This is a genomic window from Micromonospora sp. NPDC005163 (assembly GCF_053599835.1).
On sequence record NZ_JBSFYP010000020.1, the window covers coordinates 1 to 57,386 of the forward strand.

At 73.3% G+C, this 57,386-nt stretch carries 52 protein-coding genes (1 of these 52 running past the window's edge); 28 read left to right on the forward strand and 24 right to left on the reverse strand.

What is annotated here, in order from left to right:
* The first annotated feature begins 60 nt into the window (after positions 1 to 60).
* From ACWD6N_RS15875 to ACWD6N_RS15895, 5 genes are all read left to right on the forward strand, one after another.
* A complete protein-coding gene (locus ACWD6N_RS15875; protein WP_450004925.1) occupies positions 61 to 1,002 on the forward strand; it encodes a mannitol dehydrogenase family protein in 942 nt (313 codons plus the stop codon).
* 54 nt (positions 1,003 to 1,056) lie between these two features.
* Positions 1,057 to 2,235 carry a Gfo/Idh/MocA family protein gene (locus ACWD6N_RS15880; protein ID WP_354962311.1) on the forward strand — a complete coding sequence of 393 codons (1,179 nt, stop codon included), beginning with the start codon at positions 1,057 to 1,059 and terminating at the stop codon, positions 2,233 to 2,235.
* Positions 2,236 to 2,448: 213 nt separating this feature from the next.
* Positions 2,449 to 3,807, forward strand: coding sequence for a pectate lyase family protein (locus ACWD6N_RS15885; protein WP_387322304.1), 1,359 nt, complete (start codon positions 2,449 to 2,451; stop codon positions 3,805 to 3,807).
* Between the two features lie 43 nt (positions 3,808 to 3,850).
* Positions 3,851 to 5,461, forward strand: a complete 1,611-nt coding sequence (locus ACWD6N_RS15890) for a pectate lyase family protein (RefSeq protein ID WP_387322302.1) — start codon at positions 3,851 to 3,853, stop codon at positions 5,459 to 5,461.
* A 115-nt stretch (positions 5,462 to 5,576) separates the two neighbouring features.
* Entirely contained in the window at positions 5,577 to 6,299 is a 723-nt protein-coding gene (locus ACWD6N_RS15895; protein WP_354962314.1) for an HD domain-containing protein, read from the forward strand.
* Between the two features lie 197 nt (positions 6,300 to 6,496).
* Here ACWD6N_RS15895 and ACWD6N_RS15900 read toward each other — a convergent pair whose 3' ends face one another.
* The 4 genes from ACWD6N_RS15900 to ACWD6N_RS15915 form a co-directional block, all read right to left on the reverse strand.
* Positions 6,497 to 7,300: an AfsR/SARP family transcriptional regulator gene (locus tag ACWD6N_RS15900; protein ID WP_450004926.1), complete on the reverse strand. Its 804-nt coding sequence runs from the start codon at positions 7,298 to 7,300 to the stop codon at positions 6,497 to 6,499.
* A gap of 483 nt (positions 7,301 to 7,783) precedes the next feature.
* On the reverse strand, positions 7,784 to 8,776 hold the full coding sequence (locus tag ACWD6N_RS15905) for a hypothetical protein (RefSeq protein WP_450004927.1): 993 nt from the start codon (positions 8,774 to 8,776) through the stop codon (positions 7,784 to 7,786).
* A gap of 219 nt (positions 8,777 to 8,995) precedes the next feature.
* Positions 8,996 to 9,361: a barstar family protein gene (locus tag ACWD6N_RS15910; RefSeq protein ID WP_354962318.1), complete on the reverse strand. Its 366-nt coding sequence runs from the start codon at positions 9,359 to 9,361 to the stop codon at positions 8,996 to 8,998.
* Between the two features lie 71 nt (positions 9,362 to 9,432).
* Positions 9,433 to 9,882, reverse strand: a complete 450-nt coding sequence (locus ACWD6N_RS15915) for a ribonuclease domain-containing protein (RefSeq protein ID WP_354962319.1) — start codon at positions 9,880 to 9,882, stop codon at positions 9,433 to 9,435.
* Positions 9,883 to 10,125: 243 nt separating this feature from the next.
* Between ACWD6N_RS15915 and ACWD6N_RS15920 the strand changes: the two genes are divergently transcribed.
* Positions 10,126 to 10,953 (forward strand): hypothetical protein, encoded by an 828-nt coding sequence (locus ACWD6N_RS15920; protein ID WP_354962320.1) that lies wholly within the window; start codon positions 10,126 to 10,128, stop codon positions 10,951 to 10,953.
* Between the two features lie 122 nt (positions 10,954 to 11,075).
* Here ACWD6N_RS15920 and ACWD6N_RS15925 read toward each other — a convergent pair whose 3' ends face one another.
* The 6 genes from ACWD6N_RS15925 to ACWD6N_RS15950 all read right to left on the reverse strand — a co-directional run bounded on the left by ACWD6N_RS15925 (position 11,076) and on the right by ACWD6N_RS15950 (position 16,226).
* Positions 11,076 to 11,642, reverse strand: a complete 567-nt coding sequence (locus ACWD6N_RS15925; protein ID WP_450004928.1) for a hypothetical protein — start codon at positions 11,640 to 11,642, stop codon at positions 11,076 to 11,078.
* A 65-nt stretch (positions 11,643 to 11,707) separates the two neighbouring features.
* Complete coding sequence (locus ACWD6N_RS15930; RefSeq protein ID WP_354962322.1) at positions 11,708 to 11,995, reverse strand: transcriptional regulator; 288 nt, start codon at positions 11,993 to 11,995, stop codon at positions 11,708 to 11,710.
* Positions 11,992 to 12,441 (reverse strand): hypothetical protein, encoded by a 450-nt coding sequence (locus ACWD6N_RS15935; RefSeq protein WP_387322299.1) that lies wholly within the window; start codon positions 12,439 to 12,441, stop codon positions 11,992 to 11,994. Before ACWD6N_RS15935 ends, ACWD6N_RS15930 begins: the two co-directional genes overlap by 4 nt.
* Before the next feature lie 94 nt (positions 12,442 to 12,535).
* Positions 12,536 to 13,483 carry an endonuclease domain-containing protein gene (locus ACWD6N_RS15940; protein ID WP_450004929.1) on the reverse strand — a complete coding sequence of 316 codons (948 nt, stop codon included), beginning with the start codon at positions 13,481 to 13,483 and terminating at the stop codon, positions 12,536 to 12,538.
* A 188-nt stretch (positions 13,484 to 13,671) separates the two neighbouring features.
* The gene (locus ACWD6N_RS15945; protein ID WP_354962325.1) at positions 13,672 to 15,297 is read right to left on the reverse strand and encodes an ABC transporter permease; all 1,626 of its coding nucleotides are present in this window, start codon (positions 15,295 to 15,297) and stop codon (positions 13,672 to 13,674) included.
* Positions 15,294 to 16,226: an ABC transporter ATP-binding protein gene (locus ACWD6N_RS15950; RefSeq protein WP_354962326.1), complete on the reverse strand. Its 933-nt coding sequence runs from the start codon at positions 16,224 to 16,226 to the stop codon at positions 15,294 to 15,296. Before ACWD6N_RS15950 ends, ACWD6N_RS15945 begins: the two co-directional genes overlap by 4 nt.
* A 111-nt stretch (positions 16,227 to 16,337) precedes the next feature.
* On the opposite strand from ACWD6N_RS15950, the gene ACWD6N_RS15955 reads away from it, so the two are divergent.
* The gene (locus tag ACWD6N_RS15955) at positions 16,338 to 17,120 is read left to right on the forward strand and encodes a TetR family transcriptional regulator (RefSeq protein WP_450004930.1); all 783 of its coding nucleotides are present in this window, start codon (positions 16,338 to 16,340) and stop codon (positions 17,118 to 17,120) included.
* Between the two features lie 38 nt (positions 17,121 to 17,158).
* Here the strand turns inward: ACWD6N_RS15955 and ACWD6N_RS15960 are convergent, their stop codons facing one another.
* Positions 17,159 to 18,952: an ABC transporter ATP-binding protein gene (locus tag ACWD6N_RS15960; protein ID WP_354962328.1), complete on the reverse strand. Its 1,794-nt coding sequence runs from the start codon at positions 18,950 to 18,952 to the stop codon at positions 17,159 to 17,161.
* An 82-nt stretch (positions 18,953 to 19,034) separates the two neighbouring features.
* Between ACWD6N_RS15960 and ACWD6N_RS15965 the strand changes: the two genes are divergently transcribed.
* Positions 19,035 to 19,463, forward strand: a complete 429-nt coding sequence (locus ACWD6N_RS15965) for a MarR family winged helix-turn-helix transcriptional regulator (RefSeq protein WP_354962329.1) — start codon at positions 19,035 to 19,037, stop codon at positions 19,461 to 19,463.
* Between the two features lie 199 nt (positions 19,464 to 19,662).
* On the forward strand, positions 19,663 to 21,447 hold the full coding sequence (locus ACWD6N_RS15970; protein ID WP_450004931.1) for an N-acetylglutaminylglutamine amidotransferase: 1,785 nt from the start codon (positions 19,663 to 19,665) through the stop codon (positions 21,445 to 21,447).
* Between the two features lie 22 nt (positions 21,448 to 21,469).
* On the opposite strand, the gene ACWD6N_RS15975 is transcribed toward ACWD6N_RS15970, so the two are convergent.
* Complete coding sequence (locus ACWD6N_RS15975) at positions 21,470 to 22,678, reverse strand: RNA polymerase sigma factor (protein ID WP_450004932.1); 1,209 nt, start codon at positions 22,676 to 22,678, stop codon at positions 21,470 to 21,472.
* 2 nt (positions 22,679 to 22,680) lie between these two features.
* Complete coding sequence (locus tag ACWD6N_RS15980; protein ID WP_354962332.1) at positions 22,681 to 23,037, reverse strand: YciI family protein; 357 nt, start codon at positions 23,035 to 23,037, stop codon at positions 22,681 to 22,683.
* A gap of 286 nt (positions 23,038 to 23,323) precedes the next feature.
* Here ACWD6N_RS15980 and fxsA point away from each other — a divergent pair, with 286 nt between their 5' ends.
* The 3 genes from fxsA to ACWD6N_RS15995 are packed head-to-tail and all read left to right on the forward strand — an operon-like array spanning position 23,324 to position 26,508.
* Complete coding sequence (gene fxsA, locus ACWD6N_RS15985) at positions 23,324 to 23,515, forward strand: FxSxx-COOH cyclophane-containing RiPP peptide (protein ID WP_387322295.1); 192 nt, start codon at positions 23,324 to 23,326, stop codon at positions 23,513 to 23,515.
* 2 nt (positions 23,516 to 23,517) lie between these two features.
* Positions 23,518 to 24,858: an FxsB family cyclophane-forming radical SAM/SPASM peptide maturase gene (locus ACWD6N_RS15990; protein WP_450004933.1), complete on the forward strand. Its 1,341-nt coding sequence runs from the start codon at positions 23,518 to 23,520 to the stop codon at positions 24,856 to 24,858.
* A 3-nt stretch (positions 24,859 to 24,861) separates the two neighbouring features.
* A complete protein-coding gene (locus tag ACWD6N_RS15995; protein WP_450004934.1) occupies positions 24,862 to 26,508 on the forward strand; it encodes an aKG-HExxH-type peptide beta-hydroxylase in 1,647 nt (548 codons plus the stop codon).
* Between the two features lie 24 nt (positions 26,509 to 26,532).
* On the opposite strand, the gene ACWD6N_RS16000 is transcribed toward ACWD6N_RS15995, so the two are convergent.
* Positions 26,533 to 27,465, reverse strand: a complete 933-nt coding sequence (locus tag ACWD6N_RS16000) for an SMP-30/gluconolactonase/LRE family protein (RefSeq protein ID WP_354962584.1) — start codon at positions 27,463 to 27,465, stop codon at positions 26,533 to 26,535.
* A gap of 110 nt (positions 27,466 to 27,575) precedes the next feature.
* Here ACWD6N_RS16000 and ACWD6N_RS16005 point away from each other — a divergent pair, with 110 nt between their 5' ends.
* On the forward strand, positions 27,576 to 28,061 hold the full coding sequence (locus ACWD6N_RS16005; RefSeq protein WP_354962335.1) for an Lrp/AsnC family transcriptional regulator: 486 nt from the start codon (positions 27,576 to 27,578) through the stop codon (positions 28,059 to 28,061).
* On the opposite strand, the gene fxsT is transcribed toward ACWD6N_RS16005, so the two are convergent.
* From fxsT to ACWD6N_RS16020, 3 genes are all read right to left on the reverse strand, one after another.
* Positions 28,058 to 31,969 (reverse strand): FxSxx-COOH system tetratricopeptide repeat protein, encoded by a 3,912-nt coding sequence (gene fxsT, locus ACWD6N_RS16010; protein ID WP_450004935.1) that lies wholly within the window; start codon positions 31,967 to 31,969, stop codon positions 28,058 to 28,060. The two genes, ACWD6N_RS16005 and fxsT, sit on opposite strands and share 4 nt — an antisense overlap.
* Before the next feature lie 12 nt (positions 31,970 to 31,981).
* Entirely contained in the window at positions 31,982 to 33,223 is a 1,242-nt protein-coding gene (locus tag ACWD6N_RS16015; RefSeq protein ID WP_450004936.1) for a TIR-like protein FxsC, read from the reverse strand.
* Between the two features lie 194 nt (positions 33,224 to 33,417).
* Positions 33,418 to 33,597 carry a hypothetical protein gene (locus ACWD6N_RS16020; protein ID WP_450004937.1) on the reverse strand — a complete coding sequence of 60 codons (180 nt, stop codon included), beginning with the start codon at positions 33,595 to 33,597 and terminating at the stop codon, positions 33,418 to 33,420.
* A gap of 25 nt (positions 33,598 to 33,622) precedes the next feature.
* Here ACWD6N_RS16020 and ACWD6N_RS16025 point away from each other — a divergent pair, with 25 nt between their 5' ends.
* Complete coding sequence (locus ACWD6N_RS16025) at positions 33,623 to 34,705, forward strand: family 1 glycosylhydrolase (RefSeq protein ID WP_450004944.1); 1,083 nt, start codon at positions 33,623 to 33,625, stop codon at positions 34,703 to 34,705.
* A gap of 76 nt (positions 34,706 to 34,781) precedes the next feature.
* On the opposite strand, the gene ACWD6N_RS16030 is transcribed toward ACWD6N_RS16025, so the two are convergent.
* The 3 genes from ACWD6N_RS16030 to ACWD6N_RS16040 are packed head-to-tail and all read right to left on the reverse strand — an operon-like array spanning position 34,782 to position 38,574.
* Positions 34,782 to 37,241, reverse strand: a complete 2,460-nt coding sequence (locus ACWD6N_RS16030) for an FtsX-like permease family protein (protein WP_450004938.1) — start codon at positions 37,239 to 37,241, stop codon at positions 34,782 to 34,784.
* Complete coding sequence (locus ACWD6N_RS16035) at positions 37,238 to 37,963, reverse strand: ABC transporter ATP-binding protein (protein WP_450004939.1); 726 nt, start codon at positions 37,961 to 37,963, stop codon at positions 37,238 to 37,240. The genes ACWD6N_RS16030 and ACWD6N_RS16035 overlap by 4 nt, the downstream gene beginning before the upstream one ends.
* Entirely contained in the window at positions 37,960 to 38,574 is a 615-nt protein-coding gene (locus ACWD6N_RS16040; protein WP_354962341.1) for a PadR family transcriptional regulator, read from the reverse strand. The genes ACWD6N_RS16035 and ACWD6N_RS16040 overlap by 4 nt, the downstream gene beginning before the upstream one ends.
* 92 nt (positions 38,575 to 38,666) lie before the next feature.
* Between ACWD6N_RS16040 and ACWD6N_RS16045 the strand changes: the two genes are divergently transcribed.
* The 7 genes from ACWD6N_RS16045 (at position 38,667) to ACWD6N_RS16075 (ending at position 44,667) form a co-directional block, all read left to right on the forward strand.
* Positions 38,667 to 39,338: a TMEM175 family protein gene (locus ACWD6N_RS16045; RefSeq protein WP_450004940.1), complete on the forward strand. Its 672-nt coding sequence runs from the start codon at positions 38,667 to 38,669 to the stop codon at positions 39,336 to 39,338.
* Positions 39,339 to 39,466: 128 nt separating this feature from the next.
* Positions 39,467 to 39,964, forward strand: coding sequence for a 2Fe-2S iron-sulfur cluster-binding protein (locus tag ACWD6N_RS16050; RefSeq protein ID WP_354962585.1), 498 nt, complete (start codon positions 39,467 to 39,469; stop codon positions 39,962 to 39,964).
* Positions 39,961 to 40,956 (forward strand): FAD binding domain-containing protein, encoded by a 996-nt coding sequence (locus tag ACWD6N_RS16055; RefSeq protein ID WP_354962343.1) that lies wholly within the window; start codon positions 39,961 to 39,963, stop codon positions 40,954 to 40,956. The genes ACWD6N_RS16050 and ACWD6N_RS16055 overlap by 4 nt, the downstream gene beginning before the upstream one ends.
* Positions 40,953 to 43,052 carry a xanthine dehydrogenase family protein molybdopterin-binding subunit gene (locus ACWD6N_RS16060; protein WP_354962344.1) on the forward strand — a complete coding sequence of 700 codons (2,100 nt, stop codon included), beginning with the start codon at positions 40,953 to 40,955 and terminating at the stop codon, positions 43,050 to 43,052. The genes ACWD6N_RS16055 and ACWD6N_RS16060 overlap by 4 nt, the downstream gene beginning before the upstream one ends.
* 28 nt (positions 43,053 to 43,080) lie before the next feature.
* Positions 43,081 to 43,449 (forward strand): ArsR/SmtB family transcription factor, encoded by a 369-nt coding sequence (locus ACWD6N_RS16065; protein ID WP_354962345.1) that lies wholly within the window; start codon positions 43,081 to 43,083, stop codon positions 43,447 to 43,449.
* Positions 43,446 to 44,087, forward strand: coding sequence for an SRPBCC family protein (locus ACWD6N_RS16070; RefSeq protein WP_354962346.1), 642 nt, complete (start codon positions 43,446 to 43,448; stop codon positions 44,085 to 44,087). The genes ACWD6N_RS16065 and ACWD6N_RS16070 overlap by 4 nt, the downstream gene beginning before the upstream one ends.
* Before the next feature lie 67 nt (positions 44,088 to 44,154).
* Positions 44,155 to 44,667, forward strand: coding sequence for an NUDIX domain-containing protein (locus ACWD6N_RS16075; protein WP_387322287.1), 513 nt, complete (start codon positions 44,155 to 44,157; stop codon positions 44,665 to 44,667).
* A gap of 80 nt (positions 44,668 to 44,747) precedes the next feature.
* On the opposite strand, the gene ACWD6N_RS16080 is transcribed toward ACWD6N_RS16075, so the two are convergent.
* The 4 genes from ACWD6N_RS16080 to ACWD6N_RS16095 all read right to left on the reverse strand — a co-directional run bounded on the left by ACWD6N_RS16080 (position 44,748) and on the right by ACWD6N_RS16095 (position 50,683).
* Positions 44,748 to 46,682, reverse strand: a complete 1,935-nt coding sequence (locus ACWD6N_RS16080; protein WP_354962586.1) for an ABC transporter ATP-binding protein — start codon at positions 46,680 to 46,682, stop codon at positions 44,748 to 44,750.
* A gap of 150 nt (positions 46,683 to 46,832) precedes the next feature.
* Positions 46,833 to 47,465: a flavin reductase family protein gene (locus ACWD6N_RS16085; RefSeq protein ID WP_354962348.1), complete on the reverse strand. Its 633-nt coding sequence runs from the start codon at positions 47,463 to 47,465 to the stop codon at positions 46,833 to 46,835.
* A gap of 58 nt (positions 47,466 to 47,523) precedes the next feature.
* Positions 47,524 to 48,960: an ATP-binding protein gene (locus ACWD6N_RS16090; RefSeq protein WP_354962349.1), complete on the reverse strand. Its 1,437-nt coding sequence runs from the start codon at positions 48,958 to 48,960 to the stop codon at positions 47,524 to 47,526.
* A gap of 55 nt (positions 48,961 to 49,015) precedes the next feature.
* Positions 49,016 to 50,683 carry an FAD-dependent oxidoreductase gene (locus tag ACWD6N_RS16095; protein ID WP_354962350.1) on the reverse strand — a complete coding sequence of 556 codons (1,668 nt, stop codon included), beginning with the start codon at positions 50,681 to 50,683 and terminating at the stop codon, positions 49,016 to 49,018.
* Between the two features lie 152 nt (positions 50,684 to 50,835).
* Between ACWD6N_RS16095 and ACWD6N_RS16100 the strand changes: the two genes are divergently transcribed.
* The 7 genes from ACWD6N_RS16100 to ACWD6N_RS16130 form a co-directional block, all read left to right on the forward strand.
* A complete protein-coding gene (locus ACWD6N_RS16100; RefSeq protein WP_354962351.1) occupies positions 50,836 to 53,076 on the forward strand; it encodes a hypothetical protein in 2,241 nt (746 codons plus the stop codon).
* Between the two features lie 25 nt (positions 53,077 to 53,101).
* Positions 53,102 to 53,593, forward strand: coding sequence for an SsrA-binding protein SmpB (gene smpB, locus ACWD6N_RS16105; protein WP_354962352.1), 492 nt, complete (start codon positions 53,102 to 53,104; stop codon positions 53,591 to 53,593).
* Positions 53,594 to 53,655: 62 nt separating this feature from the next.
* The gene (locus tag ACWD6N_RS16110; RefSeq protein WP_354962353.1) at positions 53,656 to 54,501 is read left to right on the forward strand and encodes an MOSC domain-containing protein; all 846 of its coding nucleotides are present in this window, start codon (positions 53,656 to 53,658) and stop codon (positions 54,499 to 54,501) included.
* 62 nt (positions 54,502 to 54,563) lie between these two features.
* Entirely contained in the window at positions 54,564 to 55,493 is a 930-nt protein-coding gene (locus ACWD6N_RS16115; protein ID WP_354962354.1) for an expansin EXLX1 family cellulose-binding protein, read from the forward strand.
* Between the two features lie 109 nt (positions 55,494 to 55,602).
* Positions 55,603 to 56,025: a TOBE domain-containing protein gene (locus tag ACWD6N_RS16120; protein ID WP_354962355.1), complete on the forward strand. Its 423-nt coding sequence runs from the start codon at positions 55,603 to 55,605 to the stop codon at positions 56,023 to 56,025.
* Positions 56,022 to 56,819 (forward strand): molybdate ABC transporter substrate-binding protein, encoded by a 798-nt coding sequence (modA, locus tag ACWD6N_RS16125; protein ID WP_354962356.1) that lies wholly within the window; start codon positions 56,022 to 56,024, stop codon positions 56,817 to 56,819. The genes ACWD6N_RS16120 and modA overlap by 4 nt, the downstream gene beginning before the upstream one ends.
* On the forward strand, positions 56,816 to 57,386 hold the 5' portion of the coding sequence (locus ACWD6N_RS16130) for an ABC transporter permease (RefSeq protein WP_172899115.1). Its footprint extends 245 nt past the window's final position; only the first 571 of its 816 coding nucleotides appear in the window; its start codon is at positions 56,816 to 56,818; its stop codon lies beyond the right edge, outside the window. The genes modA and ACWD6N_RS16130 overlap by 4 nt, the downstream gene beginning before the upstream one ends.

Sequence of the window (57,386 nt, forward strand, 5' to 3'; positions counted from 1 at the left end):
TCGAGGTGACCGCCGCCGAGCCCCAGTGCCCGCGCCACCGTGTGCTGCTGGGCGGCGTCGGTGGCGCTGGTCAGCTGCGACAACCTGCCGGCCAACGGGCGGCGGCTGCGCGGCCTCGTCGACCAGGCGGTCGGCCGGGCCGTCGGGGTGCCCGCCGGGCTGGTCGACTGGGTGGCCGGCAACGTCACCTGCCCGGGCACCATGGTGGACCGGATCGTGCCCGCCAGCACTCCGGAGACGATCGACGCGGCCCGCCGGGCGCTCGGCGTGACCGACCTGGCGGCGGTGGCTGCCGAGCCGTACGCGCAGTGGGTGATCGAGGACGACTTCCCGGGCGGGCGGCCGGGTTGGGAGCACGCCGGGGCGGTGCTGACCGGCGACGCCGGCCCGTGGGAGCGGTTGAAGCTGCGCACCCTCAACGGCGTGCACTCGGCCGTCGCGTACCTGGGGGCGCTGGCCGGCCGGGAGACGATCGCCGACGCGCTGGAGATCCCGCACCTGACCGACGTGCTGCGCCGGCTGATCGCCGAGGAGGTGGCGGCCAGCTTCACCCCACCGGACGGGGTGCGGGTGGTCGACTACGGCGAGCAGGTCCTGGCCCGGTTCGGCAACCCGGCGATCCGGCACCGCACCCTCCAGGTGGCGATGGAGGGCTCGCAGAAGCTGCCGCAGCGGGTCCTGCACACCATCGCCGACCTGCGCGCGGCCGGGCGGTCCGCACGCTGGGCCGCGCTGGTGGTGGCCGCCTGGTTACGTTTCGCGCTGGGCCACGCCGACGACGGCCGGCCGCTGCCGTTCCAGGATCCTCTGGCCGAGCCGATCCGGGCCGCGCTGGCCGCCGGCGCGCAGAGCGCGGCCGGCGCGGTGGACGCGGTCTTCGCGCTGCGCGAGGTCGTCCCGGCCGAGGTGGCCGAGGACGACGAGGTACGGGCCGAGGTGACCGGCTGGCTGACCGCACTGTCGCGGCACGGCGTCGAGGCGACGCTGGCAGGTGCCCGGTGAACGGGCCGGCGCTGGCAGGCGCCCGGTGAACGGCCCGGCACTGGCAGGTGCCCCGTGAACGGGGCGGCAGCGCCGACCCGGGTAGCGGTGATCGGGGCGAACGGGCACGGCCGGTGGCACCGGCGGGTCATCGCGCCGCTGCACGCCGCCGGTCGGCTGCGGCTGGTCGCCCTGGTCGACGTCCGGCCGGTGGAGGTAGACCCGGACGCGCCGGTGCCGCCCGGGGTGGACGTGTTCATCGACCACCGCGCGATGCTCGCCGCGACGCGCCCGGAGGTGGTGGTGATCTGCACCCCGCCACACACCCACCTGCCGATCGCCCGGGACGCCCTGGCCGCCGGCGCGGACCTGCTGCTGGAGAAGCCGCCGGTGCTGTCGCTGACCGAGCACGAGGAGCTGACCACGGCGCTGGCGGCGGCCGGTCGGGTGGCCCAGGTCGGTTTCCAGGCCCTCGGATCGGCGGCGCTCACGGCGCTGACCGACGCGCTGGCCGCCGGCCGGCTGGGCACGGTCACCGGCATCGCCACCGTCGCCGCGTGGCAGCGGCCGGACGGCTACTACGCCCGCTCCCCGTGGGCCGGTCGCCGGAGCGTGGACGGCCGTCCGGTGCTGGACGGCGCCCTGGCCAATCCACTCGCGCACGCGGTGATGCAGTGCCTGGCGGTCGCCGAGGCGCTCGGCGGTGCGCCGCCGTGGCCGGTCGCGATCGAGGTGGAGCGCTATCGGGTACGACCGATCGAGGTGGAGGACACCGCGGTGCTGCGGGTCCGGTTCCGCGCCGGGCCGCCGGTGCTGGCCGCGGTCACCCTGGCGGCGGAGGAGTTCGTGGCGGGCGAGGTGGTGGTCACCGGCACGGCGGGCCGGGCGGTGCTGGAGTATCCGACGGACCGGTTGCGCCTGCCCGGGGACGTGGTGACCCGCCGGGTCCCCGGACGGCGGGGGCTGCTGGAGAACCTGCTCGCCCACCGGGCCGACCCGGTGGGGGTGCCGCTGATCGCGCCGCTGACCCGTACCGCCCCGTTCACCGCGCTGCTGGACGCGCTGCGGGCCGCGCCGGAGCCCCGACTGCTCGACGGCGAACTCGTCTCCGTGGTGGGCGACGGCGGGGAGCGGGTACGCCACCTGCGGGACGTGGTCGACGTGCTGCGCCGGGCGGCCGAGCGGGGGTTGCTGCCGGGTGAGCTGGCGGTGCCGTGGGCGGTGCCGGCGTACCGCGCGGAGCTGGCGGGATAGGAGGCGACGGCAACCGGAGTGCAAACACCGCCCGGACTCGTTCGGGCCGCATCGGACGGATCCCCGGATACCCGACCCGCGACGGTCGGGGCAATGCCGGTCGAGCCCGACAACTGCAACATTCCTGCACACATCACATATTGACTCTCATAAATCTATGAACCTACCGTTCCTGGTGACTGCCGAACCACCACCAGCGAACGGGAAGAATCGATGCGCAGAGTCCTCACCGCCGCTACGGTGACCGCCCTCCTGCTCGGTGCCGCTCCGGCCGGCGCCGCCCCCCGCCCCGACCCCTCAGGCGCCGCCGACCGGCTGTCCCGGGCGGCCCACCACCTGGGCCGGCAGGTGCTGCCCGAACGCGACGGCTGGGCGGCCGAGGGCACCGGGACCACCGGCGGCTCGGCGGCGACCCCCGAGCGGACCCGGGTGGTCCGCAGCCGGGCCGAGCTGGTCGCCGCGCTCGGTGGCGACAACGCCAGCAACGCCACCGACGCCACCCCGAAACTCATCTACGTGGACGGCGCTGTCGACGGCTTCGAGGGGCCCGACGGCACGCCCCTGAGCTGCGCGGACCTGGCCGACCCGGAGTACCGGCTGGACGCCTACCTGGCCGCGTACGACCCGGCGGTGTGGGGCCGGGTGCCGCCGGCCGGGCCACTGGAGGAGGCCCGGGTGCGCTCGGTGGCCAGCCAGACCCGGCAGACCCAGCTCAACGTCGGCTCCAACACCACGATCGTCGGGCTGCGCGGCGCCCGGTTGACCGGGCTCACCCTCATGATCGACCGGGCGTCGAACGTCATCGTCCGCAACCTGACCTTCGTGGACGCCCGGGACTGCTTCCCCGCTTGGTCACCGACCGACGGCGAGGCCGGCAACTGGAACAGCCAGTACGACCAGATCTCGGTACGCCGCAGCGAGCACGTCTGGGTCGACCACAACACCTTCACCGACGGCGACAACCCGGACAGCGCCCAGCCTACCCACTTCGGACGGCCGTACCAGGTGCACGACGGTTCGCTGGACGTCACGCACACGGCCAGCCTGGTCACCGCCTCCTGGAACCGCTTCATCGGGCGCGACAAGCTGATGCTGATCGGGTCGTCCAACACGGTCGGCCCGGACGTGGGTCGGCTGAAGGTCACCCTGCACCACAACCTGTTCGACGGCGTCCTGCAACGGCTGCCGCGGGTGCGCTTCGGCCAGGTCGACGTCTACAACAACCACTACCGGCTCGGCGGGGACGACTTCCAGTACGCGCTCGGCGTCGGCGTGCAGTCCGCGCTGTACGCCCAGGACAACTTCTTCACCCTGGACGCGGCGGTCGACCCGGGCGACCTGCTGTACGACTGGGGCGGCACCGCGCTCACCGAGCGGGGCACCTGGGTCCGCCAGGGCGGCGGCCCGGCCCGGCCGGTCGACCTGCTGGCGGCGTACAACGCGGGCCACGACCCCGACCTGGGCGCCGACGCCGGCTGGACGCCCACCCTGCGCCGCGGCCCGGTCCTGCCGGCGCCGCTCGTCCCGCTCCTGGTCGGCCCGCTCGCCGGCGCGGACCGGCTGCCGGTCTGACCGACCGCCGGCACCCCACCCCACCCCACCCCGAGGAGATCCCGTGCGCATCCCGCACCTACCCCGAGCGGCGCTGGCCGCGGCCGGCGCCGGCCTCACGGCCGTCGCGCTCGCCGCCGGCGTGACCACCGGCGCCCGGGCGGCCACCCTGTTCGGCGACACCTTCGACGACGGCAACGCCGACGGCTGGTCCAAGTCCGGCGGCGACTGGTCGGTGGTCACCGACGGCACGCCGGCCTACCGACAGGCCAACACCGGCAGCGAACTGGCCCGGGCGTTCGCCGGGCAGACGAGCTGGACCGACTACCAGGTCCAGGCGCGGGTCAAGCCCCTGTCGTTCAGCGGCGCCAACCGGCTGGTCGCGCTGGCCGCCCGCTCCGGCAGCGCCACGAAGATGTACCGGCTCGCGCTGACCAACGCCAACCGGGCCGAACTCCAGGTGGTCAACGGAAGCTCCATCACCGTGCTCGGCTCGACCGCGCTCACCGTCACCACCGGCACCTGGTACACGCTGCGCCTGGAGACCGCCGGCAGCACCGTGCGCGGCTTCGTCAACGGCGCGCAGGTCGGCGCCGGCACGGACACCGCGTACGCGGCCGGCCGGATCGCGCTGGTCACCGCGTACGCCAGCGCGGTCTTCGACGACGTCGCGGTGGACGGCGCCGGCGGCGGACCGACCACCCCGCCCACCACCACGCCACCGCCCACCGACCCGCCACCGACCGACCCGCCGCCCACCACCCCGCCGCAGACCGGACTGGCCGGATGGGCCACCCAGAACGGCGGCACCACCGGTGGTGCCGGCGGCGGCACGGTGACCGTCACCAGCGCGACGGCGCTGGCCAGCGCGGTGCAGGGCGACGCGCCGGCGACCGTTCGGGTGAACGGCACCTTCAGCTGCTCGACGGAGATCCGCAGCGGCTCGAACAAGACGATCATCGGAGTGGGTGCCAGCTCCGGATGGTCCGGCTGCGGGCTCAACCTGCGCGACGTCAGCAACGTCATCGTCCGCAACCTGAACATCTCCAGGGTGCGGGCCGGGGTCGGCAACGGTGACGCCATCCACATGGACAACGCCACCAACGTCTGGATCGACCACAACGACCTGTCCAGCGACACCACCAGCGGCACCGACTACTACGACGGTCTGCTGGACATCACGCACGGCTCGAACTACGTGACCGTCTCCTGGAACAGGCTGCACGACCACGTCAAGTGCTCGCTCGTCGGGCACAGCGACAGCAACTCCGGCGAGGACACCGGCCGGCTGAAGGTGACCTACCACCACAACGCGTTCAGCAACTGCTTCCAGCGCAACCCGCGGGTGCGCTTCGGCAACCCGGTGCACGTGTACAACAACTACTACGTGAACACGGCCAACCCGTCCTACAGCTACGGCATCGCCACCACGAACGGCGCCGGCGTGCTGGTCGAGGGGAACTACTTCGAGAACATGACCGACCCCACGCACGTCGGCGAGGGCTCCTCCCCCACCGGCAACCTGGTGGCCCGCAACAACCAGTTCGTCAACTCGGGCACCCCGCAGACGGCCGGCTCGGTGGCCGTCATTCCCTACCCGTACACGATGGACGCCGCGAGCGGCGTCAAGGCGACGGTGACCGCCGGCGCCGGCACCGGACGGATCACCGGCTGACCCCGACCGCCCCCACGACCGGGTCGACGCCCGCACGGCGTCGGCCCGGTCCGGTGCGGTCGGGTCGGCGACGCACGGGACCATCAACCTGGTGAAGATCGGCTATAAGTGACGCATGGACTTCCCGCCGCACCTGGGCAGCATGCCGATGCACGCGATCACCGAGATCCACGGCGAACCGGGCCTGCTGGAACGCTTCCGGTTGGAGATCCACCAGTTCGACGACGCCGCCCGGGCCCGGCTGACCGCCGCGCTCGACCTGGCCGCCGACCTGCACCGCGACGACCGGCGGGTTCGCGAGCCGTACCTCAACCACCTGCTGCGGGTGGCCATCCGGTTGATGCACCACTACCAGGTGCGCGACGTCGACGTGATCGTCGCCGGGTTGCTGCACGACGCCGTCGAGGACCACCCGGCCGAGTTGGCCGACGGGGGCGGCGACCCGCGCGCGGGAGCGCTGGCCACGCTGGCCACCCGGTTCGGGCCGCGGGTGGCGACGCTGGTCGCCGCCGTCACCAACCCGGTGTACGACCCGCAGCGCGACCGCAACACGCAGTACCGCGAGCACCTGAGGGTCAGCCTGGACCGGGAGCCCTGGGCGCGGGTGATCAAGGTGTCGGACTTCACCGACAACGGGGTGGGCGTGATCCACACCGTCGGGCCGAAGGTCGTCTCCTCGGCGATCAAGTACCGGCCACTGGTGCCGCTCTTCCGCGACCTGATCGGCCGGCCCGACACGCCGCTCTCACAAGCGGTGAAGCGACACATCTTCAGTCAGCTCGACCTGGCCGAGGAGCGGTTCAGCGCGATCCTGGACCAGCCCGTCCACCCGAACTGACCGGCCGGCATCGCCTTCATCGGCCCGGTCGGGGCTCGCGGTGCACCACCTCGCGGCCGGCGGATCAGCGTCGAATCCGGGGCGGGGTGCGCCCGATGGCGATATACCTCTGAGTCATAGATATACCCGTGAGGTATATCGGTCTGCCGCGAGTCCCCGCCTCGTCCGTCTGCGGACCGCGTGGTCCGGGTGATCGACTACCGTGCGACCCGCCCGGCTGGCTCCACTGATGCGCCCTCATCCGAGTGCAGACCGCTCCGCACCAGGTGCGCCAGCCAGGGTGTCGGGGCGACGCCGAGCTCCCGGCCCAGGTCCGCACGGAACAGCTCGAATCGGCGTACCGCCTCGTTGATGTTCCGCTCGGCCAGGTGTACGGCGATCAGCGTCCGGGTGGCGCTCTCCCGCAGCGGCTCCAACTGCACGGCGGTCAACGCCACCTGCACGGCCTCGCTGAACCGGCCCTGCGCGGTGAGCCGCTCGGCGAGCGCCTCCAGCGCGTGCATCTGCGTCTGGCGCAGCCGTTCCCGCTCGGTCAGGACCCAGTCGTCGTACCAACCCGGCAGCAGCTCGCCGGTCGCCAACGCCGGCACTCCGTCGCCGGCGCTCACCGGCGACCCGCCGGCCAGCAGCGCGGCCGCCGCCGCACCCAGGGCGGCCACGTCGCTGGTCACCCCGGCGGCCAGGGACAGCCGGTCGTCCTCCTCCAGCAGCGGCTCGGGGGTGACCCGGTGCAGTCGCCACAGCATGGTGCGCAGGTTGGCCCGGGCCCGCTCCTCGTGCGAGCCGGGCCAGAGCGTGCCGGCGGCCTCCGCGCGGGCGCACCGCTGGCGTACCCCTAGGTAGGCCAGCAGCCGACGGGCGCCCTGCGGCACCGCCACCGGCCGACCCTCGCGTTCCAACCCGAACCCGCCGAGCAGGCGCAACGCGTACCGGGGAGGCGGCCCCGCGTCGGCCTCGGGTGCGCCGGCGCGGAGGTCGTGTGTTACCTCGTGAACAACCATGCCTGCGCCCTTTCGCACCCGATCGTACCGTGGCAGTTCCACGCTCGGGTGTGGACGGTCGACGCGCCAGCGCTGTGTCGTCACACCGACCCGGCGAGCGGCGTGGAGCAACCGTTCGCCGGAGTCGGTACCGGCCGTTCAGCGCAGCTTGCTCAGCGTCTGGGCGTAGCCGGTCCACTCCGCGGCGTCTCCGACGTCGGCGCGCACCTGGGCCTCCTTCATGATGGCGAGGACCTGCTCGGTCGGCGCTTCGGCCAGCTTGCCGAGCGTGCTGATCCCGGCGCGGGCCAGCGCCGCCCGGGCGTCTTGCCCACCACGGCGATGACGCCCGGCGAGCGCTGGGCCAGCGGCGCCGGTGGCGGCACGATCCGGACCTCGATGAACGGGAATGCTGCTGTCGGTGCCACGGGTCCTCTCGGACGGAGTTGCTGCTGCGGTCGGTAGGCGGCTCCCGGCCGCTGCGGCGTCCTGCGGCCGGGAGTCTCAGGTGTTCACGGCGGCCAGTCCGATGCCACTGCGGGCGAGCCACTGGCCGGCCCGCGCGAACCGGGCGGCCCGCCGCTGCGCGTCGGTGCCGCTGTCGCCGCCGGGCCAGCCGTCGTCGTCGAACGTCTCGATGGGAACCACCCAGACGGCGACGACCCGGTGCCGCCGCCGGACGTCGTCCGGGGCGGGCACGTCCAGCCCCAACTCCTCGGCGCGCGCCCGCACCAGGCGGGTCTCGACGAGCAGGTCGGCCAGGGAGAAGCCCCGGTCGCGGACCAGTACGGCGGCGGCGAACGGCAGCGGGCGCGGGGTCGGTGGGGCGGCCGGCGGGGCCGCGTAGCGCAGCTTGACCGTGGCGCCGGCGGCCTGACCGCGCATCCGCGCCACCAGGTCACCGGCGTTGGCGGCGCCCACGCCGGCGAGCAGCCGGTCCAGGTGCACGTCGGTGAACGCTGCGGGCTGGTGCAGCCCGGCCCGCAGCCGGGTCACCAGCCGGGTCCGGCGCTCGGTCTCCAGCTGCGCCGGGTCGGCCGGCAGCGCGCCAAGGTCGGCGATGATCTGCGGGTCGACGTCGAAGGCGGGAACCGCGACGTCGAGGTCCTCGACCCGGTCCCGGGCGGCGCTGGTCCGCACCACGAGGCTGCCCCGCCAGAGCGCGTCGATGCGCAGCGCCGAGCCACCGAGACCGTGCAGGCTTACCCGCAGCTCGGTCCGGGTGGTGCCGCCGGAGCCCAGCCACTCCCCCTCGGCCAGGGTGACCGGGGCGGCGGCGAAACCGAGGGTCAGCTCGTCGAAGACCGCCGCGTACGGAGGCCCGACCGGCATCGCCTCGGTGTCGTACGCGGCCTCCACCAGGTGGGCCAGCGACGCGTCGTCGAAGACCGCGGCGCGGGTGCCCGGATCGGCCAACCGCACCAGCACCCCGTCGACGAAGTCCACCGCACCGGCCTCCCCGCTGCCCGCGCCGGTGCACAGTGCCCGGCTCGGCACGAGGATCGCGAAGGGCGCGTCACCCGACCGTCACCGCCACCGTCGCGCCCCGGAGCGACCCCGACTGTCGGGATGTACGTAGCCGCACAGCGGGGCGGCGTGACCGGGCCGCGGTGTTGCCGAGAAGCGTTATGACTCAGAGTCATTCTTATACCTCTGAGTCATAACGCTCGTTGGGCCATACGCACCCCGACCCGGCCGCCCTCCGTGAGGTGGTGGTCAGGAGAGCGAGGCTTCGTGCAGGACGACGCGTAGCGGATGCGGTGCGGTGGTGGCGACGTCGCCGAGAACGGCGAGCAGCAGGGCGTACTGGCCGGCCGGCTCGTCGGCGAGCAGCTGGCCGGCGTCGTTGATCAACAGGGTGAGCGGGCCGGCGTCCAGCCGGTCCCGGAGCACATCGGCGAGGGCGTCCCAGGTGCTGCCCAGGTGGGCCGGCAGGGCCAGCGCGTCGGTCAACGCGGCGAAGAACGCGGGCCGGGTCCGGCTCGCCCCACCGGCCAGCACCGACGCGCCGGGTACCTCCGGGGCGCCGCCCCGGCACACGGTCAGCCAATCGGGCGTCCGACCACCGTCCTGGTCGACCATCTCCCGTACCTCCTGATCTGGCCTGAGCTGACGGCGGGACCGGCCGCGGTGACCAGCCGGCCCCGGGTCGGTCAGAGCCGGTAGAAGTCGGTGTAGTGGTTGGGCGAGAACCAGGTGACCCCAGTGCTGCGGTTCACCACGATCCGGTACGCGTCCCGGGCGGCGCCCTGGGTCCGCGGGTACACGTCGTACTCGTAATAGGTGGCGTTGGTGGGCAGTTGACCCTCGTAGTTGTAGAACCGGCCGCCGGCGAAGTTGGATTTGCCGCCACTCCAGGAATACCAGGCGCGGATGGTCGGGAAGCCCTTGGCGGACCATCCCGAACGGGCGGTACGGGCATCCGCGCAGCGGCTGATGGTGCAGGAGCTGTAGACCGCCGCCGAGGCGGAGTCGGTCAGTTGGGGGGCCACCACGGACGGGCCGACCAGAGCGGCCGCGACCATGGCGAGGAGCAGGGCGAGGGTGGTGGTACGCCGGCGGATCGCGCCGAGCGTGGCCAGCGGGGACACGAGGGTGGACACAGGCTGCCTCCAGACCATCCGATCCATCGATCCGCATCACTGTCGGATCGGAACCAGTCTCATCGTTGACAGTCCCCCGGCAACAGTCCTCGGCGCGCAAACTGCTCCACAATGTTCGGTGAACCCCCGGGCAATCCGTCTTTTCGCTGGCGCAGCGGTGCGGGCTCGTGGCGGCGTGGCGGCGGACATATCGGTCACGGGTTGTTAGCGTGAGATGGAGATCCGTGACGATGGAGGGGTGGCATGACGGACGCCCCCGACGGGACGCCGAAGCCCGCGGATCGGTGGCGACAATGGGGTACCCGCGGGCTGATCGTCACCCGGGACGCGAGCGTCACCGGTTGGCGCTGGTGGACGCGGACCTGGGACCGACTGGTCGCCGCGCTCCAGGACGAGGCGCCCGTGGGGCCCGGCGCAGCAACGGCGCCATCCGGCCCGCTCGTCGAGCAGCGCCACGTGCCGCGGCTGATCGCGGTTCCAGCCCGCGGGTACGTGTACTCCTTCTACGTCCGCGCCACCTTCGCCTGGTCGTCGCCGAAGAGCCTGCGGGCCGAGGTGCTGAGCTGGTACGTGCGGTACTTCCAGCCGAACGCGATCCAGCGGCTGACCCGGCTCGCCGCCGACGCTGCCCGGGACCTGGCGCCGAACCGGGCAGGAGACCTCGAACTGGCATTGCAGCGGGCGCTCGCCGACGACCCTGTCTGGCGCTACCAGCGGGGCGACATCGTCATCACCTGCCAACCCGACGCATCCGTCCGGCTCGACGAGCGGATCATGCCGGCGCTCCAGCCGCACATCGACCGGCTGGTCAAACTCGAGTACCAGTTCGACGAGCAGCTTCGGCGGGCCCGATACGCCGAGGAGCTGAGCCGGCGCTGGGCGGAGATCCTGGCCCAACACGCCAACGTAACCGGCGACCAGGACTTCGCCGACGCCCGCGACCACATGCTCACCGCGCAGAAGGAGGCCGCACGCTGGATCAGCGAACTCCTTCACCACCGCTCCACACACCCCACCGACCCGATCCCCTCCCCCTTCATCCCACCCCAGCCGAACCGCCCCAGCCCCTGATCCGCCGCCCTTCCCGACCCTGACTGGCCCATCTCATCCCTCGGCCTTGCGTCCTCGGGGTGGCTTTGCCGGGCGCCATGACGCCGCCGCCTCGTCGACGGTGCAGCCAGTTGGCAGCCGTTTCAGGCGGCTCGGACGTCACGACCCGAGCTGCCAAGCAGTGCCTTCCGCAGTGCCGCTGACTGCTCCACCGATCCACCCCGGACGCCGAGACTCTGCCGGGCCGCCCGGTAGTAGCCGTCGCGGGCCTCGTTGACCCGGGTGAGCAGCTCGGAGATGTCCTGCGGCGCATCGACGATCCCCCTCGCGAGCCGTTCGACCTGCCAGACCGCGTCCCGCCAACCGGCGGCAGCGACGACCGCCGGCTCGTCGCCGAGCAGCAGCAGGTTCTCCCAGACGATCGTGCGTCGGGCGTCCGCCTCGGCCAGCCGAGCCAGGCCGTCCTCGCGGTCGATGGGGTGGCTGTGCGATCCCGGCCGGTGGTCGGCCGTCATCCGCAGCGCGATGGCGTGACTCTCCTTGATGGCGTGCGCGTAGTCAACGTACGCGTCCAGCCGCCGCTCGTCCCAGCGGACGCTCTGGCTCCGCCGCCACCGCGCCCGGTCGGCCAACGAGGTGGCGAGGATCGTGCCCAGGGTGCCGACCAGTACGCCGAGGAGCGCCGGAAGCTGCGTCAGAAGGGTGCCCACGCCGCCGAGGCTGCCAGCACGGAACAAGCCCCGCCAGCCCCTACCCGGTGTGCCGCACACGAACGCTATGCGTCGCCGATCAGTGCTCTCAGTGCCGCGCAGTGCTGTTCGTAGGCCTTCTGCCCGGCCTCGACTATCCGATAGGTGGTACTGCCCCCACGGCCACGACCGACCTTCGTCGAGGCGACATAACCAGCCGCCTCCAACGTTGACATCTGCTTGGACAGATCCGACTCAGTGATCTGCAGGTGGTCCTTCAGGAACCGGAACGAGACCGAAGGGGCGTTGGCCAGGACGGCCATGGCCGCTAGGCGCTTGGGCACGTGGATGATCGGGTCCAGTCCGTCGATCATCGCAGGCGTGCCCGCGTCCTGGCGGCAGCCGCGGCATACCGCCGCTCGTAGACGGCCAGGCCTACCGTCACGAGGACGAATGCCGCCCCGGCGGCAGCCGGGACGCCGACCAGCCACCAGACGAGCCCGACGACGAGAGTGACCACGGGTAGGGCAGCAACGTATTCGCGCCACACTGCGGCGATCTCGGTGGGCGGCGTTCCCTTGCCCGGCATCGGGAGCGCGCCGTGCCGACGCCGCATCCAGACGACGAACAGGGCCTCGACGGCGATCAGGACGGCGAGCGACGCCACGAACAGGACAGCATTCTCACGCCACCAGACGAACGTGCCGATCATGGCGGCGGCCCAGGCGCCAACGGAGGGCGCGTACCACCAGGGGGTGGGCGGATAGTTCACGTAGGGCGCGGCGGCACCGCGCTCGGCCGCTGTGAGCTGCTCCTCCACACCAATACTTTCCATGGCGGAAAGCATAGGCGAACACTTTCCACTTGTGCAAGTTATGGGTCCAACGCGCTGGCCGGCGCGGATGCCCGAGTCATCAGCCCCGGAAGATGCGGGTCGCGAGGATGGCCAAGGTTTCGCGGCGTACCGCGGCGGCCTCGCGCACCAGGCGACGGTGGGCGAAGCGGACCACCAGGATCCCGGTGGTCGCCAGCAAGGCGTCCCGGCGCAGGTCGATCTCCCGCTGGTGGGGGTCGCCGTGGGTGGCGGCCCCGTCGAGTTCGATGTTGACCCGCTCCCGCTCGGCGAACATGTCGAGGTAGATGGTGCGTCGCCCGAGGCGCATGGGCACCTGTCGGCGGAACGCCGGCATGCCCGGGCCGGTGAAGACGTGCTCGTGCCCCCAGATCTCCAGCGGGCTGCGGCAGCCGTCGGCGAGCCTGGTCAGCAGCCTTCGCAGCGCTGCCCGATCGACCAGCTTCGGCGCACCATCCAGGGCCTCGGCCAACCGCTCGGGCGTGGTCAACCAATTGTTGACCGCCTGGATCACCGGTGCCCGCCGCTCGCTGTGCGGCAACGCCGGCCATGAGTCGATGAGGGCCTGCTCGAGCCGGGTGACCGTCAGTCCGCGTCGGATCACCACGTGCGGCGGGCTGATGACGAAATCCCGGCGCCGATGCACGACCAGTCCGGGTCGGGTGCGCAGGCTGGCGCTCGCCGGTGTGCTCAGGTGCACCAGGTCACCGACAGCCTGCGGGCACAGTCCCCACGCGCCCAGCGCGCTGAGATGACTGAGTGCGCCGCGGCCGTCAGCCCAGGCGAGAGCCGCACGCTGCCCCAGGGCAGGGTCGAGCCGACTCAGGGCAGGACCATCGGAGCGACCATCGACCAGGTGCACCGCCACGAAGACCTCGGGCAACACCCGCACCAGGTCACCGTTACGGCACGCCTGATCCAGCGTCCACTGTGGCACCACCTGCGTGGCCGCTCCACGCGTCACCAGCCCTGCGCCCAACTCCACCAGTTCCCGAAGCACCGAGTTCACGCCACGAACCGTGCAGCCCCACGCCAACCTCCCGCAACCAGTCACCCCTGCCCCTGTGCACACCCACCAACCTGTGGACGACGCCCCTCGCCGCTCGATTTCTGCTAGCCGCACCGATCGGTGGCAGCTCAGCGGGGAAGGCGTCGGCGTGTCGAGTTGCTCAGCTGCCAACGATCACGAAGAGCAGGTCAACTCGGGACGTCGCGGTGGCGGAAGGCGGCGACGCCGACGGCGAGCAGCGCCGCCGCCACCGCGGCGAGCACCACGAGAGGCAGCACCGCCGGGTCGACCGCGGGCACGGACGGCACATGGGTGTACGGCGAGACGTTGAGCGCGACCTGCGGCAGCTCCAGCACCGCGCCGAGCTGCCCCAGGAGTAGGAAGACCAGCAACGCCGTCCAGGAGAGCACCACCGACAGGCGGGGCAGCAGGCCGAAGAGCGCGGTCACCACCCCGGCCACCACGAGCAGGGCCGGCAGCCGCAGCAGCGCGGCACCACCCAGCGCGATGGCCTCGCCGAGCGGGTCGCCGGTGACCAGGCCGTAGCCGAGCCCGGTGGTCAGGCCGGCGAGCAGCAGCAGGGCGAGCGCGCCGAGCGCCGCGGCGAGGACCTGGGTGCCGAGCCATCGGGTACGGCTGACCGCCGTGGCGAGGGCGGCCTCCAGCACCCCGTCGGCTTCGTCGCCGCGTACCCGGAGCAGGGCCTGCACCACGTACGCCCCGATGGTCAGGGCGAAGAGCCCGAGCATCGCGGCCAGGTACGCGTCGACCAGGTCGGCTCCCCCGCCCATCGCGTTGATCGCCTCGGCGGCGGCCGGATTCTGCTCGATCATGGCGTTGAACTCGTCGGCGGCGACGCCCATCGAGACGCCGAGCACGGCGATGCCGACCGCCCAGCCGAGCAGGGTGCCGCGCTGCATCCGCCAGGCCAGCCCGGCCGGGCTGAGCAGCCACGCCGCACCGTTCGCGGGCTTGCGCCGGGGGGCGACCAGCCCGGCGCCCTGGTCCCGCTGCTCCGCGAGGGCGTACGCCAGCGCCACCCCGGCGAGCAGCAGCGCGACGGGCAGGGCGAGCACCCACCAGCGTTCCCCGCCGAAGGCCCGCACCTGGTTGCCCCAGCCGAGCGGGGAGAGCCAGGACGGCCAGGCGCTCTCCACCCGGGTGCCGTCGGCGCTGGTGTCGCCGAGCACGTCGCCGGCGGCGCGCAGCACGAAGGAGAGCCCGACGACGGCGGCGGCGAGCGCGTTGGCGCCCCGGGAGCTGACCGAGACCTGCGCGGTGACCGCGGCGACGCCGGTGAAGGCCACCCCGACGCCGCCGACCGCGCCGGCCGCCGCGACGGAACCGGCCAGCGGCAGACCTGCGCCGGTGAGGGCGACGGCGAGCAGCGCCGCGGCCGCCACGTTCGCCGCGACCACGACCAGCAGCGCGGCGGTGAGCGGCGCGTACCGGCCGACCACCGAGGCACCGAGCAGCTCGGCGCGCCCGGTCTCCTCGTTCTGCCGGGTGTGCCGGATCACCGCGAAGGTGCTCAGCAGCGCGATGATCAGGGCCAGCGTCACGTACGTCTCGGCGACCACCACCGCACCGACGTCGGTGCCGGCGATGGGGCCGTTGAAGGCCCGGGCGACCAGGCTGGACGCGGACGTGGCGGCGTAGCCCTGACGGGCCGCCTCGTCGGGGTAGATGCCGGCGACGCTGCCGGCGAGGGCATAGCCGAGCAGGGGCGTGCCGAGCACCCAGATCGCGAGGCGGATCCGGTCGCGGCGCAGCACGAGCCGGGCCAGCCGGCGGGTGCCGGTGAGGGCGGTCACCGGACACCGGCCTGCTGGACTTGCGCCGACTCGGGGTCGGCGGTGGCGCGGCCGTCGCCGTAGTGGCGCAGGAACAGCTGCTCCAGGGTGGGCGGGGTGCTCGTGAGGGCGCGGACGCCGAAGTGGATGAGCTGCCCGAGCAGCTGGTCGAGGTGCGCCGGCTCGACCTCCAGGTGGGTACGCCCGTCGACCTCGCGTACGTCGTGCACGCCGGGCAGCGCGTCCAGGCCGGTCACCGGGCGGGCCGTCTCGACGATCACCGCCGTGCGGGTGAGGTGGCGCAGCTCGGCCAGGCTGCCGGACTCGACGGTGCGACCCTCGCGGATGATGCTGACCCGGTCGCAGAGCGCTTCGACCTCGGCGAGCACGTGGCTGGAGAGCAGCACGGTGGCGCCGGCCTGCTTGATCCGCCGCACCTCGTCCTGGAACACCGCCTCCATGAGGGGGTCGAGGCCGGAGGTCGGCTCGTCGAGCACGTACAGCTCCACGTCGGAGGAGAACGCGGCGACGATGGCGACCTTCTGCCGGTTGCCCTTGGAGTACGTGCGGCACCCGCGGGTCGGGTCCAGATCGAAGCGTTGCAGCAGCTCGTCGCGGCGACGACGGTCGAGGCCGCCGCGCAGCTCGCCGAGCAGGTCGATCGCCTCCCCGCCGGAGAGGTTCGGCCAGAGGCTGACGTCGCCCGGCACGTACGCCAACCGGCGGTGCAGGCGCACCGCGTCGCGCCAGGGGTCGGCGCCGAGCACCCGCGCCTCGCCGGAGTCGCGGCGGAGCAGCCCGAGCAGGATCCGGATGGTGGTGGACTTCCCGGATCCGTTGGGCCCGAGGAAGCCGTGCACCTCACCCGCCTCGACCCGCAGGTCGAGCCCGTCGAGTGCCCGGATGCCGCCGAACGTCTTGACCAGGTTGTCGATCGAGATGACGGGCATCGCCCCTCCAACTATTGGATGCGTCGACCGTCCCCACTGTACTGACCGTCGGTCAGCACAATCAACGGTGACGTCAGCCACCGGGTCAGGACGCCGGTTAGGCTGGCCGGCATGACCGCCGATCCCGCGGACGACACCCGCAGCCGGATCCTGCGCGCCGCGCTCGACCTCTTCGCCGAACACGGCTACCAGCGCACCTCGCTGCGGCAGATCGGCGAACGGCTGCGGTTGACCAAAGCCGCGATCCTGTACCACTTCCCGGCCAAGGAGCACCTGCTGGCGGCGCTGGTCGAGCCGATGCTGGCCGACCTGGAGGCGCTGCTCGACGCGGCCCAGGCGCAGCCCACGGAGCAGGCCCGGTGGACGGTGCTGGAGGGCTGGGTGGACACCATGCTCGCCCACCGCCGGCCGCTCGGCATGCTCTTCCACGACATCGCGCTGGTCGGGCGGAACGACACGTACCACCGGTTGATGGGGATCGCGATGCGGGCCAACGACCTCATCGCCGGACCGGACGCCGGGCGCCGGGAGCGGGTCCGGGCGGTGCAGGCGGTCGCCACGTGCAGCGACCCGATCGTCTTCTTCACCGACGTGCCCGACGAGGTGCTGCGCGCCGACATGCTCGACGGCGTACGCCGCCTGCTGGCGGGGCCGGCGGCGGCCGCTGCGGTCCCGGCGGGCGCGGCCTCAGGGTCCGGGCGCTCGCCGGATGCGACCCTTGGCACCGACGCGGGTGACCGTCGGCGGAGACCGGGCCGGCCGCGGGCGATGGGCCGGGAGCAGGTCGAGGTGGCCCGGCGGATGCACGCGGCGGGCACCCACTCGGTGGACGCCATCGCCGCCGCCCTGGGCGTCTCGCGGGCCACCGTCTACCGCCACCTGGACGCCGAATAACGAGACGGTTTTAGCGACGGTTTCGAGACGGTTGTGAGTCAGGCGGCCAGGGTGGCGTAGCGGCCGTTGCGGTGCAGCAGGCTGTCGTGGGTGCCAGCCTCGACGATCCGCCCGTGGTCCAGCACCGCGATCTGGTCGGCGTCGCGCACTGTGGAGAGCCGGTGCGCGATGGTGATCGTGGTGCGCCCCTCGGCGAGCACGTCGAACGCCCGCTGCACGGCCCGTTCGGTTTCGGTGTCCAGCGCGCTGGTGGCCTCGTCGAGGACCAGGATGCGCGGGTCCCGCAGCAGCGTGCGGGCGATGGCCAGCCGCTGCTTCTCACCGCCGGAGAACCGGTGGCCGCGCGAGCCGACCACCGTGTCGTACCCGTCGGGAAGGCCGGCGATCAGGTCGTGGATCTGGGCGGCGCGGGCGGCGTCCTCGATGTCGGCGTCGGTGGCGTCCGGCCGGGCGTAACGCAGGTTCTCCCGGACGGTGGTGTGCAGCAGGTACGTCTCCTGGCTGACCACGCCGACGATGGCGGCCAGGTCGGCCAGGCGCAGGTCACGCAGGTCGACCCCGTCGACGGTGACCCGGCCGGCGGTCGGGTCGTGCAGCCGGCTGACCAGCCCGGCGAGGGTGCTCTTGCCGGAGCCGGTCTCGCCCACGAGGGCGAGGCTGGTGCCGGCGGGCACGTCCAGGGTGACCCCGGCGAGGGCGGCGGTGTCGCTACCCGGGTAGCCGAAGGTGACGTCCTCCAGGCGCAGGTGGCCGCGGACCCGGGCGGGGTCGAGTCGGACCGGCTCGGCCGGGTCGGCCACGTCGATCGGCAGGTCGAGGTATTCGAAGATGCGGGCGAACAGCGCCAGCGAGGCGGTCAGCGACACGCCCACGTTGAGCAGGCCCATCAGCGGCCGGAACAGGCCGCCCTGCAATGCGGTGAAGGCGACCAGGGTGCCGATGCTCAGCGTGCCGGCGGTGCCGGGCAGGCCGGCGGCGAGGTAGATGACCGCCGGTACGGCGGCGAAGATGATGCTCATCGAGGCCATCCGCCAGCGACCGGCCAGTTCGCTGCGCAGTTCCAGGTCGACCAGGCGGGCCGACGAGGCGGTGAACCGGTCGATCAGCGCGGGCCCGGTGCCGAGGGTCTTGGCCAGTTGGACGCCGCTGATCGACAGCCCCTCCTCCACGGTGACGTTGAGGTCGGCGAGCTCCCGCTGGCGCTGGGCGGTGATCTCCCGGCGCATGCGGGCGACCCGGCGGGTCAGCCAGATCGCCGGTGGCAGCACCACGAGGGAGACCAGGGAGAGCTGCCAGGAGAGCGCGACCATGGCGACGGCGGTGGCGATCACGGTGGTGAGGTTGGCCGCGACGGCGGTGGCGGTCGAGGTGACCACCGACTGCATGCCGCCGATGTCGTTGGTGATGCGGGACTGCACCTCGCCGGTGCGGGTCCGGGTGAAGAAGCCCAGCGACTGCCGCTGGAGGTGGCTGAAGACGTCGGTGCGCAGTCGGTGCATGATCTGCTGCCCGACTCGGGTGGAGATCCAGGTCTGGATGACGCCGAGGGCGGCGGTCACCGCGGCGACCGCGACCATGCCGAGGACCAGCCAGACCAGCAGGGTCACGTCGCCCTGCGGCAGGGCCCGGTCGATGACGGCACGCAGCAGGAACGGGGTGGCCATCGCGATGATCGAGGAGGCCACGATGATCGCGGTCACGGCGGCCAGCGCGGGCCGGTGGGCGGTGAAGAGCCGGCCGATGCGGCGCAGTGACACCTGGCGGGCCTGCGCCTTCTCGTCGGCGCTGACGGTGCGGTGGCCGCGGTCGCGGCCGGTGGGGGTGGATTCCAAGGGGCACTGCCTCTCGTCGGGAATATTGCTGAGGTTACCTCATCATGAGGTAGCAACCGCATCCCCTGCTACCGTATTCCCCGTGACGGAGCGCACGGCGGACGGCGACGACGAGAGCCTGGCGGAGACGTTCTGGGCGGTGGCCGGGCGACTGCGCCGGCAGGCGCGGGAGTCGTTGGCGCCGTGGGACGTCACCCCCAGCCAGTCCCGGGCGCTCGGGGTGCTGGCGCGGCACGGTGAGCTCCGCCCGGGCGCCATCGCCGAGCACCTGCGCATCGCGCCCCGCTCCGCCACCGAGGTCATCGACGACCTCCAGACCCGGGGGCTCGTCGAACGCCGGCCCGACCCGGCCGACCGGCGGGCGACCCTGGTCGCGCTCACCGGGGAGGGCAACCGGGTCAGCGCCGCCATCCGGGCCGCCCGCCGGGCCGAGGCCGACCGCTTCTTCGGCCACCTGGACGACGCCGATCGCGACCAGCTCGCCCGCATCCTGCGCACCCTGCTCGGCTGAGCTGCAAGGAAGGGCACCTTGTTAACGCCTGGTGTAGAGGAAGGGGCCCTTCCTAACAATGAAGCCGTGTTTGCCCACCCCGCGCCCGGGTAGCCAGCGCGGCCCGTCCGGTAGGCGGGACCGGCCACCGCACGGTCGGGCGAGGTGACAGGAGGATGTCCGTGCCGCTGGTGTCCCATCTGACTCACCACCCCGCCTGATGTGCGGGATCAGCGGCGAGGCTCGGTTCGACGGCAGGCCGCCCGACGCGGGGGCGGTCACCCGGATGACCGAGGCGATGCGGTCACGCGGCCCGGACGGCGAGGGCCTGTTCACCGACGGCTGGGTGACGTTGGGGCACCGCCGGCTGACCATCATCGACCTGTCCGACGCGGGCGGCCAGCCGATGGTGCGCGAGGACCTGGGCCTAGCGCTGGTCTTCAACGGCTGCATCTACAACTATCCCGAGCTGCGCGAGGAACTGACCCACGCCGGGTACGCCTTCCACTCCACCAGCGACACCGAGGTGATCCTGGTGGCGTACGCGCACTGGGGTGACCGCTTCGTCGACCACCTGGTCGGCATGTTCGCGATCGGGCTGGTCGACCGGGCCCGGCGGCGGCTGGTGCTGGCCCGTGACCGGCTCGGCATCAAACCGCTCTACCTCGCCGAGACCCCCGGGCGGCTGCGGTTCGCCTCCACCCTGCCGGCGTTGCTGCGTGCCGGCGACGTGGACACCAGCGTCGACCCGGTGGCGCTGCACCACTACCTGTCCTGGCACTCCATCGTGCCCGCGCCACGGACCGTGCTGCGCGGCGTACGCAAGCTGCCGCCGGCCACCCTGCGGGTGATCGAGGCGGACGGGCGCAACCGGGAGGAGGTGTACTGGCGGCCGGACTACGTGCGGGAGCCGGCCGACGCCGGCATGGACGCCGCCGACTGGCGGGCCGCCGTGGGGGACGCGCTGCGCACGGCGGTACGCCGGCGGTTGGTCGCCGACGTGCCGGTCGGGGTGCTGCTCTCCGGTGGGCTGGACTCCAGCCTCATCGTGGCGCTGCTCGCCGAGGCCGGCCAGCGGCACCTGCGCACGTTCAGCATCGGTTTCGACAGCCGCGGCGGCGAGTCCGGCGACGAGTTCCACTACTCCGACCTGGTGGCCCGCGCGTACGACACCGACCACGACCGGATCCGGCTGTCCAACGACGACCTGGTGCCCGCCGTGCGGCGCGCCGTCCAGGCGATGGCCGAGCCGATGGGCAGCCACGACGTCGTCGCCTTCCACCTGCTCTCCGAGCAGGTGGCCCAGCACGTGAAGGTGGCCCAGTCCGGGCAGGGCGCCGACGAGGTGTTCGCCGGCTACGGCTACCACCAGCCACTGACCGAGGCGCCCCGGCACGGCGCCGCCGAGACGTTCGCCACCGCGTTCTTCGACCGCGACCACGACGAGCTGCGCCGGATCGTCGGCCCGGCGTACGCGCTGGACCACGACGCCAGCCGCGACCTGCTGACCGAGCACCTCGCCGCCCCCGGTGCGCAGACCGCGCTGGACGCGGTGCTGCGCCTGGACACCCACCTGATGCTGCCGGACGACCCGGTCAAGCGGGTGGACAACATGAGCATGGCGTGGGGCCTGGAGGTGCGCACCCCCTTCCTCGACCAGGACCTGGTCACCCTGGCCGCGCACTGCCCGCCGGAGCACAAGGTGGCCCAGGGCGGCAAGGGCGTGCTCAAGGAGGTCGCCCGGGGGGTGGTGCCGGCCGAGGTCATCGACCGGCCGAAGGGCTACTTCCCTGTGCCGGCGCTGCGCAACGTGGACGGGCCGGTTCGGGAGCTGGTGGCCGAGGCGTTGCAGGCGCCGGCCGCGCGGGAGCGGGGGCTGTTCCGCCCGGAGTACGTGGGACGGCTGCTCGCCGAGCCGGACCGCGCCGAGGCTGCGGCCGGCAGCAACAAGCTGTGGCAGCTCGGGCTGCTGGAACTCTGGATCCAGACGCACGACATCCGCTGAGCTGTCAGCCGGCGCGGGGTGGTCAGTCGGTCGACAGAGCCGCCGCCCGCCCGCTGAGGAATGCCTGTTCGGCCGCGTTGTCGGTCAGCGCGGCTGCCCTCCGGTACGCCACGGCGGCCTCCCCGCCCCGGCCGAGCCGAGCCAGCAGGTCGGCGCGGACCGCGTGCCGTACGTGGTAGCCGTCCAGGTCGAGCCGGTCCACTTCGGCCAACGCCACCGCCGGTCCGGCCACCTCGGCGAGCGCGACCGCCCGGTTCAGCGCCACCACCGGGCCGGGGGCCACCGCCAGCAGGTGGTCGTACAGCTGGAGGATCTGCCCCCAGTCGGTGTCGGTGGCGCGCGGCGCGGCGCTGTGCACGGCGGCGATCGCGGCCTGGATCTGGTACGGCCCCGGCTGGTCGCGGCGCAGACAGCGGCGGACCAGCGACTGTCCCTCGGCGACCAGCGCGGCGTCCCACCGGGCCCGGTCCTGCCGGGGCAGCGGAACGAGGTCGCCGTCGGTGGTGGTCCGCGGGTCCCGACGGGACTCGGTGAGCAGCATCAGGGCGAGCAGGCCGAGCGCCTCCGGCTCGTCCGGCATCAGCTCGACCAGCAGTCGGGCCAGCCGGACCGCCTCGGCGCACAGCTCCGTGCGGACCAGTCGCCGTCCGGTGCTGGCCGTGTACCCCTCGTTGAAGATCAGGTAGAGAACCGCGAGCACGGCGTGCAGCCGGTCGGGCAGGTCGGCGTCGCGCGGAACGCGGTACGGGATCCGCGCGTCGCGGATCTTCGACTTGGCCCGGACCAGCCGCTGCGCCATCGTCGGCTCGGGCACCAGGAAGGCGCGGGCGATCTCGGCGGTGCTCAGACCGCCGAGCAGGCGGAGAGTGAGCGCGACCCGGGCGGCCGGGGCCAACGCCGGATGGCAGCAGGTAAAGATCAGACGTAGCCGGTCGTCGCTCACCGGTGTCTCCTCGACGGGTGGGTCGGCGGCGTACAGCAGGGCCGCCTGGGCGTGCCGGTCGGCCCGGGACGCTTCCCGGCGCAGCCGGTCGATGGCCCGGTTCCGGGCGGTGGTGATAATCCAGCCGGCCGGGCTGGGTGGCGGGCCGGTCTGCGGCCACCGTCGCAGCGCGATGGTGAAGGCGTCCTGGACGGCCTCCTCGGCGAGGTCGATGTCGCCGAGGAGGCGGACCAGGACGGCGACCGCGCGGCCGTACTCCGCGCGGAACACCGACTCCAGGTTCTCCACGGTCAGTCGCCGGCTCCACCCTGGAACGGGCGGACCTCGACCGGCAGGGTGGTGGCCAGCGCGTAGCGGCGGCCCCAGTCCAGGGCGGCGTCCAGGTCCGGAACGTCGATGATGGTGATGCCGCCCAGGTACTCCTTGCCCTCGACGAACGGCCCGTCGGTGACGAGCACCTCGCCGTCGCGGGGGCGCAGCACGGTGGCGGATTCCGGGCTGTGCAGGCCCTGCCCGAAGACCCATGACCCGGTGGCGGTCAGCTCGTCACGCAACTCGCCGAGCTGGCGCATAACCCCGGCCAGGAACTCCGGCTCCGGCGGCAGCTCACCCTGCGGCTGGTGGATGCTGAGCAGGTAGAGAGTCATCGTTCCTCCTCGCGGGGCGGCCGGCCCGTCGCCGACCTCTCATCCTCCACACGAACGGCCGCCGGCCGGATCGACAGACCGCCCGGAAGAAATCCGAACGCCGGCCACGTCGGCCGAGGTCGCGGGGCGGCACGACGGCGGCGGTGGTACGCCAGGTGACGGCGGGGTGGCCAGCGTGTGCGAGCTGCGGTGTCGCGCCATCCCGGGCCGGGCGCGATGGTGTAGAAAGGCGGAGTGAGCGCAGCGGTGACGCAGGTGCCGGTCGTTGACCGTGGGGCGGTCCACGGTGGCTGAGCACGCCCAACCGCCCACGCCCGTCACCGCCGGCGCCGCCCTGGTGCGGCTCGGCGACGTGCCGTTGGCGGATCTGCTGGCCGGCGCCGGTGACGGTGTGCTGGCCCACGTGCTGGCCACGCTGGTCACCGAGGGTGACCCGGCCCGGCCCGGCGACGTGTCCGCGTTCGAGTCGAGCTTCTGACCGTGTCGGCCGACGCCTCGCCGTCGGCCGACCGACGCCGCCCTGCCGCGGGCGTGGCACCGGCGGCCGCACCGCCCACTGCCCCGACCGCGCCCCGGGTACGCCAACTGGTGCTGAAGGTGCACTCGCGCTGCAACCTGGCCTGCGACTACTGCTACGTCTACCGGCACGCCGACCAGGGCTGGCGGGACCGGCCCCGGGTGATCGCGCCGGCCACCGTGGCCCGGGTGGCCGACCGGCTGGCCGCCCACGTCGCCCGGCACCGCACCGACCGGGTCCGCGTGGTCCTGCACGGCGGGGAGCCGCTGCTGGCCGGCGTCGCCGTGCTCGACCGGACGGTGCGTACGCTGCGCGCCGCGATGCCCGCCGGCACCACCCTCGACGTCACGATGCAGACCAACGGGCTGCTGCTGGACGAGGCGGTGCTCGCCTTCTGCCACACGCACGGCGTCGACGTCGGGGTGAGCGTGGACGGCGACCGCACGGCCAACGACCGGCACCGCCGGCACGCCGACGGGCGGGGCAGCTTCACCGAGGTGGCCGCCGCGCTGCGCCTGCTGGCCCGACCCGAGCACCGGGCCCGGTACGCCGGCCTGCTCTGCACCGTCGACCTCGCCAACGATCCGGTCAGCGTCTACCGGAGCCTGCTGGAGTTCGATCCGCCCCTGCTGGACCTGTTGCTGCCGCACGGCAACTGGAGCACTCCCCCGCCCGGCCGCCACCCCGACGACCCCGCCACCCCGTACGCGGACTGGCTGATCGCCGTCTTCGACACCTGGTACCGGGAGACGCCCCGGCGCACCGGGATCCGGCTGTTCGAGTCGCTCATCGCGGTGCTGCTCGGCGGGCGCAGCGGCACCCAGGCGCTGGGCGTTGCCGAGCCGGACATCATGACGATCGAGACCGACGGCACCATCGAGGGCACCGACACCCTCAAGACGACCACCACGTCGGCGATGCGTACCGGGTTGGACGTCTTCCGGCACAGCTTCGACGAGGCGCTGCGCCACCCGTCGCTGGCCGGGCGGCCGACCGGGTTGGCAGCTCTCGCGGCGGCCTGCCGGGCCTGCCCGGTCGTCGGCGCCTGCGGCGGTGGCCTGTACGCGCACCGCTTCCGCGACGGCGCCGGCTTCGCCCACCCGTCGGTCTACTGCCCCGACCTGTTCCGGTTGATCCGGCACGTGCGGTCGGTGGTCGCCGCCGACCTGGACGCGCTGCGCCGCCGCGTCGCCGCCCAGCCCGGCCCGGCCGAGGCGGCACCGCGCGACACGGTCCAGACACCGGTCGCGGGCGGCGCGGCGGAGGCGGTGGGCGCCGGGGCGATCGTGCCCGCGGGGCGGTGAGCCGTGTCGGGGCCGCTGTCCGGGATGCAGTTCGCCGGGCTGGCCGGCGGGCACGGTGACCCCACCGCCCTCGACGTGCTGCGCGGCGGGCAGTTGGGCCGGCGCAGGCTGCTGACGGTCGCCGCCGCCCGCGCGTACGGCGACGACCCGCTGGCCCGGCGCGGCCTGGAGCTGCTCACCCGGGCCGAGCGGGCCGACCCGGCGGCGGTCGCCGAGGTGCTGGCGCACCCGCCGCTCACCGGCTGGGCGCGCGCGGCCATCGACCGGCCCGCCGACGCCGGCTACCTGGCCGCGCTCGCCGCTGCCGCGGCGACCCGGGCGGGTCTCGCCTTCGAGCTGACGCTGCCCTGCCCGGACGGCACGCTGCTGCTGCCCACCCTCGGCGGCGCGGTGGATCTCACCCCCGGCCCGACGGTGGTGAGCGCCCGGCACGGCACCGTGCGGATCGTCCCGCGGGACGGGCCGGCGCGCTGGCTGCCGGCGCGGCGGATCGCCCCGGCCGCCGGCGTCGAGGTCACCATCGACGACCAGGACCCGTGGCGGCGCCGGTACCACCACCCGCCCGCGCCCCGACTCGCCGACGACGCCGCCGCCGACCTGAGCCGGCTGACCGGGCAGGCGTGGCGGTGGCTGCGCGTCAACCTGCCGGCCCACGCCGACGGGCTGGCCGGGTTGCTGCGCTCGCTGGTGCCGCTGCGGCCGCCGCCGTCCGGGCACGCGGTGAGCGCGACCAGTCGGGACGCGCTGGGCGCCATCGCGCTGTCCGTGCCGGCCGACCCGAAGACCCTCGCCCTGCTGCTGGTGCACGAGCTGCAACACACCAAACTCGGTGCGCTGCTGGACCTGGTGCCGCTGCACGGCCCCGGCGGGCCGGCCCGCTACCGGGCGCCGTGGCGGCTCGACCCCCGCCCGGTCGGCGCCCTGCTCCAGGGCGCGTACGCGCACCTGGGGGTGGCCGAGGTGTGGCGCTGCCGGCGGGCGGAGGGCATGACCGCCGCGTTCGAGTTCGCGTACTGGCGGGAGCAGACCGCCCGCGCGATCCGGCAGCTCACCGACGCGGTGGAGCTGACCGACGCCGGGCGGAGCTTCGTGGCCGGCATGGCGGGCACCCTGCGCGGCTGGCGCGAGCCGGTCGACGAACGGGTCGAGTCGGCGGTGCGGGACATCGCCGACGGCGGCGCGGTGCGCTGGGGCCTGGCCAACCTGACCCCCTACCCGGATGAGGTCGACCGCGCGGTGCGGGCCTGGCGGCGCGAGCAGCCACGCCCGGACGACGGGCCGCCGCCGACGGTCGCGCCACGCCCGGCCGCCCCGGCGCTCGCCGTGGAGACCGGACCGGAGGCTGCGGTACGTGGGCGACTGCTGACCGGCGACACTGGTCCGTCCATGCTGGACCCGTCTGACCGGGCTTACGCGGAAGGCGATCCGGTGCGGGCACTGGATGGGTACCGACGACGACTGAGCGACGATCCCGGGGACACCGACGCCTGGGTGGGACTGGCGCTCGCCGCCCGGCGAACCGGGCATCCGGCCGCGGCCGTTGCCCTGGCGACCCGCCCGGACCTGGTTCGCGCGGTCCACCGGGCGGTGCCCGACGCCGACCTGCTGGCGTTGGCGACGTGGTGCCTCGACGCCCCGGCTTCTCCATGACCCGCGCCGTGCGCAGGTCGTCGCTCATCTCGCCTCGCCTCCGGTGGCCGCCGGGTAGCGGGCGCCGTTGAAGGTGACTCGCAGCGCGTACACGGAAGCGCCGGCGGTGATGAACAGGTGGTTGCGTTTCGGCCCGCCGAAGGTGAGGTTGGCGACCGATTCGGGCAGCAGAAGCTTGCCAATGAGGGTGCCGTCGGGGTCAAAGCAGTGCAGGCCGTCCCAGGACGCGGCCCACACGCGCCCGGCGTCGTCGACGCGGAGGCCGTCGAAGCGGCCGAAATCGCATTCGGCGAAGACCCTCCCGCCGGTCAGGGAGCCGTCGGCGGTGACGTCGAAAACGCGGATGTGGCTCGGTTCCTGCCGGGTGTCGACGATGTAGACCTGCTGCTCGTCGCCGGAGAAGGCCAGGCCGTTGGGGCGACAGAAATCGTCGGCGACGATCCGCAGGTCGCCGGTGGCCGGGTCGAGGCGGAACACGTGGCACGCGCCGCCGAACTCGTTCTCGCCCTTGTTGCCCTCGTAGTCGGAGTGGATGCCGTAGCTCGGATCGGTGAACCAGATCGTGCCGTCGGCGCGTACCACGACGTCGTTGGGGCTGTTGAGCCGCCGACCCTCGTAGCGGTCGGCGAGCACGGTGATCGTGCCGTCATGTTCGGTGCGGGTGACTCGCCGGTTGCCCTGTTCGCACGTGACCAGCCGGCCCTGGCGGTCCACGGTGTTGCCGTTGGCGTAGCCCGAAGCGTGGCGGTAGACGCCGACCGCGCCGGTGGTCTCGTCCCAGCGCAGCAGTCGATCGTTGGGGATGTCGCTCCACACCAGGTACCGGCCGGCTGGGAAGTACGCCGGGCCCTCGGTCTTGCGTGCGCCCGTGTGCAGCCGTTCGACGACGAAGTCGCCGTCCAGGTAGCGGAAACGCTCGTCGAGCAGGTGAAACTCCGCCGGAACAGTCTCGACCATCGCCATGCCTCCCAGATTTCGCCGATCACGTTCGGGCCAAGCCTACTCGGACCGAACCTGGTATGGTCAACAGGCTGGTTTGCGGGATTATGTTTTGAAGGAGCGGCTGCGTGGTAGACGACATCGACCGTGCGTTGTTGGCGCGCCTGCAGGACGACGCCACCCAGTCCTACGCGGCGCTGGGGAAGGCGGTGGGTCTGTCGGCGGGCTCGGCGCACGACCGGGTGCGCAAGCTCCGCGAACGCGGCGTGATCCGCCGCACCACCATCGACGTCGATCCGGCCGCCGTGGACCGCGGCGTGTCGGCCTTCGTGATGGTCGACGGCAACACGTGGATGGGCGACACCTGTGCCGCCCTCGCGGCCATGCCCGGCATCCAGGAAGCTCATGTCATCGCCGGCGCGGCCTCGCTGCTGGTGAAGATCCGCACCGCGACAACCGAAGACCTTCAGGCGGTGCTGCGCGGCATCTTTGACATCGACGGAGTCACCGGCACCCAGACCATCGTCGTGCTCGAGACGTTCTTCGAGCGTCCGGTGAGCGTGCTCGACCAGGCCACCCCGCCGTCCCCGCCGGGTGTGCGGACAACCCCCTAGAGCAGGGCCGGTTCGATGTAGGCGTTCGCGCGCTCCCGCTGGCGGGCCTGCACCACCCGCGGGTTGTCCCCCCCGAAGAGCTGCACCAGCTGCCCGAACGCCTCGTCGTAGAGGGCGCGCCCGGCGTCCGCCTCGCTCTCCGTGGCGAGCCGGCTCAACGCCAGGTTGACCGACGCGGAGAGGGTGTCCGGGTGCTCGGCGCCCAGCGCCCGGGTCAACTCCACGTACGCCGTGGTGTCCAGCAGCAGCGCGGTGTCCCGGTCGCCGAGGGCGAACAGGTCGTTGGCGAGGTTGAGGGTGGCCAACAGGGTGTGCGGGTGCCGCTCGCCGAGGGTGGCCAGCAACTGGTCGCGGACCCGCTGGGCGAGGTCCCGGGCCTGGACGTGGTCGCCCTGCTTGCGCAGCAGCACGCCGAGGTTGTTCAGGCAGGCCAGGGTGATGGCGTGTGTCTCGCCGAGCACCTCGTTGTAGCCGTCCCGCAGCCGCCGGGCCACCCGGAGCGCGGTCTGGTTGTCGCCGACCGCCGACCAGGTGGTGGCCAGCGCCATCTCGGCGGACAACGTGTCGGCGTGCTCGCCACCGAGGATGCGCTGGTAGCGGACCACGGTCCGTTCGATCAGCCGGTGCGCGTCGGCGAAGCGGCCGAGCTGGCGCAGGGTGAGCGCCAGCTCCTTGGCCGTCCGGAGGGTCTCCGGGTGGTCCGCGCCGATCACCTTCTGCTGGACGGTGTAGGTGCGTTGCAGCACGCTGTGCGAGCGCCACAGCTCGCCCGTGTCCCGTAGCCCCCGCCCATAGTTGCTGGCCGAGGCCAGGGTGGACGGGTCCTCCTCGCCGAAGCGGGCCCGCCGCCGCTCATGGATGTGCTGGTCCAGCAGGGCGGCACCGCGAAAGTCGCCGACCAGCCGCAGCGACACGGCGAGGTTGTTCTCCGCGGTGAGGGTCCGGCCGCTGTCGTCGCCGAAGGTGCGCACGCTCAGCTCCAGGGTGCGCCGGTCCTGCGCCTCGGCATCGTGGTAGAGGCCCTGGGCACGCAGGTCGGCGCCCAGGCTGCGGGCGGTCATCAGGGTGTAGAGGTGCTCCTCGCCGAAGATCCGCCGCTGCCGGTCGTACACGTCCCGGTCGATCTCGTACGCCTGGTCGAAATGGCTCTGCGCGCGCAGCACGTTCGCCAGGTGGAAGCGCATCCGCAGCTTGGTCGGCTCGTCATCGTCGGTGTCGCGCCAACCGGCCAGCGACTCCTGCGCCAACGCCCGGCTGGTGTCGTAGTCGCCGCGCCGGTAGAGGTAGCGCACGATGTCCACGACCAGTTGCCGCGCCTCGTCCATGGTGGACAGGTGCAGCCCGCTGGGACGCACGTGCGGCCACAGCTCGGCGTACCGGGGCCAGTTGACCGGCTTGTCCGGGTCCCGTGGGCTGGCCGCCGCGAGCAGCGACTGGGCCTGCCGGCGGGCCTCCTCCGCGTCGTCGAGCTGATCCTGGATGACCAGTTGGACCAGCCGGTGGATGCGGACGGAGTTGTTCTCCGCGTCCACCTGGGCCAGCCCGTAGCGACCCAGCTCGGCGGTGACCAGGCCCTGCAGGATCGGGTCGGTCAACGTCGGGTCGAACGGGGCCATGAAGCTCGCGAAGCGCTCGCCGGTGAGCATGGCGACCGGGATGGGCTCCGGCGCGTAGAACGAGCAGAGTTCCAACAGCCGGGCGGCCGCCGGCTTCTCAGAGCGGAGCTGGGCCAGGGTGACCAGCCAGGTGGCGGCGAGCGTCTTGGAGTAGCCGGCGGACTGCCGGCCGTCGAGGATCCGCAGCAGCCCTGGCGTGTCCAGCGAGGCGAGGTACCGGTCGACCTGCATCGCGGTGGCCCGCAGGTACGCCGCACCCTGCTCGACCGCGAGCGGCAGGTCCCCGAGTTTCTCGGCCACCTGCGTCGCCTCGCCGTCAGTGAGCCCGCGGACCCGGTCACGCAACAGCTGGACGCTCTCGGCGCGGTCGAAGACGCTCAACTCGGTCGCGGTGGCGTACTCGCTCCAGCTCTGGTCGCGGGTGGTGAGCAGCACGTGGCCCGGGCCCTGCGGCAGAAGCGCCCTGGTGCCCCGGGTGGGTTCGTTGGCGTTGTCCATGATGATCAGCCAGCGCCGGTCCGGGCCGCCCCGGCGCAGCGCGTCGAGCACCCGGCGGACCGCGTCCGCGCCGCCGCCGCTGCCCAGCCCCATCGCCTGGCCGAGGTCGGCGAGGCCGCCACGGATGCGGTCCTCGCTGTCCGCCGGGATCCACCAGACCAGGTCGTAGTCGCGGCCGAAGCGCAGCGCGTACTCGGCGGCGAGCTGGGTCTTGCCGACTCCGCCCAGGCCGTGCACCACCTGTGTCGTCGAGTCCGGTGCGGCGGTGAGCCGGTCGCGCAGCGCCTCCAGCTGGGCGGCCCTGCCGACGAACGGGGTGCCGTGCTGGCGGACGTTGGACACCGCCGGGAACGGGCCGGGGAACCGGCCGACCGCGCGCCCGCCGACCGCGACCGCCGAGGCGCCGGCCGCCTCCAGCAGCCGGGTCCGGGCGGTGGATGGATCGACGTCAGTGAGGTCCACGGGGCTGCGGTCGCTGTACGGGACGGGCAGCCGCGACTCGTCCACCCGCAGCGGCACCAGCAGGCCCCCGCCGCCGAGCTGGTCCCGGCCGGAGGCGGTCTTCCACACCTCGGCGGCGAGCGAGGTGCCCGCGTAGTGCCGGGTGAGCACGGCCAGCACCCGGCTGGCGCCGCCGACGGCCCGGTCGAACTCGGCCCGCCCTCCGGCACGCAGCGGGACGTCCACCGCCCGGCGGTCCACCCGCAGCCCGGCCTCCTCCAACTGGTCGGTGATCCACTCGGCCCAGAGCCGGTCGGCGGACGCGTAGCTGACCAGCACGGCCTGCTCGGCGGTGAGCCGGCTGCGCTCGAACTCGGTCAGCGAGCGACGCCGGTCCTCCTCGGGCATCGGGTGCAACGTGGTGACCCGGCCCCCGGTGACCACCGAGGCGAGCTGCTCGTACGCGGCGAGCAGGGTGCCCACCTGCTCGGGCCGGTCGCCGAAGGCGGCGAGGATCTCCTCGTAGGCGTAGAAGGCGCGGTACGGCACCTCGATGGTGTTCCAGTAGCGGGCCGCCGCCGAGTCGGAGAGGTGGTCGAGGAAGGGTGCGAACTCGGCCCGGACTAGGTCGCGGCCGGTCTCCAGCTTGCGCAGTTCGGCGTCCTCCACCCGCATGGGCACCGGCAGCAGCAGCGGCGGGTCGTCCGGGCGCTGGCCGCGGATGGAGCGGGCCACCGCCGCCGCGCCGCGGATGCTCTGGGTGGACATGGTGAAGCAGTTGACCACCAGGTCGGGCAGTTGCACGGTGCAGATGCCGGCCACGTCGCTGAGGCCGGTGCGGCTGTCGATCAGCACCACGTCGTACTCGGCGCGCATCTGCGCGCGGACCGCGTCGATGAACGACGCGCCGCCCTGCCGCTCGTAGAAGTTGGCCCAGTCGAACGTGCTCACCAGCCGGGAGTACGCCGAGTCCTGCTGCCCGGCGGCCACGAAGTCGATGACGCCGCCGTGGCTGAAGTCCCAGTTCAGGGAGACCGCCCGTCGCTGGATCTTGCCGTGCCCGGTGAGCAGCTCCTGGGAGTCCTCGTCCCGGTTGCGTTGCATGGTGGCGATCGAGTAATCCCAGATCATCTCGATCACGCCCGGGGTGGCCCGCAGCTCCTTGTCCCGCAGGAACGGGTGGAAGTAGCGGTGCAGGCCCGGGGATTCCAGATCCCAGTCGACCACCAGCACCTGCAGGCCCTGACTGGCGAGGATCCAGGCCACGTTGGCGAGCGCCATCGTCCGGCCGGTGCCGCCCTTGTACGAATAGAAGGTCACGATCTGGCCGCGTGCCGTCTCGTTCACCGCCATGGCCTGCCTCCCCTAGGGACCTTCGAGGATCGGGCGTTGGCCGGAGCCGTCCGTGGGTGGCTCCTGGTAGACCGTGCCCGTGCGGTAGATCCGGCCCTGTTCGACCACCAGCACGTCCTCCAGCTCCTCCTGGAAGCGGGCGGAGGTCGCGATCTCGGTGCGCCACAGGTCGCGGGTGTTGTGCAGCACGTGATGCGGGAGCACCCGGGCCAGCGTGTCCCACATCTTGCGGTTACCACCGGACGCGGCGTCGTCGGCGGCCGTCCAGGGTACGAGCACCGGCGCCCGCGGCGAGGCCACGTCGCGGTCGTAGCGGATCAAACTGAGCTGGTAGCGCGGCAGGTCGGCCGACCAGACGTCGACCACCAGCACGACGATCTGGTTGTGGGCCCGGGCCCATTCCCGGACCGCGGCCAACTCCTCCGCATCCTCCACCGTCCAGCCGTAGCTCTTGGTGGTTGCGATGGCGCCGGCCCAGCTGCCGATCGGCACCTCCAGCTCGGGCCGGTACGGCCGCCAGTCCCGGGAGACCGCGCCGTAGCGCTCCTCGGCGCCGGGACGGCTGTCGGCCAGCTCGGCGGAGCTGCCGGCGACCAGCACGATGTGCACGTGCCGCGCGCTGGTGGCCCGCTGCACGGCGCCGGCCACGGCCGGCCCGGTCTGCGCCTGCGGGCGGGCCGGCTGACCGAACGCGCTGGTCACCTTGGCCAGGGTCGGGCGCTGCGCCGGCTGGTGCAGGGTGTGGTCGCGCGCGGTCTGCACGATGTGCTTGGCCAGCGCGTCGACGAAGTCCCGGTACTCGTCCTCGTGCCGGCGGCGTTGCTTGAGGGTGAGCAGCCCGTCCTGGGCGTAGACCGTGCCGGTCGGGAAGTTGCGGTACTGGTAGGTGCCGACCACCTCGGGCAGCCGGTCGCAGGGGATCCACTGCACCGGTACCAGCGCTGGCGGGCGGACCTGGAACTGCCGCTCGTGCTCGTCGATCCGGTCGGCGAAGACCCGGAACTCCCGGCCACAGTAGTCACTGACGACGTACCGGGGGGAGGTGAGCGCGATCAGGCAGGCGCTGGTGGAGAGAGCGCCGGCCAGGGCGTCCGTCCAGGTGGTGCCCAGCAGCATCTGCCCGTCGATGAACCCGGCCTCGTGCCAGCGGACCCCGGCCAGCCCGGCCACCGCCTCGCTGAGATCGCCGAAGAACGCCTGCACCTGACCGTTGCGGTTGTCCTCTTGGGCGTAGCTCAGGAAGAAGAGTGGCACGCCCGCCTCCGCTCACGGGTCCCACGACCGGTGCGCCCAGTATAGGACCGTCGATGCCAGCCCAGCCGTCACGCGATCATCGCATTGGGCGCGCCGGGAGTCACATGCCCGACGTTTCGCGGCTGAGCGGAGGCGCGGAGGCGGCCGGGCCGGCCCGGTTCGTCGGCGCGACCGGGCCGGTCGGGGCGCCCCGGTCAGGGATAGGTGGTCAGGTACACCTGCTGGGTGGCCGCGTTCGCGGTGCCGCCGGCGTTGTTGATCACCCGGTTGATGGTGCCGACACCGCCGAGCGAGACGGTGACCATGTTGGTGAACCGCACGTTCGGGTTGGTGGGCGCCTCGATGGCCCGGTCCGCGACGACGGCCGGGTTCACGTTGAAGTAGCAGTAGCCCGCCGGGCTGGACTTCTACGACCGGCTCGTCGACACGCTGCTCGCCGACGGCATCCGGCCGTTCGTCACGCTCTACCACTGGGACCTGCCGCAGGCCCTGCAGGACAAGGGCGGCTGGCCGAGGCGCGCCACCGCCGAGGCGTTCGCCGACTACGCGGCCGTGGTCGCCGCCCGCCTCGGTGACCGGGTGACCGACTGGAACACAGTCAACGAGCCACTCTGCGTGTCCTGGATCGGGCACCTGGAGCGGCGGATGGCACCCGGCGAGCAGGACCTGACCCGCGCGGTGCACACCTCGCACCACGTGCTCCTCGGGCACGGCCTGGGCACCCAGGCGGTACGGGCCAACGCCGCCAAGCCGGCCTCGGTGGGGCTGGTGCTCAACCTCAGCCCGATCGAGCCGGCGACCGACCGGCCCGAGGACGTCGCCGCCGCCCGGCGGGCGGACGGGCACGTCAACCGCTGGTGGCTGGACCCGGTGCACGGGCGCGGCTACCCCGCCGACATGATCGCCACCTACGGTGTCGAACCGCCGGTACGCGGCGACGACCTGGCGGTGATCGCCACGCCCACCGACTTCCTCGGCGTGAACTACTACTTCCGGCAACTCGTGGTCGACGACCCGGCCGGGCCGCCGCCGTACGCCCGGCAGGTGCCGGTGCCCGGCTCGGTGGAGACCGCGATGGGCTGGGAGGTGTACCCGGCGGGGCTGGAGCGGCTGCTGGTCGAGGTGAGCCGGGAGTACCGGCCGGGCCGGATCATCGTCACCGAGAGCGGCTCGGCGTGGCCGGACGAGGTCACCGCGGACGGCACGGTGGAGGACAAGGAGCGCACCGACCATCTGGAGCAGCACCTGGCGGCCTGCGCGTCGGCGGTGGCCCGGGGTGTGCCGCTGGACGGCTACTTCGTCTGGTCGCTGCTGGACAACTTCGAGTGGGCGTACGGCTATGACAAGCGCTTCGGGTTGGTGCACGTGGACTACGCCACCCAGCGCCGGACGGTGAAGGCGAGCGGCCTGCGCTACGCCGAGCTGATCCGCGCCCACCAGCGCCTCGCCCGCACGACCGGGACCGCCACGCCGGTGGCCTGAACGGGGGTGGGCGAGACCGAGGCACCCTGGGCGCCGCGCCGATCGGCGCCCAGGGTGCCCTGGTCTCGCCCGGCGCTCAGTCCAGGACGCGCCGGGACAGCGACGGCGGCAGCCGGCCGGCGAGCAGCCATCCGGCGCCGGTGGCGACCACCAGCAGCCCGCTGACGATCGCGACGAGGTGCGCGACGGGCACGGCGCCGAGCGGGTCGAGGTCACGGTGCAGAGCAGCGGCCAGCGCCAGGTACGCGCCGGCCACGCCCAGCACGGCGCCGAGCAGCGCGAGCGCTCCGGCGGTGGTGGCGGTGAGTGTCCGTCGTACCCGCCTCGGCGCGCCGGTCGCGGCCAGGGTGCGTAGGTCCGCCGCCGCCTCGCCCCGGATGAGCCCGACGGTCGTCGCCAGCACCCCGAGCGCGAGCAGTACGCCGGCGACGGTCGCACCGGTGCGCAGCGCGGTCAGCGAACTCTGCGACCGGCGTGACTCGATGGTGAGCCCGGCGGTGGCGGCCATCTCCTGGGCCGTGGCCAGCTGCGCGCCGGTGAGGGGGTGGTCGGCCGCGAGGAACCAGCCGACCCGGGCCGGCTGCCAGCCGTGCCGGGCGAGCGCGGCGGGAGTGATCAACGAGTCGGGCAGCCCGGTGTAGCCGGACCGGGGCAGGGTGCGCACGCTCGGCCGCACGCCCCGGGCCGGGATGTTCACCAGCTCCAGCTCACCGGTGCGGGCGGTGAGCACGTCGGTGTCGGCGTCGACCGCCATCCCGTCCGCCCCGTTCAGCCGGAGCAGTCCGGGACTGACCACGTAGAGCGGATGGGAGGGGGTCGACTCGCCGGCCGCTGCCGGAACGGCGATCTCGACGGCCGGGTGGCCGGTCGGTCCCCCCTCCCGACCCGGGTCGGTGTGCGAGGCCACCACCGCCATGTCGAGCGGAATGACGGTGGCCGCGCCAACGCCGGCCGCGATGGTGTCGGTCCGGGTCTGGAGAGCGGCGATCTCGGCCGCCGTACGCTCCGGAATCACCGGATCCGGCTGCCCGATCCGGATCAGCAACTGGCTGTCCGCCAGGTTGCCCAGCCCGGCGGCCTCCCGGCTGCGGTACTCCGCCGCGGCGGAGCCCACCACGATGGCCGCCGACAGGCCCACCGCGAGACTGATGGCGGCGAGCGCCGCACCGGCCCGAACGCGATACCGGGCCAGGTCGGCCAGTGCGAGCCGGACGGCCACCGGCAGGCCGCCCCGGGCCGCCGCCAGAGCCGGGATGGTCAGCGGGCTGGCGAGCAGCACGCCGAGCACGGTGCCGACGCTGCCCACGACGATGAGCAGCGGGTTCGACCCGTCGGAGAGCACCAGGGCGGTGAGGCCGGCGGCGAGCAGCGCGGCCGCGGCCACGGCGGTCCGTCGCGCCGCCGGCGGGGCCGGTGGCCGTGCCGACAGCGCGCTCATGATCGGGGTACGCGCCACCGCGCGGGCCGGCCACCAGGCGGCGGCGGTCGCGGTGACCACGGCCAGCAGCATGCCCACGCCGATGGTGAGCCAGGGCAGGTCGAAGCGGCCGATGCGGTGCCCGGCGGCGGTCTCGACGAGACCGGCGGTGACCAGCCAGGCGGCGACCCCGACGGCGGTGCCGCAGACTGCGGCGACCACCCCGACAGCCGCGCCGTTGACCAGCAGCACCAGCCGCAGATGTCGGCGGGTGGCGCCCATCGCCGCCAGCATGCCGAGCTGACGCAGCCGGCGCTGCGCCAGCACCACGAACCCGGCGGCGGCCACGAGCGACACGAGTAGCAGGCCGACGGTTGCCAGCGCCAGCGCGGCGAGGGTGAGCGCGGTGCGCTCGGCCGCCGGCCGGGACTCGCGCACCAGCGGGCCGTCGATGGTCCGGCGGAAGGCCTCCATGGTGTCGCGGTCGCCGGCCACCAGCACGGTCACCGACTGCGGCCGCTCGGCGTGGGCGGGGTCGGTGAGGGCGAACTCGTCGTGCAGGTCCGCCGGATTCTCGACCACCCCGACGATCAGGCGGTCGGCGTCACCGAGCGGGACCCGGGCGCCGAGCCCGGCGCGCAGGGCTTCCGCCACCCCGTCGGTCACCGCCAGCTCGGCGGGCCCGGTCGGGTAGCGGCCCTGCCGCAGGTCGAGCATCGGGCCGCCGTACGCGCCGGCGGGGTCCTGGGCCCGGACGTCCACCGGGTCGAACAGTCCCGGCACCGGCACGCGCCGGTGACCGATCACGTCGATCGTGCCGAACCACGCCCGAGCGGCGGTGACCTGGGTGTCCAGCTCGGCGGGGTCGTCGCCGGGGATCCGGATGAGCTGGTCGGCGCGGCCGAACGTGGCGTCGCTCGACGGGGGGAGGTTCCAGGTCGCCGCCAGACCGAAGGTGGCGCCGGTGACCGCGACGGTGAGCAGCGCGATGGCCAGCAGTTGCTGCCGCCACTCGCGGCGGAACAGTCGTACCGCCCAGCGGATCACCGCGCGGCGGGCCGGGAGTCCGCCGCCCGTGGGCCGGGTGGCCGTCCGGCTCGGATTCGCGGTGGCGGTCACAGCGCCGGGTCCGGGGCGAGCAGGGCGTCCGGGCCGGCCGACGGCGCGGTCTGGTCGACGACCCGGCCGTCCCGTATGAAGATCACCCGATCGGCCCAGGAGGCGAGCTGGGCGTCGTGGGTGACCATCACTCCCGCGATGCCGCGCTTGCAGGCCGAGCGGAGCATCCGCAGGACGGCTTCGCCGTTGGCGGCGTCGAGGGCGCCGGTGGGCTCGTCGGCGAGCAGCAGCCGCCGGTCCCCCACCACGGCGCGGGCGATCGCGACTCGTTGGCGCTCGCCGCCGGAGAGGTCGTCGGGGAAGTGCGCGGCGCGGTCGGTCAACCCCAGCTCGTCGAGCACCCGCAGGGCGGCGGCTCGCGCCGGACGCGCGGCCATGCCGTCCAGCTCCAGGGGCAGGGCCACGTTCTCGGCGGCGGAGAGGCCGGCGAGCAGGTTCAGATCCTGGAAGACGAAGCCGAGCGACCGGCGACGCAGCCGCGCGGTGGCGTCGGCGGAGAGCGTGGCGAGGTCGGACCCGCACACCGTGACCTGGCCCGTGGTGGGCTCCTCCAGGGTGCCCGCGATGGTGAGCAGGGTGCTCTTGCCCGAGCCGCTGGGGCCCATCACGGCGACCAGTTCACCGGCGACCACGTCGAGGTCCACCGCGCGCAGGGCGTGCACGGCGGCGGCACCGGCGCCGTACACCTTGGACACCTGTCGCAGGCTCAACACGACGCTCATCGCCGGGCTCCTGACGTCCGGTCGCGGTCCGGCCGCGTCGTACGCCCGGCGGGAGCGTCGGCGGCAGGCGGTGCGGCGGCCTGGTCGGCGGGCGGCGTCGGACGGGTACGCAGGCGCGCGTCCGCGGCGTCCAGCCACCGGACGACCGCTTCCAGCCGGAACAACTCGGCGTCGACGACGAGGCCCAGGCCGACGTCCTCCGGCGACGCGTCGGCCTTGAGATGCGTGTAGTGCTGCATCTCCTCGACGATCCGCCGCCGGTGGGCCTGGAGGATCCCGGTCACGTCCACCTGAGGCAGCCGCATCGCCACCTGCACCTTCATGACGAGCTCGTCCCGGGGCGGCGGCCCGGCCTGCGGCGGCGTACGCAGCCAGCTGTGCAGCTCGCGCTCGCCGTCGGCGGTGAGCCGGTAGCGCTTCTGGGCGCCGTCGCGGCCGGCGTCGTCGGACTCGACGTGCCCCTCGCGCTCCAGGCGTTGCAGCGTGGTGTAGACCTGCCCGACGTTGAGCGGCCAGACCTCGCCGGTTCGCGCCTCGAACTCCTGGCGGAGTTGGAGACCGTACTTCGGTGCCTCGGTGAGCAGCGCCAGCATGGCGTGACGGATGCTCACGATCCATCAACTACGGTTAGCATACTCGGTATAATACACAGTATTCTCGGGCTGACGCCTAGACAAACCGCACCGGCGGTTAGCCTGCGCCAATGGCCGCAGCAGCCGACGAGGTCGAGCAGCCCGACACCGGGCCACGGATGTCCGAGACGGACCGGTTGACCGCGTTCAGCGACGGCGTCTTCGCCATCGTCATCACGCTGCTGGTCATCGAGCTGCGGGTGCCGGAGTACCACGCGGGTGAGTTGCTGGCCGGGCTGCTCGACGAAGGAGCGTCCTACCTGGCCTTCGTGGTGTCCTTCGTCTACGTCGGCGTGCTCTGGCTCAACCACCACGCGCTGGTCCGGCTGATCCGCGCCACCACCCTCGCGCTGAGCTGGATCAACCTCGGCATCCTCTTCGGCGCGGTGATCATCCCGTTCCCGACCGCCGTGCTGGCGTCCGCGCTCACCCACGGCGACACCGCCGACCGTCGCGCCGCCGTCGCCCTGTACGCGCTGGCCGCCGCGCTGATGTCGGCGCCGTGGCTGGTGTTCTTCGGCTATCTGCACCGCCACCCGGAGCTGCTCCAGCGCGGGGTCAGTCCCGGGTACGTGCGGACGCAGCGGCTGCGACCGGTCACCGGCCTGGTCCTCTACGGGCTCAGCGGCCTGCTCGGCTGGTTCGTCAATCCGATGCTGGGCCTGATCGGCGTCATCGTCATGATCGTGTATCACGCGTTCACCAGCGAAGGGCTGCGCCGCCGACGGGCCGCGGGTCGCTGACCCGCCGGATCCTTCCGTGCGAGGGTCTATGGGTTGTTCGCCCGGATATGTACTGGCAAAGCTAGTCTGAGCCGGTGCGGGGCGGACCGGAGAGCGAGACGACCACCGACGAGCGGCACTCGTCCCGGGTGGCGTTCGACGTCAACGACGCGCACCGCGAGCTGACCCTGGACAACCGCACCACCCTGCTGGACACGCTGCGCGAACAGCTCGGCCTGACCGGGGCGAAGAAGGGCTGCGACCACGGCCAGTGCGGCTCGTGCACGGTGCTGCTGGACGGCCGGCGGGTGAAGAGCTGCCTGCTCCTCGCGGTCACCTTGGACGGCCGGTCGGTGGTCACCGTGGAGGGGCTGGCCGGCCCGGACGAGCTGTCCCCGCTCCAGGCCGCCTTCGTCGCGCACGACGCGTTCCAGTGCGGCTACTGCACCCCCGGCCAGCTCTGCTCCGCCCGTGGCATGCTCGACGAGGTCGCCCGTGGCTGGCCCAGCGCGGTCACCGGCGACCTCACCGCCCCGCCCGAGCTGACCGACGCGGAGATCCGCGAGCGGATGGCCGGCAACCTGTGCCGCTGCGCCGCGTACCCGCACATCGTCGCGGCCGTTCGCGAGACGGCGACGACGAGGTGAGACCGTTCCGCTACCACCGGCCCGCCGGCGTGGCCGAGGCGGTCGCCGTGCTGGCCGTCGAGCCGCAGGCGGCGTACCTGGCCGGCGGGACCAACCTGGTGGACCTGATGAAGCTCGGGGTGCAGCGGCCCGACCTGCTGGTGGACGTGACCCGGCTGCCGCTGGACGCCGTCGAGGAGCTGCCCGGCGGCGGGCTGCGGATCGGCGCGACGGTCCGCAACAGCGACCTGGCCGCCCACCCGGTGGTCCGGCGCGACTACCCGGTGCTGGCCCGCGCGCTGCTCGCCGCCGCCTCCGGGCAGCTGCGCAACCTGGCCACCACCGGCGGCAACCTGTTGCAGCGCACCCGCTGCGTCTACTTCCAGGACACCGGCAAGGCCTGCAACAAGCGCGAGCCGGGCAGCGGCTGCGCCGCCCGGCACGGCCAGAACCGCGACCTGGCCGTGCTGGACTGGTCCGACCTGTGCGTGGCGACCCACCCGTCGGACCTGGCGGTCGCGCTCGCCGCGCTGGACGCCGTGGTGGAGGTGCACGAGCCCGACGGTCCGCGGGACGTTCCGCTGGCGGCGCTGCACCGCTCACCCGGCGAGCACCCGGAACGGGAGACCACCCTGGCCCGAGGTGCGCTGATCACCGCTGTCCGGCTGCCGCACCTGCCGGCCGCGCGCCGCTCGGCGTACCTCAAGGTGCGCGACCGGGCGTCGTTCGCCTTCGCCGTCGGCTCGGTGGCCGCGGTGCTGGACCTCGACGGCGACGTGGTCCGCGACGTCCGGCTGGCGTACGGGGCGGTGGCACACCGGCCGTGGCGGGCGTACCGGGCCGAGGAGGAGCTGCGCGGGCGGCCGTTCAGCCCGCAGCTGGCGGCGCGGGCCGCCGATGCCGAGCTGGCCGAGGCCCGCCCGCTGCGGCACAACGGCTTCAAGCTGCCGCTGACCCGGGCGATCACGGTGCGGGCCCTGACCGAGCTGGCCGAGGGGACCTCCGCACCATGACCACCGGCGCGGTGGGGCGGGCGTATCCCCGGTTGGAGGGTCGGGAGAAGGTCACCGGCACGGCACGGTACGCGGTGGAGTACCCGGTGGACGGGGTCACCTACGGCTGGGCGGTGCCGGCGGCGGTGGTCCGGGGACGCATCACCCGGGTCGACGCCGCGCCGGCGCTCGCGCTGCCCGGCGTGCTCGCCGTGGTGCACCACGGCAACGCGCCCCGACTAGCGCCCGGGCCGGAGCCGGACCTGTGGCTGTTGCAGGAGCCGGCCGTGCACTACCGGGGGCAGCTGATCGCGGTGGTGGTCGCCACCAGCCTGGAGGCGGCCCGGGAGGGCGCCCGGCTGGTCCGGATCGACTACGACGCCGGGCCGCACAGCACGGTGCTCACCGCCGACCACCCCGGCCTGTACCGGCCGGACCAGGTCAACCCCAGCTACCCGACGGACACGGCGGAGGGCGACTTCGACGCTGGGTACGCGGCCGCGCCGGTACGGCTGGACGCCACGTACCGGACGCCGGCGTACCACAACAACCCGATGGAGCCGCACGCCACCACCGCGCAGTGGCGGGACGGGCGACTGCTGGTGCACGACTCCAACCAGGGCGCCACGCCGGTGCAGGCAGTCCTGGCCGAACTGTTCGAGCTGCCCCGCGAGTCGGTCCGGGTGATCGCGCAGCACGTTGGCGGCGGCTTCGGCAGCAAGGGATACCCCAAAGCGGCCGTGGTGCTGGCCGCGCTGGCGGCGCGGCAGGTGGACCGGCCGGTTCGGCTGGCGCTGACCCGGCAGCAGTTGTTCGGGCCGGTCGGCTACCGCACTCCCACCATCCAGCGGGTCCGGCTCGCCGCCGACGCCGACGGGCGACTCACCGCGATCTGCCACGATTCGATCACCCAGACCTCGACCCTTCAGGAGTTCGCCGAGCAGGTCGCCGTCTACACGCGCAGCATGTACGCCGCGCCGCACCGGCGCACCACGCACCGGCTGGCCCGCCTCGACGTGCCCACGCCGTTCTGGATGCGCGCCCCGGGCGAGTGCCCCGGCGCGTACGCCCTGGAGTCGGCGATGGACGAGCTGGCCACCGAGGCCGGCATCGACCCGGTGGAGCTGCGGATCCGCAACGACCCCGCGGTCGACCCCGAGCTGGGACAGCCGTTCACCAGCCGCAACCTGGTTGCCTGTCTGCGCGAGGGGGCCCGCCGGTTCGGCTGGGCCGACCGGGACCCCGCACCCCGGGCCCGGCGCGATGGGCGCTGGCTGGTCGGCACCGGGGTGGCCGGCGCGAGCTACCCGGCGCGGGCGCGGGCTTCCGCCGCGACGGCCACCGCGCGCCCCGACGGCGGTTTCCTGGTCCGGATCGACGCCACCGACATCGGCACCGGCGCCCGGACGGCGCTCTGGCAGGTGGCGGCCGACGCGCTGGGGGTGTCGCCGGAGCGGGTGGAGATCCAGATCGGCGACAGCGACCTGCCGCCGGCCGGGGTGGCGGGCGGCTCGATGGGCACCTCCTCGTGGAGCTGGGCGGTGATCCGCGCGTGTGAGGCGCTGCGGGAGAAGCTTCGGGACACCCCAGGCGGGGTGCCGTCCGACCGGGAGGTGACCGCGGAGGTGAGCACCGCCGACGAGGTGCGGGAACAGCCCGCGCTGCCGCGGTACGCGTACGGGGCGCACTTCGCCGAGGTCCGGGTGGACGCGGACACCGGCGAGGTGCGGGTGAACCGGCTGCTCGGGGTGTTCGCCGCCGGGCGGGTGGTGAACCCGACGACCGCGCGCAGCCAGCTCATCGGCGGCATGACGATGGGCCTGTCGATGGCGCTGCACGAGGAGGGCGTGCTCGACGAGCGGTACGGCGACTGGGTCAACCACGACCTGGCCACCTACCACATCACGGGTTGCGCGGACGTGGAGCGGATCGAGGCGCACTGGCTGGACGAGCAGGACGGCGAGCTGAACCCGGCCGGGGTGAAGGGCATCGGCGAGATCGGCATCGTCGGCACCGCGGCGGCGATCACCAACGCGGTGCACCACGCGACCGGCGTACGAATCCGCGACCTGCCGATCCGACTCGACAAGCTGATCGGCATATCACCGTTGGCTTAAATAAGCTCGTCCTGATATAAAGGTCGTCGTGCACGCCTTCGACGTGCTGGGCGATCCGGTCCGGCGCCGCATCCTGGAGCTGCTCGCCGGTGGCGAGCAGACCGCCGGCGCGGTCAGCGCGGTGATCCGCGAGGAGTTCGGCATCTCCCAGCCCGCCGTGTCCCAGCACCTCAAGGTGCTGCGGGACAACGGCTTCGCCACCGTGCGGCCGGAGGGCGCCCGGCGGCTCTACGCGGTCGACCCGCGCCCACTGCGCGAGGTGGACGGCTGGCTGGAGCACTTCCGCCGGTTCTGGACGCCGCCCCTGGCGGCACTCGCCACCGAGCTGGCCCGGGGCCGACGCGAACGCCGGCTGCGCGGGCCCGCCGACCCACCCGAGGAGAGGAACCCACAATGATCAACGCGATCGAGCAGATCAACGCGGTCCAGCGCCATGTCGGCAGCCGCACCCTGGAGGCCGGCGAGGCCCGGGTGACCACGATCAGCCAGACGTACCACACGACGGTCGAGGATCTCTGGGACGCCTGCACCAGCGCCGAGCGCATCCCGCGCTGGTTCCTGCCGATCAGCGGCGACCTGCGGCTGCACGGGCGGTACCAGCTCCAGGACAACGCCAGCGGCACCGTCGAGAGCTGCGACCCGCCGCACCGCTTCACCGCCACCTGGGAGTTCGGCGGCGAGGTGAGCTGGATCGAGGTGCGGCTCACCCCGGTCGACGACGAGCGGACCCGATTCGAGCTGGACCACATCGCGCACGTCGACCAGGACCGGTGGGCCCAGTTCGGGCCGGGCGCCGTCGGCGTCGGCTGGGACCTGGGCCTGCTCGGTCTCGCCTCGTACCTGTCCGCCGACGGCAGCGGGGTTTCGCCGGAGCAGGCAGCCGAGTGGAGCGTCTCCGACGAGGGCCGGCGGTTCACGGAGCTGAGCAGCGAACTGTGGGGTCAGGCGAGCATCGCCGGCGGCACCGACGCCGACGAGGCCAAGGCCGCCGCCGAACGCACCACCGCCTTCTACACCGGCACCCCCGCCGCCTGAGCAGCGCATCCGCACCGCCGCCGCCGGCCCGAGGACCGCGACGGCGGTGCGGGTAACGTGCTGCGGCATGACCGGTACGCCGTACTCGCACTGCTCCTACTGCGGCACCGCCTACCCGGCGGCGGGCTGGCCGCGGGTCTGTGCGGCCTGCGCCGAGACCGTCTGGCGCAACCCGCTGCCCGTCGCGGTGGCCGTGCTGCCGGTCCGCACCGCCGAGGGCCTGGGTGTGGTGGTGGTCCGCCGGGACATCGAGCCGGCCCGCGGGCTGCTCGCGCTGCCCGGCGGTTTCATCGAGTACGGCGAGGAGTGGTCCGACGCGCTGGTCCGCGAACTGCGGGAGGAGACCGGGCTGGTGGCGGGCGCCGAGGACGCCCGGCTGTTCGCGGTGCACGGCGCCCCGGCGGGCGGCACGATGATGATCTTCGGGGTGCTGCCCGAACGGCGGGCCGAGGAGCTGCCGCCGTCGGCGCCGACCGAGGAGGCGACTGAGTGGTTGGTGCTCACCGAGCCGGTGGAGCTGGCGTTCTCGACCCACACCCGGGTGCTCGCCGACTTCCTCACCCGCGACCGCCGCGCCTGACCTCCCCTCCCCCGGCCGCCCCGGCCCGGCCCGACCTTGGGCCAGGTGGGTCGGCCTCAGCCGCGCGAGCTGCCCGGTGCTCAGCGGGGTAGCGCGTCGTCGGTGCCGGCGAGGTAGCCGCTGGCCTGGAGGTCGAACAGCTCGCGGTAGAGGCCGCCGGCCGCCATCAGCTCGTCGTGACTGCCCTGCTGGACGAGTCGACCCCGGTCCATGACGAAGATCCGGTCGGCGTGCCGGACGTTGGCGAGCCGGTGGGTGATCAGGACGACGGCGCGGTCCGGTCGGCGACGCAGATGTTGGAACAGAGCGTGTTCGGCGCGGGCGTCCAGGGCTGCCGACGGCTCGTCACAGATCAGCAGGGCGGCGTCCCGGTAGAGGCCCCGAGCGGCGACCAGCCGCTGCCACTGCCCGCCGGACAGCTCGTGGCCATCCTTGAACTCCCGGTCGAGCAGGGTGTCGTAGCCGTGCGGCAAACCGACGATCATGTCGTGGGCGGCGGCCGCGGCGGCGGCATCCTGCACGCTGGGGCCCGGTCGATCCGGCGGCCGGTCGTGCCGCCCGACCCGGATGTTCTGCCCGGCGGTGAACGGAAACCTCCACCAATCCTGGGTCATCACGGCCACCTGCGCGCCGACGGTACGCGGGTCCAGTTCGGCGGCGTCGACGCCGTCCCAGCGGATCACCCCGCCGGTCGGCTGGTAGAGCCCCGCGATCAGCTTGGCCAGGGTGGTCTTGCCGGAGCCGTTCTCGCCGACCAGCGCGATCACCTCGCCCCGCCGGACGGTCAGGCTGACCCGGTCCACCGCTGGCGCGTCAGTGTCCGGATAGCGCAGGCTCACCTCGTCCAGCTCGACCGCGTCGACGCCGTCGGCCGCCCGCTCACCGCCGATCGGCACCCGGCTGCCGGCACGGTCCAGGAAGTCCCGGTAGTCCTGGTAGTAGAGGGCGTCCTCGTAGAGCGAGTTGGTGGCGACGACGGCCACCCCCAGGCTGGTCCGCGCCGACTGCAGGGCGAGCATGGCGGTCGCCGCGGCGGCGAGGGCGACCATTCCGCCCAGCAGCAGACCGCCGAGGACCGCGTACACCCCGAAGGTGGCCAGCCCCGCGACGGACGCGCCCACCACCCGGGTGCCCGTCTGCGAGCGGACCAGTCGCAACTGGGCCCGGGTCTCGACGGCCATCACAGCGCGGTACTCGGCCAGCAGGAAGTCGCGCATCTGATAGGCGCGCACCTCGGCGGCGGTGCGCCGGTTGGCCATCAGATGGGCCAGCATCCACATCCGACGTCGCCGGGTGATCCGCGCCAGCATGGCCAGGTACTCCCGGCGGGCCATCCGCACCGCCGTGATCGCCTGGGGTATCGCCGCGAGCAGCAGGCAGGGCAGTAGCAGCGGCTGGATGACGGTCACCGCGACCGCGGTGGCGAGGATTCCGACCACACCGGTGACCAGGTTGACGGTGTGATCGACGATGTACGCCGCTTCGCCCATCCCCCGGTCCCGCACGCGGTCCATCTCCTCGGCGAACCCCGCGTCGTCGAACGCGGCCAGGTCCACCGCCGTGGTCGCCTCGAACAGCCGCAGCTCCACCTGGTAGTTGATCTGCGGGGTCAACCGGGCCTGAGCCCAACCGGCGGCGATCGTCAGACCACCGCGGGCCGACACCGCCGTGGCGGCCACGATCAGCGCCGGCAGGGCCGAGCGGACCCGGTCCGGGGTGGGACCTGCGGCGAACAGCTCGCGCAGCACGCTGGTCGTGGCGAGCAGGCCGAACGTGGTCATCACCCCGGCCGCGACGTTGAGCCCGATGGAGGCGACGGTGTCCCGGCGGTTGGTGGCCCAGGCCAGCCCGACCGCCTCCCGGACCAGCCGGGGCAGCCGCCGGGCCACCGCCCAGAAGCTGGTGTGGGCGACCTCCCTCGCGTGGTGCATCCAGACGGCGTCCTCCAGCTCCGGCAGCACCGGCGGGTCGCCTGGCCGATCGTCGTCCAATGAGGCGGTACGCTGGCGGGCCATCGACTCCACGTACCCTCCTCGGGGCGGGATCACCAATGCCGCCCGACCCTACTGTGTGCAACTGCCCGATGTCTCCAGGTGACCGGCGCGTCGCACGAGTGTGCCAATGGCGTGTCGTCACCCCATCCGGATGATCCCGAGCCGGCCAGGTCAGCCGGCCGGCGTCTCCGAGCGGAAGCTGTGACCCATCTCGGCGCCGAGCCCGAAGTAGTGGCGGAAGTTGTAGATCAACGGATGCCAGGCCCCCGGGTCGACATGGTCGGTGCCCGGCACGACGATGCGGGCGTCGGCGTGCACCGCCAGTACGTGGGCCTCGACGATGAGGAACGAGTCAGTGGCGTCGGCGTGGATCCGGGAGACCCGGGCCTCCAGGTGCAGCGGGCACTCGGTCACCCGGGGCGGTCGGACGCGGTACGACGGCTGCGGCCGCAGGCCGGCGGCCTCGAACTTCGCCGACTCGTGCCGGAACCGGTCGCGCTTGGAGTCCGGCACCGGGTGCCGTCCGGTCAGCGGCGCGAGCCGCTCGACGGCCTCCCACTGATCAGCAGCGGGAAGATTGATCACCACATCGGGGCGGGCGGCGAGGTTGTACGCGGTCTGCCCCTCGCCGCCGAGGCCGAGCACGACGACGTGGTCGAGGGCCCACGCAGAGGAGATCGGTGCCAGGTTGGCGCTGCCGTCGTCGTTCTCGGTGCTCAGCAGCACCACCGGGGTACCGAAGTACAGGATGCTCGGGTTGATCGTCAGGTGCTCGGCGACGGGTGGTGAGTGGCTGATCGTCATGGTCGCTGACCGTACGGCCGTCATCGTTCGGCCCTCGCCGAAACGACCGGTCCGCAGGTCAGGACGGCGGCGTGCCCTCGTTGACCGGCAGCAGGACCCGGAAAGTGGTCCGCCCCGGTTCGGTCTCCACCCGGATGTCGCCGTGGTGCTTGTGCACCACGATCCGGTACGAGATGTCCAGCCCCAGCCCGGTGCCCGCCCCCACCGGCTTGGTGGTGAAGAACGGCTCGAAGATGCGCGGACGCACCTCGGGCGGGATGCCGGGGCCGGTGTCGGTGATCTCCACCGCCAGCAGGTCGCCGACGCGTCCGGTGTGGACGGTCAGCGTGCCCTTCTCTCCCATCGCGCCCAGCGCGTTGTCGATCAGGTTGGTCCACACCTGGTTCAGCTCCGCGGCGTACGCCGGGACCGGCGGGAGGCCGCGGTCGTACTCGCGGACCAGCTTGACCTGCGCGGGGATCTTCCCCTTGAACATCACCAGCGTCGCGTCGAGCAGGTCGTGCACGTCCACCACCCGGTGCGGCGCGCGATCCAACTGGGAGTACTGCTTGGCGGCACCGACCAGCCCGGAGATGCGGGTCACCGCGTCGCCGATCTCACGCATCAGCAGCTCGGTGTCGACGGTGTAGGTGAGCCACCGCACCGCCGCCTCCAGGTCCGCCGGGCCGACCGCCGCCTTCACCCGCCCCAACCAGGCCGCGTCGAGCCCGCCACCGACCAGGATCGGCGCCAGATCCCAGGCGCCGCTCACCCCGTGCTCCTCCAGCCAGTCGGTGAGCGCGTCCTCGGCGTCGGCGGTCGCCATCGGGGTCAGCTTCGGCGCGGTGGCCACCCGGGCCACCGCCTCCTCCTGCAACGCGACGAGGCCGTGCAGCGCCCGACCGTCCAGCCGGCCGTCGGCGATCATCGCGAGCTTGTGCCGCATCCCGGCGACCCGGTCGCCCAGCACCGACGTGGCCCGCACCGCCGCCGCGGCCGGGTTGTTCAGCTCGTGGGTCAGCCCCGCCGAGAGCGAGCCCAGCGCGAGCAGCCGCTCCCGTTCGCCGACGATGGTCTGGCTGTTCCGCATCCCGAAGAACAGGCCCTCCAGCAGGTGCATCGGCATCGGGAACCAGGACCGCAGGGCGTACGCGAAATCCTCGGCCGGCAGCACGAAGAACTCCGCGTCGGTCACCGCCCGCAGGCTGTTGCGGTAGGTCTGCTCGACCTGGTCGCCCAGGTACGCCTGGGTGGCGCCGCCGTACACCCCGCGCTGCTCGGTGCGGCTGACCTCGATGTCGTCGCCGCGTACCTGCCGGCTCAACGCCACCGCGCCACGCAGCAGGACGAAGAAGCAGGTGGCGTCCTCGCCCTCGGCGTACACCAGGGTGCCGCCCGCGCGCTGCTCCACCCGGCCGTGCTCGGCCAGCCAGTCCAACTGCCCGTCGTCGAGGGCCTCGAACAGGAACAGGGTACGCAGCTGCGCGGGTGTCAGCCGGTCGCTCTCGGTGGTCACTGGGCCTCCTTCGTTCGCGACTGCGGGGCTCGCAAACCCGGCTCACTCCTCGCGCTCACTGGGCCTCCAGGTAACGGTGCACGAGCGACACGGCCATGGCGCCCTCGCCGACGGCCGAGGCGACCCTCTTGACCGATTCGGCTCGCACGTCACCCGCGGCGAACACCCCCGGCAGGCTGGTCTCCAGGTGGTACGGATCGCGCGACAGCGACCAGCCGGCCGGACGCCGCCCACCGGCGAGCAGATCCGGACCGGTCACGATGAAGCCGCGCCCGTCGCGGACCAGCACCCCGTCCAGCCAGTCGGTCCGAGGCTCGGCGCCGATGAAGATGAACAGCCAGGACGTGTCCACCGAGCGGGCCTCGCCGGTACGCGTGTCGCACAGGGTGAGCCGTTGCAGGTGATCCTGCCCGGCGCCACCGACCACCGCGGTGTGCGGGTGCACGGTGATCCGGTCGATGCGCTCCAGCTGGTCGATCAGGTATCGGGACATCGAGGCGGTCAGGTCGGCGCCCCGGATCAGCAGGTGCACGCGGGCCGCGTACCGGGAGAAGTGCACGGCGGCCTGGCCGGCCGAGTTCGCCCCGCCGACGATGTAGACGTCCTGGTCGACGCAGCTCGGCGCCTCGGTGGCCGTGGAGCCGTAGAACACCCCCCGGCCGGTGAAATCGGCCAGCCCCGGGGCGTCGAGCACCCGGTAGGAGACCCCGGTGGCCAGCACCACGGTGTGCGCGGCGATCTCGGTGCCGTCTCCGAAGCGCAGCAGCCGGGCGCCGCCCGCCTCGCTCAGACCGACGACCTCCCGGGCGCTGAGCAGCTCGGCGCCGAACTTCACCGCCTGCCGCCGAGCCCGGTCGGTCAGCTGCGCCCCGGAGACGCCGTCCGGAAAGCCCAGGTAGTTCTCGATTCGGCTGCTCTGGCCGGCCTGCCCGCCGGTCGCCCGCCGCTCGACCAGCACGGTGCGCAACCCCTCCGAGGCGCCGTACACCGCGGAGCCCAGGCCGGCCGGGCCACCGCCGATCACCACCAGGTCGTAGAAGTCGGAGGCGGGCACCACGGTCAACCCGGCCAGCCCGGCCAGCTCGGCCTCGCTCGGAGCGATCAGTGCCTTGCCCTCGGCGGTCACCACCAGCGGCACGTCCGCCGCGGTGGCCCCGGCGGCGTCGAGCAGTCGGGCGCCCTCCGGGTCGTCGGCCAGCAACCAGCGGTACGGCACCAGGTTGCGCGCCAGGAAGTCGCGGACCTTGAACGACGGCGCCGACCAGCGGTGCCCGACGACCCGGATCTCGGTGGTCGCCGCGTCCGGGGTGACCGCCCACGCCTCCAGCAGGCCGTCCACCACCGGGTACAGCTTCTCCTCCGGCGGATGCCAGGGCTTGAGCAGGTAGTGGTCCAGGTCGACCACGTTGATCGCCTCGATCGCGGCGTCGGTGTCCGCGTACGCGGTGAGCAGCACCCGGCGGGCGGCCGGGAAGATGTCCATCGCGGCCTCCAGGAACTCGACTCCGGTCATCTCCGGCATCCGGTGATCGGCCAGCAGCAGCGCCACCTGCTCGCCACGCAGCTTGACCTCCCGCAGCGCGTCCAGCGCCTCCGGGCCCGAGGCGGCCCGCAGCACCCGGTAGCGGTCGCCGTACCGGCGACGGATGTCCCGGGCCACCGCCCGGGACACCACCGGGTCGTCGTCGACGGTCAGGATCACCGGGTTCGCCATGGCGCCCATAAAACCACCTACCAGGGGTACGCCGCACCGGGCCGGGTCGGTACGGGACGCGGTTCACGGTTGGTCGGGCGCGAGGCGGGTAAGCCGGGTCGCCGCGCGGGTGGCCGCACACCGACGACCCGCCCGACTGCCGCGCACACCTCGGGGGGCCCATGGCGGACGCGTCGACGACCGGAACGACGTCGGACCGGGTCGTGGAGCTGCGGGTGCACGGCGTCTCGGGGGCGGGGGCCGACCAGGTGCTGGACCGGCCGCACGTCCACCAGGTCGCCGGGGACCGCAGCGGCGGGTTCTACCGCCCACGTGAGGGCTATCCCGACACCAAGGGCACCGACGGGATCATGCTGGAGGCGTACCGCTGGAGCGACCTGCCGTCCGGCACGGCCGTGCGGACGCTGTCGCTGGTGTTCCTGCTGCCGTTCATGCTCTGCAACGTGGCGCTCTGGATGCGCCCGGCGGGTTACGCCTCGAAGCACGGCATCGTCGCGCTGTGCCGGGTGCTCGCGCTCACCCTCACCATGCTCTACGTGCTCTCCATCGTCGGGGTGGCGCTGGACCTGATCGCCTGGCGTTGCATGGGCACCCCGTCCTGCATGGCCGGGCGGACCTGGCTGTCCTGGCTCGGCGGGCGCTCGGCCGGGTTGCGCCTCGGCGTGTTGGCGCTGGTGCCGGTCGCCGCCATCGGAGTCGTCTGGTGGCTGGGCGCCCGCCCCAGCCACTCGTTCGACGCGTTCCGGACCCGGGAGCCCTCCTCCGCCGCCGCCGCGCACCGGTTGAGCGCGGTCGGCCAGTGGGACGGCACGCCGCTGGTGGGCAGGCTGCGCTCGGTGCACGTCGCCGCCGCGTTCGCCACCCTGGACGGCAGCCTGCTGGCCGCCCGGATCAGCGAGGGTGCGTCCTGGGTGATGGGGGTGCTGGTCGTGGCCACCGGGGCGGTGCTGCTCGCCTGCCTCGTCCTGCTCACCGTGGTGCAGAGCATCGACCGGCCCGGCCCGTCGGCCCGGCTCGACGGGCTCACCCGCGGCCTACGCACGATCGCCTGCGGCCTGACCATCCTGGTGATCGTGTACACGATCATCAGCCCGAAGCCGTGGCCGCACGGCCGCGAGCTGCCCGGGTACGGCGCGCTCGTCGCCTGGCTGTTCGCCAGCCAGACCGCGCTGCTGCTCGTACTCGCCGCGTTGGTGATCTGGCGACGGGGCGGGCCGCCGGGGGCATCACCGCTGCGCGCGCTGGGCGCGCCGGCCTTCGTCACGGTGGGCGCCGGCCTCGCCGTGGCGTTCTCCGCCGAGCTGGTCTACCGGGTGTCGGACCTGCTGGACCGCGACGGCGAGACCGCGGACCGACTGGCCACCAGCCCGCCACTGGCGTACAAGTGGGCGATCTTCGGGTTCTTCATCGCGGTGCTGACCGCACTGCTGTTCGGCGGCGTGGTCACGGTGCTGAGCTGGCGCGAGCGGAGGCGGGCCGCGGCCGCGATCGTGGCCGCCGACTTCCCGCACGCGCCGCCGGACGCGGCGCAGCGGCTGCGTCAGGTCGAGCAGGCGGTGGCCCGGGCCCGGTTCACCGAGCGGCTGCCCCCGCTCACCGTGGTCTACGCCGGGCTGGCCGCGGTCGGCCTGGCCGCCAGCGTGCTCGGCCTGCTCCAGCTCTATCCCGGTGACGTGATCCAGCGCTACGTCCGGCTGCCCGCCGACATGGTCAACTTTCTGATCGGGATGGGCAGCTACGCGATCGCCGCGATCGTGCTCGGGCTGGTGGTCGGCGGCATCTTCGCGTACCGGACGGCGCAGTTCCGCCGGTACGTGGGCGTGCTCTGGGACCTGGGGACGTTCTGGCCCCGGGCGGCGCACCCCTTCGCCCCGCCCTGCTACGCCGAGCGGGCCGTACCGGAGCTGACCCGGCGGATCACCTATCTGGTCGACCAGGGCGAGGCGGTGCTGCTGGCCGGGCACAGTCACGGCTCGGTGCTGCTCGCCGCCACGGTGCTGCAACTGCCGCCCCGGACCACCGACCGGGTCGCCCTGCTGACCTACGGGACGCCGCTGCAGCGGTTGTACTCGCAGCTGTTTCCCGCCTACGTCGACGACGAGGTGCTGCGCGAGATCGGCGAGCGGGTCGGCTGGCGCTGGGTGAACCTGTGGCGGGAAACCGACCCCATCGGAGGTTGGATCTTCGCTCCGCACCGTCCCGGGGACCCCGGGACGGTCACCGGGCCGGAGGCCTCCGTGGACCGCCGGTTGGTCGACCCGCACGACGTGGTGCCACCGCCGTACGACAGCGTGCCGCCGCCGATCCTGGGGCACTGGCCGTGCGAGTCGGATGAGGCGTTCGCGGCGGCGGAGCGGGACCTGACCGAGCGGCTGCGCGCGGACCTGCGGCGGACGGGTTGAGCGGCGGGCCGGATATCGTCGCGGGGTGAGCCCGTCCAAGCAGCCCGAACGCCGGCTGATCGCCTCGAACAAGAAGGCCCGGCACGACTACACCGTGCTCCGGACGTACGAGGCGGGCATCGTGCTGGTGGGCACCGAGGTGAAGTCGCTGCGCGAGGGGCGGGCGTCGCTGGTGGACGCGTTCGCCCACGAGCGGGACGGCGAGATCATGCTGTACGGCCTGCACATCGCCGAGTACGCCTACGGCACGTGGACCAACCACGCCCCCCGGCGCAACCGCAAGCTGCTGCTGCGCCGGGCCGAGATCGACCGGATCCTGGAGAAGGTCCGCGAGGGTGGCGTGACCCTGGTCCCGCTGTCGATGTACTTCGACAACGGCTGGGCCAAGGTCGAGCTGGCCCTGGCCAAGGGCAAGCGCACCTACGACAAGCGGCAGACGCTGGCCGAGCGGGACGCCAACCGGGAGATCGCCCGCGAGCTGGGCCGGCATCTCAAGGGCCACCCGCGCCGGGGCTGACCCCACCCGGGCTGCCGGAGCGAGGGCGCCCGCGTCACGCCACGTCGTGTCATCCTGGCCGGATGCGAGTCGCCTCGATCCACACCTATCCGGTGAAGGGGTGCCGCCGAATGGACCGCGACACGGCGCGGGTCGAGCCGTGGGGCCTGGACGGCGACCGGCGCTGGCTGATCGTGGACGGACACGGGCTCGGCCTGACCCAGCGCCAGCACCGGGAACTGGTGACGGTGCGGGCGGTGTCCCGGCCGGGCGGGCTGACCCTGGACGCGCCGGGCCTGGCTCCGCTCGATCTGGCCGAACCGACCGGCGGCGAGGCGATCCAGGTCCGGGTGTTCCGGGGGCGGCCGCCCGCACCGGTACGCGCCGCCGGCCGCGAGGCGGACGACTGGCTCAACCGGCTGTTGGGGCGCACCGCTCGGCTGGTCTGGCTCGGTGACCCCGCCGGCAACCGCGTTCCCTGGCCGGATCCGGCCGGCTCCGGCGCCGAGGTGAGCTTCGCCGACGGCACTCCGCTGCTGCTGGCCAACACCGCGTCGCTGGACGCGTTCAACGACTGGCTGCTGGAGTCGGGCAGCTCCGAGGGGCCGCTGCCGATGATCCAGTTCCGCCCCAACCTGGTGGTCAGCGGTGCCGCGCCGTGGGCCGAGGGTGAGTGGGTCGGCCGGCGGATCAGGATCGGCGGGGCGGTGCTCCACGGCGTCGACGAGTGTGGCCGCTGTCTGGTCGCGACGATCGACCAGGAGACCGGGGAGCGGGGGCGGGAGCCGCTGTGGATGCTCGCCGCACGGCGGAACATCGGCCGGAAGCTCCGCTTCGGTCTCCAGATGACGGTGCGGGCCGAACCGGGCGGGCCTTCCCGCGACGGTCGTACGGTCAGCGTCGGTGACACCGTGGAGGTGCTGGACTGATCGGGGCGGCCCGCCTCGGACGTTGTTGCGCTGCCACCGGAGGTGGGGCAACATCAGGCGCCGTGACCGCACCAGGCAGGGACCTCGAGAACGACACCCAGGCCGGCGACAGCGGCACGCACCGGTGGAATCGGCGGGTCAGACACTGGATGGCCGGCGCCGGGGTCACCGCCCTGGCCGCCGTGGTCGGCATCACCCTCGCCGTACGCTCCGGCTCCGCCCCGGCCTGTGCCGCGCCACCGACGGGCGCCACCGTCCACAAGGGAAAGGCCTCCTTCTACGACGCGGGCGGCTCGGGCGGCAACTGCTCCTTTCCGAGCCCTCCGGCGGACCGGCTCTACGTGGCACTCGGCCCGTCGGAGTACGCGGGGGCGGCGGCCTGCGGCGGTTACCTGGACGTGAGCGGCCCGAAGGGCACGGTCCGGGTCGTGGTCATGGATCAGTGCGCCGGGTGCACGCCCGGCCGCATCGACCTCTCCGAGGAGGCGTTCGCCCGGATCGCCGACCGGGCGCAGGGCGTCGTGCCGGTGACGTACCGGGCGGTGGTGAGCCCGCCGCTCGACGGGGGCCTCACCTTCCGGATGAAGAACGGCGCCTCGCAGTGGTGGTTCGCGGTGCAGGTGGGCAACCACGGCAACCCGCTCCGCTCGGTCGAGGCGAAGGGGCCGGGCGGCGGCTTCCGCGCGGCGGTCCGCCAGAACGACAACTACTGGACCGTCGAGCGCGGGATCGGCCCCGGGCCCTACAGCATCAGGGTCACCGACGTGTACGGGCGCCAGGCAACCGCCACCACCATCCGGATGGTCGCGAAGCGGGTCCAACGCAGCGCGGCCTCCCTCGCCGACCCCGGCGCCCCGGCCCGTACGCCCAGCGGTTCGCCCTCGGCCGGACCGACCCCGACGGCGAGCCCCGTCCCGACGGAGTCGGTCGCCCCGACGGCGACCCTCGAAGCCCTCGCCGGCGCCGCCCCGCTCGGCGTCCCCGGCTGCTGACCCCACCCACGCCGGGCCCGTCCGCCTCCCGGCGAGCGGGGACAGGGAGACGTAAAACGCAACCCCTTCCGGTCTTTCCGCTCGCAGATGCGAGGGCTAGGGTGGGCCGGTGACGATGTTTCGCATCGGCGAGGCGGCCGAGCTGCTGGGCGTCAGCGCCGACACGATGCGCCGCTGGGTGGACGCCGGGCGACTGACCGCCGGGCGCGACGCGCACGGCCATCGGGTCATCGACGGCGCGGACCTGGCGGGTCTGGCCCGCGCCCAGGCCGCCGATCCGGCCGTGGGCGCCGAGCTCTCCTCCGCCCGCAACCGGCTGCGCGGCATCGTCATCGACGTACGCAAGGACACCGTGATGGCGCAGGTCGACATCCAGGCGGGCCCGTTCCGGATCGTGTCGCTGATGAGCCGGGAGGCCGTCGACGAGCTTGACCTGCGGGTCGGCTCGGTGGCCGTCGCGGTGATCAAGTCGACCACGGTGGTGGTGGAGCGGGCCGCACCCGCCCCGGCCAGGGGAAGGTCGGGCGGATGAGGGCGCGGGCGGTGCGTACGGCGGTGGCCGTACTGGTGGCGGTGGCCGGGCTGGCGGTGGCCGGTTGCGGCGGAGGCGACGACCCGACGCCGGACGGCACCACCGGGGACGATCGGGTCACCGGCGCGGTGACCGTGTTCGCCGCCGCATCGCTGACCGAGTCGTTCACGCGCATCGGCGAGGACTTCGAGGCCGCGTACCCGGGCAGCACCGTGACGTTCAACTTCGCGGGCAGCTCCGCCCTGGCCAACCAGATCAACCAGGGCGCACCGGCCGACGTGTTCGCCTCGGCCGCTTCGCGGAACATGACCACGGTGACCGAGGCGGGCAACGCCGACGGCACGCCGAGCACCTTCGCCCGCAACCAGCTGGTGATCGCGGTGCCCCGGGGCAACCCGAGGGGGGTGACCGGGCTGGCCGACCTGACCCGGCCGGGCGTGAAGGTGGCGCTCTGCGCCGACCAGGTGCCCTGCGGCGCGGCTGCCCGGTCGGCGCTGGAGGCGGCTGGGGTCGCGTTGACGCCGGTCACCCTGGAGCAGGACGTCAAGGGAGCGCTGGCCAAGGTGAAGCTGGGCGAGGTCGACGCTGCACTGGTCTACCGCACGGACGCCAGCGCGGCGACCGCCGACGTGACCGGCGTCGAGTTCCCCGAGTCGGCGCGGGCGGTCAACGACTACCCGATCGTGGCGCTGAAGGACGCGCCGAACCGGGCGGGCGCGCAGGCCTTCGTCGCGTACGTGCGCTCGGCGCCGGCGCAGGCGGTGCTCGCCGAAGCGGGCTTCCAGGCCCCGTGAGCCGGGTCCTCGACACCGCCGTGCCCCGGCGGCGCGGCCGGGTGCCGGCGGCGCTGCTGATCCCGGCCGGGTTGGGGCTGCTCTTCCTCGTCCTGCCGCTGGCCGGGCTGGTCGTGCGGGCACCGTGGACGACGCTGCCGCAGCGGCTCACCGAGCCGGGGGCGCTGACCGCACTACGGCTGTCGGTGCAGACCGCGACCCTGGCCACCATGCTCTGCCTGCTGCTCGGGGTGCCACTGGCCTGGCTGCTGGCCCGGGTCGAGTTCCCCGGCCGGCGACTGGTCCGCGCCCTGGTCACCGTGCCGCTGGTGCTCCCGCCGGTGGTCGGTGGGGTGGCGCTGCTGTTGGTCTTCGGCCGGCGCGGGCTGCTCGGCGGGTGGCTCGACGCCACGTTCGGCGTCACCCTGCCGTTCACCACCGCGGGTGTCGTGCTGGCCGAGTCGTTCGTCGCCATGCCGTTCCTGGTCATCGCCGTGGAGGGGGCGCTGCGCGCTGCCGACCACCGCTACGAGGAGGCCGCCGCGACGCTGGGCGCCGGCCGGTGGACCACCTTCACCCACGTCACGC

What these genes read in the sequence shown, in the direction of transcription:
- ACWD6N_RS16110 (WP_354962353.1), top strand. Translation starts at nt 53,656, where the DNA reads ATGCGAGTCGCCTCGATCCACACCTATCCGGTGAAGGGGTGCCGCCGA.
- ACWD6N_RS15955 (WP_450004930.1), top strand. Translation starts at nt 16,338, where the DNA reads ATGACCGCCGATCCCGCGGACGACACCCGCAGCCGGATCCTGCGCGCC.
- ACWD6N_RS15900 (WP_450004926.1), bottom strand. Translation starts at nt 7,300, where the DNA reads ATGGTTGTTCACGAGGTAACACACGACCTCCGCGCCGGCGCACCCGAG.
- ACWD6N_RS15930 (WP_354962322.1), bottom strand. Translation starts at nt 11,995, where the DNA reads ATGATCGACGGACTGGACCCGATCATCCACGTGCCCAAGCGCCTAGCG.
- ACWD6N_RS15920 (WP_354962320.1), top strand. Translation starts at nt 10,126, where the DNA reads ATGACGGACGCCCCCGACGGGACGCCGAAGCCCGCGGATCGGTGGCGA.
- modA (WP_354962356.1), top strand. Translation starts at nt 56,022, where the DNA reads ATGAGGGCGCGGGCGGTGCGTACGGCGGTGGCCGTACTGGTGGCGGTG.
- ACWD6N_RS16080 (WP_354962586.1), bottom strand. Translation starts at nt 46,682, where the DNA reads ATGGCCCGCCAGCGTACCGCCTCATTGGACGACGATCGGCCAGGCGAC.
- ACWD6N_RS16045 (WP_450004940.1), top strand. Translation starts at nt 38,667, where the DNA reads ATGGCCGCAGCAGCCGACGAGGTCGAGCAGCCCGACACCGGGCCACGG.
- ACWD6N_RS16075 (WP_387322287.1), top strand. Translation starts at nt 44,155, where the DNA reads ATGACCGGTACGCCGTACTCGCACTGCTCCTACTGCGGCACCGCCTAC.
- ACWD6N_RS16035 (WP_450004939.1), bottom strand. Translation starts at nt 37,963, where the DNA reads ATGAGCGTCGTGTTGAGCCTGCGACAGGTGTCCAAGGTGTACGGCGCC.
- ACWD6N_RS15950 (WP_354962326.1), bottom strand. Translation starts at nt 16,226, where the DNA reads ATGCCCGTCATCTCGATCGACAACCTGGTCAAGACGTTCGGCGGCATC.
- ACWD6N_RS16000 (WP_354962584.1), bottom strand. Translation starts at nt 27,465, where the DNA reads ATGGTCGAGACTGTTCCGGCGGAGTTTCACCTGCTCGACGAGCGTTTC.
- ACWD6N_RS15895 (WP_354962314.1), top strand. Translation starts at nt 5,577, where the DNA reads ATGGACTTCCCGCCGCACCTGGGCAGCATGCCGATGCACGCGATCACC.
- fxsT (WP_450004935.1), bottom strand. Translation starts at nt 31,969, where the DNA reads ATGGCGGTGAACGAGACGGCACGCGGCCAGATCGTGACCTTCTATTCG.
- ACWD6N_RS16070 (WP_354962346.1), top strand. Translation starts at nt 43,446, where the DNA reads ATGATCAACGCGATCGAGCAGATCAACGCGGTCCAGCGCCATGTCGGC.
- ACWD6N_RS16085 (WP_354962348.1), bottom strand. Translation starts at nt 47,465, where the DNA reads ATGACGATCAGCCACTCACCACCCGTCGCCGAGCACCTGACGATCAAC.
- ACWD6N_RS15980 (WP_354962332.1), bottom strand. Translation starts at nt 23,037, where the DNA reads ATGACTCTCTACCTGCTCAGCATCCACCAGCCGCAGGGTGAGCTGCCG.
- ACWD6N_RS16095 (WP_354962350.1), bottom strand. Translation starts at nt 50,683, where the DNA reads ATGGGCGCCATGGCGAACCCGGTGATCCTGACCGTCGACGACGACCCG.
- ACWD6N_RS15885 (WP_387322304.1), top strand. Translation starts at nt 2,449, where the DNA reads ATGCGCAGAGTCCTCACCGCCGCTACGGTGACCGCCCTCCTGCTCGGT.
- ACWD6N_RS15970 (WP_450004931.1), top strand. Translation starts at nt 19,663, where the DNA reads ATGTGCGGGATCAGCGGCGAGGCTCGGTTCGACGGCAGGCCGCCCGAC.
- ACWD6N_RS16100 (WP_354962351.1), top strand. Translation starts at nt 50,836, where the DNA reads ATGGCGGACGCGTCGACGACCGGAACGACGTCGGACCGGGTCGTGGAG.
- ACWD6N_RS15910 (WP_354962318.1), bottom strand. Translation starts at nt 9,361, where the DNA reads ATGGTCGACCAGGACGGTGGTCGGACGCCCGATTGGCTGACCGTGTGC.
- ACWD6N_RS16060 (WP_354962344.1), top strand. Translation starts at nt 40,953, where the DNA reads ATGACCACCGGCGCGGTGGGGCGGGCGTATCCCCGGTTGGAGGGTCGG.